This is a genomic window from Emticicia sp. W12TSBA100-4 (assembly GCF_040253585.1).
Lineage (GTDB): Bacteria > Bacteroidota > Bacteroidia > Cytophagales > Spirosomataceae > Emticicia.
In genome coordinates, this window is sequence record NZ_JBELAU010000003.1 from 57,672 (window position 1) to 115,342 (window position 57,671).

The following is a 57,671-nucleotide window of genomic DNA, read 5'->3' on the forward strand; positions in this document are numbered from 1 at the left end:
GATATTCACGGCCAAACCTTCATAAATACCTAAATCTTTAGGCTGAGACAAATCATTACTGTTTCGCTGAATTGTTATTAGCTCAATAGCCCTCGCTTGGTCAATCAGATAAGGGTCTTCAGTTTTGTCAATATTATAAAATTTGTCGTTATGTTTGATATACGGCCCAAACTTACCGATTGAAACAATAATTGGTAAGTCTTCAAAGAAACCAACTTCTCTTGGGAGTTTAGGTAAATCAAATAATGCCAAACCCTCTTCAAGTGTGATAGTATCAATCAACTGTCCTTTTTTCAGACTTACGAAAGTTGGTTTTTCATCATCGTCTTTTTCTCCGATTTGCACGTACGGCCCAAATTTTCCAATCTTTACCGAAACCTTTTTGCCTGATTTTGGGTCGATGCCAAGTTCACGAGTTCCTGCTGTTGATTTTACATCTGATGCTTGCTCAATTTTACTGTGAAAGTCTTTATAGAAGTTTGAAATAATATTTTGCCATTCAGCTTTGCCATCGGCCACAATATCAAAATCTTTCTCAACTTTCGCCGTAAAATTATAGTCGATTACGGCATCAAAATTGTCAACAAGAAAATCATTAACCACCATTCCAACGTTGGTTGGGAACAGTTTAGCTTTCTCAGTGCCATAATTTTCTTTGGCCGTTCTTTCCGAAATTGCATTTTCTTTGAGTGTCAACTCTTTAAATTCTCTTTCTTTTCCTGGGCGGTCTTCTTTCACTACATAATTTCGCTTGATAATCGTCGAAATTGTAGGGGCATAAGTTGACGGACGGCCAATGCCCATTTCCTCAAGTTTCTTTACTAAACTTGCTTCAGTATATCGAGCTGGTGGTTTTGAAAAACGTTGAGTAGCTTTCATAATCGCCAAATCTAAAATCTGACCGATATTCAATGGAGGTAACATTCCTTTATTCTCCTCGTCTTCGTCATCGTTCGATTCGAGATAGACTTTCAAGAAACCGTCGAATTTAATTACCTCACCAGTTGCTACTAATTCTTCGTTGGTTGTAGAAATACCAATTGTTGCAATCGTGCGTTCAAGTTCAGCATCAGCCATTTGGGACGCAATCGAGCGTTTCCATATCAAATCGTACAAACGTTGCTCATTTCTATCACCGTCCACTTTTTCAGTACCAAAATCGGTCGGACGAATGGCTTCGTGGGCTTCTTGTGCCGACTCACTTTTGGTTTTATATTTACGAGTTTTGACATATTTTTCGCCATAAGCATTTTCTATCTGCGTTTTTGCTTTCTCAATGGCCTCATCCGAAAGATTAGTCGAGTCCGTACGCATATATGAAATCTTACCTGCTTCGTAAAGCTTCTGTGCCACGGTCATGGTCTGCAAAACTGAGAAGCCTAATTTACGAGAGGCTTCTTGCTGCAAGGTTGAAGTTGTAAAAGGAGCAGCAGGCGATTTTTTAGCAGGTTTTACTTCAAGATTTTTGATTGTAAAGATTGCACCTATACATTTTTCAAGAAATGCTTTTGCATCGGCCTCTTTTTCAAAGTTTTTGCCCAGTTCGGCATTTAGAACTTTGCCTTTTTCTACAATAAATTGTGCAACAACTTTAAATGATGATTTTGAATCGTGGGCATCAATTTCACGTTCACGGTCAACTATCACTCTTACAGCTACAGACTGTACACGTCCAGCCGAAAGATTGGTGCGTTCGCCAGTACGAATTTTTTGCCATAAAACTGGCGATAATTCAAATCCTACGAGTCTATCCAATACACGACGTGCTTGTTGTGCATTTACCAAATCCATATTTATTGTACGTGGATTCTGAATAGCAGTGGTGATAGCTTTCTTTGTAATCTCTCTGAAAACAATTCTTGGAGTTGCATCTGTCAAGCCCAATGCTTCTTTCAAATGCCAAGAAATAGCTTCTCCTTCTCGGTCATCATCGGTTGCGAGCCAGACTGTTTCCGATTCTTTAGCCAATTTTTTTAACTCACTTATCACCTTTGTTTTATCGGATGATACTATATAATTAGGTAAAAACTGATTTTTTACATCAATTCCTAATTCTTTATCAGGTAAATCTCTTACATGACCAAAACTTGACTTAACGGTGAAATCTTTGCCAAGATAACCCTCAATGGTCTTGGCTTTGGCAGGGGACTCAACTATAACTAAATTTTTCGACATCTATCCTGATTTTGATAATTTTGGCTCAAATATAAGCCTTGATTCATAAAACAACTATTTTCTGTGAAAAATTGCCAAAAAAATATCTTTTTTAATTGTTAAAACGATCGTTCGGATTACACAAAACTTTGCCCAAAAAGCAAAAAAAAGGTTTGTTGGATTAGATTTTGATTAAAATTGAGCTTTTTTTGATATATTTTTAAGATAATCGTCGTCAAAGGTTGTATTTACATTGCTTCTATTCTATTTTTGCAAGAAATCATTCCTGTAATTAATCATAGTTTCGTACTTTTGTTCAACTCATAATTACATCGAATTTCGGTAACTATAAAATCTTAAATTATTTTAACTAATGGCAGTTTTTGACTTAGATATGATTAAGAGCGTTTACGCTCGAATGCCAGAAAGAGTAGCCGCTGCTCGTAAGGCAGTTGGAAGACCACTTACTTTGGCCGAAAAAATTCTTTATTCGCACTTGTGCGAAGGTGAAGCTACTAATGCTTATGGCAGAGGTGTTGACTACGTTGACTTTGCCCCTGACCGTGTTGCGATGCAAGATGCAACAGCTCAAATGGCTTTATTGCAATTTATGTCGGCTGGTCGTCCGAAAGTGGCCGTTCCTTCAACTGTTCACTGTGACCACTTGATCCAAGCGAAAGTTGGTGCAACTGACGATTTAAAAATTGCTACCGAAAAAAATAAAGAAGTTTATGATTTCTTAGCTTCTGTTTCAAATAAATATGGTATTGGCTTCTGGAAAGCAGGTGCTGGTATTATCCACCAAGTTGTTATCGAAAATTACGCTTTCCCAGGAGGTATGATGATTGGTACTGACTCACACACACCAAATGCAGGTGGTTTGGGTATGGTAGCGATTGGTGTTGGTGGAGCCGATGCTTGCGACGTAATGGCAGGCTTGCCTTGGGAATTGAAAATGCCAAAATTAATTGGTGTAAAATTGACTGGTAAATTGAAAGGATGGGCTTCAGCAAAAGACGTTATCTTGGAAGTTGCAGGTCAGTTAACAGTAAAAGGTGGTACAGGTGCAATTGTTGAATATATTGGCAAAGGTGCTGATAGCTTATCGGCAACTGGTAAAGGTACTATCTGTAATATGGGTGCTGAAATTGGTGCTACAACATCTGTTTTCGGTTATGATAAAAAGATGGCAGCTTATTTGAAGGCTACTGGTCGTGCAAAAGTTGCTTCTTTGGCAAATGGTATCAAAGATTTGTTACGCCCTGACCAAGAGTGTATTGATAATCCTGAAGCATATTATGACCAAGTTATTGAAATCAATCTTTCAAGACTTGAGCCAAGAATCAACGGACCATTCACGCCAGATTTGGCTTGGCCGTTATCTAAGTTTGCAAAAGCAGTTATCAAAAACAAATGGCCTCAAAAATTAGATGTGGGTCTAATAGGCTCGTGTACAAACTCTTCGTATGAAGATATGACACGTGCTGCTTCGATAGCTTCACAAGCTGCTGCTAAAAATGTGAAAGCAAAAGCAGAATTCACAATCACTCCAGGTTCAGAATTAGTGCGTTTCACAGCAGAACGTGATGGTATCCTCGCTAAGTTTGATGCAATCGGTGGTGTTGTATTAGCTAATGCTTGTGGACCTTGTATCGGTCAATGGGCAAGACACGGTGCTGAAAAAGGTGAAAGAAACTCAATCATCACTTCATTCAACCGTAACTTTGCTAAACGTGCCGATGGAAATCCAAATACACACGCATTTGTGGCTTCTCCAGAAATCGTAACAGCATTTGCAATCGCTGGTGATTTGACTTTCAACCCTGCAAAAGATACATTAACTAACGAAAATGGCGAGCAAGTAAAACTTGAAAATCCATTTGGTGTTGAATTGCCTCCAATGGGCTTTGATGTAAAAGATGCAGGATACCAAAAACCTAAGAAAGATGGTAGCAAAGTAAAAGTAGCGGTAAGTCCAAAGTCTGATCGTTTACAATTACTTGAACCATTCAAAGCTTGGGAAGGAACTGACCTTTCTGGTTTAAAATTATTGATTAAAGCCAAAGGAAAATGTACAACTGACCATATTTCAATGGCTGGACCATGGTTAAAATACCGTGGACACCTTGATAATATCTCAAATAACCTTTTGATTGGTGCGATCAACTTTGTGAATGATAAAGCAAACACAGTTAAAAACCAATTGACAGGTGTTTATGGCGAAGTTCCTGCCGTACAACGTGCATATAAAGCTGCTGGCGTAGGTACAATCGTAGTAGGTGACGAAAATTATGGTGAAGGTTCATCACGTGAACACGCCGCTATGGAGCCACGTCATTTGGGTGTTCGTGCTATCATTGTTCGTTCGTTTGCTCGTATCCACGAAACAAACTTGAAAAAACAGGGTATGTTGGCATTGACATTTGCAAATCCTGCGGATTATGATAAAATTAAAGAAGATGATACTTTTGCTATCACTGGCTTAACTACTTTTGCTGAAGGTGTGCCTTTGACATTGGTAATTACGCACAAAGATGGTTCTTCAGAAGAAATCAAGTTGAATCATACATATAACGAAAGCCAAATTGGCTGGTTTAAGGCAGGTTCAGCACTTAATCTGATTGCTGCTGAGGCAAATAAGTAATATCAGGGAATAACTCCCTGTACGGAATGCCTCACAAGAAATTGTGAGGCATTTTTTTGTATTTATTGTTTATATTGAGTTACTTACAGCCAAAACTAATCACTTAAAAATACCTATTATCAGATGAAAAACTTTCAGATTATTACTGTCTTTTTTGTTCTTTTTACACTATTATTTATTTCAAATCAAAGTAATTCAGCCTCATTTAATAATGATAGTAAAGCAAGGATTGATGAAGGCATCAATGAGTTTGGTATATTAAAAGAAGTCGAAGATTCTGGATATCCATTGGCTACTTTGCACATCGAGTTTCCTGAACGTAAATTCTCAGAATATTTTACAATAAATCTTGAAGAAGTAAAAAATGTTAATATGGGGATTTTGAAGAAATGGAAGGGTAAATATGTAGCATTTACGTATAACAGCGATTTGACTAATGCCTTAGTCGATTTACAAATCAACGGAAAATCAGCGATAAATACTGAACCAATGGAGTTTAGTGATAATGTGCAGATGGTTGTAGGAGTATTGAGAGGAGCAACAAAAGTAACAGAAAGTGATTTACCAAGTACAATTTCGATTACCACTACTGATAATCAAAAACTATTATTCGATTATTACATAACCCCTGAAATGGTAAAAATCAATGGTCGAAAAGTAATGGCTTATTATGAAGAAGTTGTATCTAATACTATTACTAAGATTAGGGTTAGTAAATAAATGTATATTGAGGATTTATAAGCTTTGACTCACACAATATGAAGTTAATATTTGGTATTTTAAGCTACTTAATGTGGTTTTCCTTTTCTACATCAATGGCACAGCATCCAGATGATGTTGTGAGTGTTCCGAAAGTAAATTTACCAATAACTGTTGATACCTATCAAACCGATTTCGTTTTAAAATGGGATACACTTAATCAAGAATCTTTTGTGCATTTTCAAGTGTATCTTAAAGATTCTACTTCAAATATCATCATTTATAATTATCAAGATTTAGGGTATGTGGGTAGGGTTAACTTTAGAAATTTAATTGATAACCACCTTTATGTTTACAAAATTAGGGCATTTAATTCATTACGTGTAGGCGATACAAAAGAAACTAATTTACAATTTATCAATAAGAAAAGTATTGGAAATCGTACACTTAGTATGCCCATTTTTAATGTAAATAGATTCTGTAAAAATGATAATGTAAATTTTAATTTTACAACAACGGGTAATTGGTTTCCTAACTTTTATTACATCTTAGAAATGTCAGATGTTAATGGGAGTTTTGATAATCCGTTTGGTGTTATTCAAGTTACTTCCCCTGGGAGTTATAATTTTTCGCTGAGAAATGATACAATTTCTAAATCTGGATATTATAAATTTAGAATACGAACTACCTATCCCAACACATTGTATATAAGTGAGGAATCAGAACCAATTTTTGTTACTGCACTGGGAGGTGCATATATAAGTATATATCCTGAAATTTATGTACCTTCTGGTGGTCCTATTATAATATGTAACGAAAAATCTGTAAATATATATACCTTTACTAATATAGATGATGATGTTACAAAAAACTATCAATGGTTTCTGAATGATAGTCCAATACAGGACGCTACAAACAAACATTATTCTGCTTCGTTTTTATCCACAACGGCAAGGTATAGTGTGAAAGTATCAAAAAATGAATGTGTTGTTGAAAGTCTTCCCGAACAGTTATTTTCAACTAATGCCAACTCTTCTTATGTAATTGCTGACCGAAGAGCCAATTGTTATGATACTCCAAAAGTGCTTAGGTCTGAATATATAAGTAATTCAGCGAGCTATCAGTGGTATAAGAATAATCTATTAATACCTAATGCAACCGATTATCATTATACAGTTACTGAAAAAGGAATTTATGAGGTACAAGTTACCGATAGTGGATGTGAATTTGGGAGGGGTAAATTTGATGTTCAAATTAGCGATTCGTTTGATGCGATGATTTATGCTAATGACAGTATATTGTGTGGTAATGGAGGACAAAGAATTGTTATTCAGACAGAAACGTTACCAAATGCTAAGTTCCAATGGAGAAGGAATGGTATGAATATTACGGGCGAAAAACAGCAATATATCTTGGCAGACCAACCTGGAGTTTATTCACTTTCAATTGTAAATGGAGTTTGTAAAACTACTACGAAATCTATAAATATTGTCTCTACAAATAATATAGTACTGAAATTAACAGCTCCGTGGGGTACAACACTTTGTAATGGTAGGTCTATTTATCTTAAAATTGAAAACTTTTTGGATTATAGTTACTGCAAATGGTATCGTAATGGAGTTTTGATAACTAATATTACGAGTCAAGAATTATGGCTTAGTGAAACTGGAAATTATCAAGTCAAAATTGATATCGGGTATTGTGTTGCCGAATCAAATATCATAGCAGTCGTTTCATCACTTAATAATATAAATGCAAAGATAAAAGTCATTGATGATTCGCCTTTTATCTGTAATAATTACCCAATTACTTTATCATTTGCTGATGGATATACTAATCAAACTATTTTTAATTGGTATAAAAACAATAATTTAATAGCTACAAATTCGCCCAGTTTAACAACGAATGAAGTTGGAACATATAAATTAATCGTTCAATTCGGACAATGTATAGGAGAAAGTAATAATATAGAATTGAAAATAGATACAAGTAGAATTATACCTGTGGTGATTGATAATAGTCTTTTTCCAATCGTAGGTAAAATTGAGGTCTGTCCAAAAAACTCGATAAGGCTTGAACTCAGGAGTGGGATTACAAATATGGGACTCGAACGGAATCTTCAATGGTTTAAAGATGGAGAAATAATACCTAATGAAAACAGATTCGTTTTGTGGGCGGAACAACCAGGTAAATATCAGCTTAAAGCTACTGATTTAAATGGGGGATGTAAAAGTCAATCGAAGGTCTTTGAAATTGAACACATAAATCCACCTAAAGGTATTTTAGAATCAGATACTACCCTAATTAATTTAGGACAGCAAATTCATCTAAATTACGAAATCACAGGAGTTGGGAAAACTTACTATAAAATTGCTAATTACTTAGATAGTGTAAGCAACAATGTAAATTTATCGAAAGATATTTTTCCTTTAGAAACCAAAAATTATAAAATTGAATATGTTACTAACTGGTGTTCGTCAGGTGAGACTTTTGGAAACCATTATGCTAAGGTAATAAAGTGTCAAGATAAACATATAATAACTGAAAGCCTAAATGAGAATAATATATTGAATTTTCAGGCCAAAAGTGATATTGATGCTGTAAATAAAGTTTTTAGTGGTTCTAAAATCAACTATAGAGCTGGAAGCTCAATTTCGTTATTGCCAGGTTTTAATTCATATAAGGGGTCAATATTCAAGGCTGAAATAGGTGGATGTAATAATTAACCTATTTTATTAAATAAAAACTAAGGAACTAATGTTTTCGAGAAAGAATATCTCAGATTTTGATTTTGTACAAAATAGGGCGTGTGTGTAGCCCTATTTTTATTTTACTTTACCTCCAAAACCAAATCTTTAATCAATTTCCTATCGTAAGTGTAAGTGATATGTACTAAACCATCAGAAGATTGAATGATTGCTGGGTAACTGAATTCCCCTTTTGCTTTATTTTCAAGTGTATAAATATCTTTCCAGTTAATGCCATCCGTCGAATGTGCCAATTTTAAAACATTTCTGCCATTCGACCATTCTTTTCCCGATGGAAGTGGGTTATAAACCAATAAAAATGAACCATCTTTTAGCGTCACTGCGTCGATTCCCGAGTTTGGGTTTGGTAAATTGATAGGAGAGAGTTCTCCCCAAGTTTTCCCATTATCGGCAGACCACGACTGAATGATTTTATTTTGACGACTACGTAAAAGCATTTGTAAACGACCATCTTTATGAATCAAGACCGAAGGCTGAATAACTCCATAGTCTCCACACTCAATTGGAATCTTTCTCCAATTTTCTCCGTTTGAGTCTGAAATTTCAACGTGTGTATGCCAAATTTTACTGTCCACACTTTCCGTACTTGAAGGGTGTAAAATATCGCCGTTTGTTAGCTGAATACTTTTATTTTTGATTGGTCCAAGAATATCATTTGGCAAACGAGTAGCGGCTGACCATGTTTTACCATCATCGCTTGAGCTTTTCATCATTCCCCACCATTCTCTTGGATTGATACCAACTTTATAGAACAAGAATAACTTTCCAGCAGGATTTTTGAATAAAACTGGATTCCAACAAGCATATTGTTTGCCTTCATAGATTCCATCAGCAACTTTAACGGGTTTTTCCCAAACATGGTTGTTAGATGTGGCTACCCAAATACAAACTTTGGGGTGGTTTTCGTGTAAACCAGCAAACCATGCAGCCATAAATTTACCCTTTGAAAGCTCAACGATTGTTGAGGCATGACAAGAGATTTCTTCTGGTTTGGAGTCAATGAATTGTTCTTTAACAAGTTTAACTTGAGCGAAACTCGCAAAACTTAGTAAAAATGCAACGACTGTGAATGTTTTTTTCATCTTAAATCTCAAATTTTAATGCTAAGGCTGGATAGGATTTGTATTTTTCCAATAATTCTTTGGGTAAATATACAAAAGTTTTGTTACCTTTTTTCTCCCATTTGAGATTTTGATTTTCACTCAATAAAACTATTTTACTACCTGTTTTTGGGCTATTATTTGTCCAAGAAATAACTGGATTTACCGATTGGTTTTCTGCAATAGGAATCAGTGCAAAATGCGTATTTTTATCACCTTTCGTAAAAAATATTTCTTTATCTTTAAAGATATTTGCGGCACGAGTTTTATAAATAGCTTCGCCATTTGCGTTAAGCCATTTGCCAATTTCATTTAATCTTTCGACTTGTACATCCAGAAGCGTTCCTTCTGCGGTTGGTCCTACACCAAGCAATAAACTACCTCCTTTTGCCACAACTTCGATTAAAGTATGGACTACTTTTGAAGCTGATTTAAAATTATCGTTTGGTACATATCCCCAGGCACCACCGAGTGTAATGCAGCTTTCCCAAGGAGTATCAGATTTTGTTTTTGGAATAGACTGCTCTGGTGTACGGTAATTTTCATAAGGTCCATGAACAGTTCTATCGACAATTAATAGACCTGGTTGATTTTTGCGAGCCATTGTGGCTATTTTGGGCATATCAATTTCTTGGCTGAATGGCGGAATTGGAGCTCCCCACGAACGAACTTCATCATTTACAGTATTTAAGGGACGAACCCAACCACCATCTAACCATAAAATATCTACGCTTCCGTAGTTTGAGGTAAGTTCGTTGATTTGATTGTAAGTAAACTCTTTATATTTGTTCCATCTCCAAGGGTTTTTGCGAATATCATAGTTCACATTGCGGTCGGGCGTGGCATATCTATCCCACCAAAAATATTGTGTATGCCAGTCAGGTTTTGAAAAATACGCTCCTATCATAAAGTTTTCTTTGCGGAAAGCATCAAAAACGTATTTGGCAACATCGGCACGTGGATTGTTGGCAAATGGCCCATTACTAATTTTAAAGTCGCTGTATTTGGTATCGAACATATTAAAACCATCATGGTGTTTGGTCGTAAAAACCAAATATTTCATACCAGCACTTTTCGCTGCTTTTGCCCAAGATTCAGGGTCGAATTTGGTTGGATTAAAATCTTTGCTGAGTCCCCAATACCATTTTTTATAATCATCATATCGGCTCATAGAATCTCTTGTAATCCATTCTTCATTGCAAATCGACCATGATTCAATAATGCCTGGAACAGCATAAAGTCCCCAGTGAATAATCATACCAAATTTAAGGTCACGCCAATTTTCAAGTTTCTGACGCACTTCTGGCTCTTTGGGATATTGATAAAGCGAAGAGGTTGGATGAATAGTATTTTGAGAAAAGCTATTCTGCAAAATTAGGAGGAGGAAGGCAGATAAAATTATTTTATATTTCATTTTGAAATGATTGGTTTATTTCGAGTAAAAATAAACTATTTTAATAATATTGAATTAATAAGAGATTAATTCGCAGAAAAATAAAAAGAGTCAATACCAGTTTTTTTAATTTCAGGTATTGACTCTCAATTATTTATTAATTATCTAAAAATTAATCTTCAAAAAAGGCACAACTGCCGCCAACCCAATCGAAATTTTTATTAAAGTTTACACCAATCATTTCTCCACGACTCAAACGGGCGAGATTTGTTACGAGTTTGGGTCTTGGAGCGTTATCCTCCCAAGTAAATAACATTCTGATTTCAGTTTTTATCAGATTGCCTTCTTTGTCTTCAATAATCGGTTCGTATTTTACTTTTTTCTGAATTAAGTAGTTTTCCTGGTCAGCAATTGCATCTAATTCTTCTTTCGTAAAATTAAGTTTTACACCACTTCCTGCGAATGAAAACAGAGGTTTTAATACGTAGTTTTCTAAATCAGCAGGGTATTCTTTCAAATCAGAAAGAAAGAAACTTTGTGGTACAAATGCACTTTTGAGCAAAGGTAAAGTAAACTTACTGATGCGGAAAAACCAATTTGGATGCGTTACCCATTTAACATCTACATCATCGGTCATTTTAAAATTAGTCTCCAAATCGGGGAAGTTTTGCAACAAATCATCAAAAATCAAACGATTATAGATGCGTTTGATTTCGATTGTTTTTCCTGCTTTTTCGTAGAAGAGTTGTCGGCCAACTTTTTTGATTTTAGTCAAACAAACTGGTTCGATTCCCCAAAGTTGGCGAGTAATTTCAAAATCTAAGCGAGTTTTTTGTTGTTCGGGATAAATTTCGAGTAGAATCACATTTTCGGCTGATTCGCCACCCAATAGCACTTTTTTCATTTCATCGACATACGATGCCATCGAAAGTCGATTGAAATATTGATTAAAGCCTTTTGGGTCAATGAAAAATTTTCGGTATTTCTGCCCCAAATACCACTGATAACCAAAAAGCGATGGAAAACCCTGTAATTCAATAAGTTGTGGATTTAATTCACCGTTTCCATCTTTACAAACTGCAAAATCAATCGCCAGAAAACTCGGATGTGCATCTTCGTTTGGCACATTTTGGTTTTCGGGAATTGCTCGATTGGTTTTTTCCTTGAAATCTGGTTTTAGTAAAACCTCAATAATATCATTACAAGCCTGTAAAAGCTTGATTTTTAAATCTTTGGGAACAAAAACGGGCGTTTCAGCCACTCGAAAATCAAGTTGATTGGGAAAGTCTTTATGAATTTCGGCAATCATTGCTTCGTATTTCTCGTTGCTGAAACTATCGTTGAATTGTTGTCTGATTGTGAGTATCATAGTGTGAGTTGAAAATTAAGCAACTTCAAGAATTTGTTCGGCAGCATGATTCAAAAACGATGGAATGATTATTGACTCTGTGAGCATGATTTTATCAGGGTCATCGAGGTGGTCAATCATTTGTTCATATTTATCCGAGCCATGTTCACTAATAACAGCAATCATTTTTTCTTCTTGTTTAAAATAACGTAACATACCTTCGGCATCTGCTTCAGGGTGGAATTGTGTACCAAAAACTTCTTCTGAAAATCTGATTGCCATAATGGCTCTTTCAAGTGGAACGTATTCTCTGATTTTTTCAAGACAAAGTACTTTTGCTCCAAAATCATTGATTCTTTGCCAGTTTGGCTGAATCATCTGATAATCTCGTGAGTCAACTGCATGAAAGATTTCGGGTAAACCGTTGAAAAAAGGCTCACTTTCTCCATCCTTTGTGCGATGTATAGGCATCACTCCAAAAGAAGTTGAGCGACGCTTACAAATATAGCCCAGCTGCAAATGATGGCTGGCTACCTGGAACGAATGACAAATCAGAAACAAAAACTTTTTATTGTCGTTTACACGATTATGTGCAAAAATTTGGTCGAGAAAATTGCCAAATTTTTCTTCCCACTCATGTCCTTCGGGCAAAGGATTTCCTGGACCACCAGTTGAAATAAAAATATCGTAATCCTCAATTTTAGGTATTTCATTCTTTTTTCTGACATCAAAAACATCGTAGTTTCCTTTGATTTCTTCCTGAGCCAGAAACTGTCCACATATCATTTTTACACAACGCATACCTTCGTTGGCAAAGCCGTTGTACATATCTAAAATTGCAATTTTAATATCCTCTTTCATGTTGATGAATGTATTTTTTGTGCAAATTTATAAAAATATGCCCTAAAATTAAAGGAATGCCTCTCTTAAAGCCCAATTTTACTTTCACTTACGATATAATCAACCACTGCTTTCATGCTTTTTGTTTCTTCAAAAACCTTTAGTTGGCGGTCAGCTCCACTTCCCATTCTTAATATTTCATGAATATATTCTACTTCTTTTCGACTACCGAGTTCATCTAAAACATCATCGACAAATTCCATCAATTCTTCGGCAAGGTGAGAGTATGGTACTTCGATTTCTTTACCAAAATCAATCAAATTTCCATGAATTCCGTAGCGAGCTGCACGCCATTTATTTTCACTGATGAGCATTTTATGATAAGGGCGGAAACTCAAATTTTGTTGGTGGAGCTTGTGTAATTTTGCTACAATTGCTTGCATCAAAGCTGCCAAACATATCGTTTCATCAACACGCATTGGAATATCACAGATTCGGAACTCAACTGTTGGATAGAATGGATGCAAACGAATATCCCACCAAATCTTTTTGCCATTGTCAATACAGCCAGTTTTGATGAGAAGGTTTACATAATTATCATATTCGGCAACACTCGAAAAATAGTCTGGAATACCCGTGCGAGGGAATTTATCGAAAACTTTTGAACGATACGATTTAAATCCTGTATTTCGGCCACACCAAAAAGGCGAATTTGTTGAAAGTGCGTAAATGTGTGGCAAAAAATAGCGAGCAGCGTTCAGAATCTGCATTCCTTCTTCACGGCTCGGAATACCTACGTGTACGTGCAAGCCAAAAATAAGGTTTGAACGAGCTACATCACGCATATCATCGATGAGTTTATCGTAGCGAGCATCTTCTGTAATAAGCTGTTTTTGCCAGTCCGAAAATGGGTGTGTTCCCGCCGCTGCAATGTGTAGATTTTGTTTCGCTGCTAAATCGAAAAGCATTCTACGCAGATAAGTAACTTCTTCACGTGCTTGCTGAATATTTTCGCAAACACTCGAAATCATCTCAACCACCGCTTGGTGCATTTCTTGTTTGATACGTTCTTGCAAAATCACTTGTCCACCTTCGACCAGTTTCGACATGTGTGAGCGTAATTCTCGTGTTTTGGGGTCAATGGTTTGAAATTCTTCTTCAATACCTAAAGTAAATTGAGACATAGTTTTTGGTAAATTAAGAATGTAGAATGAAGAATGTAGAATGAGGTTCTCGAATACAAATGCGATTTATACCTACATACCTTTACATACATTTTAACAAAGCCGTGCTATTTTCAATAACACGGCTCTCATTTCTCTTATTTTTTCTTAGCTGGAGCTTTTTTTGCAGGAGCTGCGACAGGTGCTGCTGGCATTGCTGCTTCTCTTACATAGGTTCCCCAAGTACAGTTGTTTTTGCCATCTACTTGTTCAATCGCTCTTTCAATCGCCATTTTGGCCGCATTTTCTACAATCCAATCAAAATTACCTTGTCCAACTGAGTGAATATCGGCATCAGGAGCAGGATTACAGAAGTCAATCGCATAAGGAATACCATCACGAATGGCAAACTCAACGGTATTGAAATCGTAACCTAAAGCGTGGTTAAGTTTCAATACATAATCTGTAATCGTTGCCATTAGTTTTTTGTGTGCTTCGCCTGTTGTTTTTGGTTGAGTTGCATATCTTAAATGATGCGGATTGCGTGGCTCATAAGGCATAATATGCACATATTTGCCATTTAAGCAATAACAACGATAATAATCCGTAAACTGAATTTCTTCTTGTAAAAGCATCACCAGTTGACCAGTTTCGCCGTGTTTTTGCCACAAATCATCGGGATTATCAACTCGATAAACGCTTTTCCAGCCTCCGCCAGCGTGTGGTTTCATGTAGGCAGGGAAACCGATTTGATTGAACATATATCCCCAGTCAAGTGGAGCAACTAAATTACGGAATGATTTCTCAGAAGTATCATCTGGACGCTCTTTTGATGGTAAAAGCACCGTTTTTGGTACAGGAACTCCGAGTTTTACCGCCAAACAGTTGTTGAAGAATTTCTCATCGGCACTCCACCAAAATGGATTATTGATGACGGCTGTTCCGCAAAGAGCAGCATTTTTTAAATATGCTCTATAAAATGGCACATCCTGCGAAATACGGTCAATAATTACGGCATAATCTGTTGCTACACCTTGCTCAACTTTATCAATTTGAACTGCTTCGGCAATAATTCCTGCTGGAGCAGTTTTGTTTACTTGTTCGATAAAAGCCCATGGAAATGTATCTTCCATGCCGAATAATATTCCAATTTTTTTCATGTTATTATAAGTCCAGCCCCCTAACCCCCGATGGGGGAACTGTTATTTAAGGTTATATTGTGCTAATGGGGGCAAAGCACGTTTTTGATGAAAATGTATTTTTATTACACGAATAATTGATAATCAGTAATTTATCACTAACTATAAAGAGGCATTTTTCTAACATACTCTGAAAACATCATTTTCCAAAGTGGCCAGTCATGGCTTGCCCAACGTTTTTCGTCGTACCAGTGATTAATGCCTTTATTTGCCAAAAGTCTTGACATATTCAGGTTGTCTTCTCTGCAAATATCCCAATCTGATGTTCCTAAAACGATATTCATATGGTTAAATTTCCACGATTCCGCATGGTTCATAAAATCCATTGGTTCGTTGAAATAAACATTATCGTCGTAGTGTCCTTTCATGAAACTTTTGATACTGAATGCACCGCTCATGCTAAACATATGAGCAACCAAATCCGGATTTTTGAAAGCAAAGTTTGAACAATGATAACCTCCAAAACTGCAACCTGCTACTGCAATACGATGCACACCACATTCACGCTGAATGGCAGGGACAAGTTCTTCTTTCAGAAATTGCGTATATAAATTATAATTATAAATCTTTGTGTGGGCTGGTAAATCTTTGGCATAAAAACTCTGAAAATCAATGCTATCGATGTTATAAAGTTTTATCTTTCCTGCATCAACCAAATCACCAACGGTGTCGAGAAGTCCGAAATCTTTGTTTTGTAAATAATTTCCCATCGAAGTAGGAAACATTAAAATTGGGTAGCCCCAGTGACCACTAATCAGTAAGTCGATGTCTCGGCTCATGATATGTGAATAAAACTTTATATGTTTTTCTTGCATAAATATTCGAAGTACGTTTGATGAAAGTGTAAAATTCGTGTTTTATTTTCAAATATAAAAATCAATAATCTAAATAACGTATTGATTATCAATGTTTTATGAGTGTATGGTGTGCTGAAATTATTGCTTTTTCTGAAATATGTAAAATATTATTTTGTTTAAAACCAGCCAATAAACTTTATATATTGAATATTTTAGTTTCACAAAATCTGAAATTTCTTTGAAATATTAGTCCAATTTTGGCAATGAAACAAATGATTTTTGAATTTTTTATTTTTGAAGGTAAAGGAATTATTAAATTTGCCGAATTATTCATCACAAAAAAATCCAAATAGGTGCAGAACGTCTCAGTTATTAAAAATCAAAAGTTTCAATCTACCTTTCTCAATCGTGAGGTTATATATGATGTAGTTCTACCGCCTAACTACGAAAATCTATCAAATCTGAAGGTACTATACATGAATGATGGACAAGATTTTGACCAACTAAAAATTGAACAAACCTTAAATAATCTATATTATATATCAGAAATTCAACCAATGGTTTTTGTAGGATTACACACCAACGAAAATCGCTTGAAAGAATATGGCACAGCCTCAATGCCTGACTATAAAAATCGAGGAAATTTGGCTGGTTTTTACCAAAGTTTTATTCTTTCAGAGCTATTCCCTTTTGTAATAGCCAATTATAAAGTTTCGAGCTTGAGTATTGATAATTATTTCTGTGGTTTTTCATTGGGTGGACTTTCGGCAATGGATATAGTTTGGGGAAATTCCAATTATTTTTCAAAGGTTGGGGTTTTTAGCGGCTCTTTTTGGTGGCGAAAAAAAGCTTATGAAGATGGCTATGACGACCATAATGACCGAATTATGCACGTTCTAATTAGAAATGGGAATTATAATGAAGGACAAAAGTTTTGGCTCGAATGCGGAACAAACGATGAAAACGACGACCGAAATAATAACGGAATTATTGATTCGATTGACGATACACTTGATTTAATAAAAGAATTAGAAGGTAAAGGTTACAAGCGTGGGCAAGATATTGAATATGTAGAAATTGAGGGTGGAGAACACAATCAAAAAACGTGGAGTGAAGCGATGCCGAAGTTTTTGAAATGGCTCGTAGGAAAATAAAACTGGTCTGAATTGTGAATTTTATGAAATTTTTGAGTCTTAATTGTGAAATATTCAAAAAAAGAACAAAATTTACATTGTTCGCAAATTTAGACTCCCTATAATAATAATGAAAAGAACCTTTACGATGATTCTTTTGACATCAATGCTTATGTCAATGACTCCCCCTACAAACTTTTTTGAGCAGCAACTCAAGTTTCCGAGAGTTCAAGCTGCCAATCGAGAAAAAGGTAAAGCTGTAAGCGATTTACTTTCTTCAAAAAGTATTAATTCAAGTAGCTTTGATTTGTTTTTAAGGGCTTTCAAGAAAGAACAAAAATTGGAAGTTTGGGCAAAAAATAAGTCAGAAGATACTTTTATACTCTTAAAAACTTACGAATTTTGTGCAACAACGGGCGTTTTAGGCCCAAAACGCCGTTCGGGTGACCGCCAAATTCCAGAAGGATTTTATGAAGTGGACTTGTTCAATCCGCAAAGCCAATACTTGCTTTCATTTCGTATCAATTATCCTAATAAATCTGACTTAGTTTTTGCTGATAAGTTAAATCCTGGGGATAATATTTTTATCCATGGACATTGTGTAACAATAGGATGTATTCCGATTGGTGACGAAAATATTCAAGAATTATATTTAATTGCAGCTAAGGCAAAGAGTGCAGGTGGAAAGATAAACGTTCATATTTTTCCAACAATTATGAATGAGCAGAATTATAAAGCAATCAATAACGAGTTTGGGACAGATGCAAGTTTGTTGGCGTTTTGGTCGTGGTTAAAACCAGGTTTTGATGCCTTTGAGAATTCAAAAAAGCTACCTCTTGTATCTATTGAAGAATCTGGAAAATATATTGTTAAGTAATTGATGATAAGTGTATTAGGTGGTGGTTTCTGAAAAAGGAAGCACCATTTTTTTTTGTGCAACAGTTTGGCACGATTTTTCTATTGTAAGTTAAATATAATTGATTCACTGTGCCATCCTTAATTAAAACTCAATATTACTCACTCTTAACGTTATGTTTATTCTTTTTGAATTGCATGGCGTCTTTTTCTCAGGTGAATATTTCTAATTTCCCTGCAAATAATCAAGTTATTCAGCGAAATGACCAAGATGAAGCTATTTTTCAAGTAAAAGGAGAGATTACTGAAAATGGTCATTCCTCCATCACTTTGAAAGTTTTGCAAGATGGAAATATGTTTTTTGAACAGACTGTAAATACTTCAACTGACTTTTCATTTTCGCCGATTTTAAAAGCTGGTAAGTTTGATTACAGCTTTATACTGCTGCTTGATGGGACGAGAGAAATAAAAAAAACAAATCAGGTTGGAGTAGGAGACCTTTTCTTAGTCTATGGGCAATCAAATGCACTTGGCAATGGGGGAGGGGATACTTATTCGCCTGCACGCAGTCCATTAATCAGGTTTTTTGCAGTAACGAATTTGGGAAACGGTGACGGTGAATGGGTGTTACCTTATCAAACTTTCATACGACCAGGTACAGGGGCCTCTGAATTATTGAGATTTTTGACTGAAAAATACAATTATCCAGTTGGAGTAATTATAGCTTCGGTAGGTGGAGCTACGATAGCTAATCTAAATTATCGGAATGAACAAAACCCTACTGATACAAACACGCATTATGGGAAACTGTTAAATCAAACGATTTTCAGTGGTTCGAAAGAAAGTTTAAAATACATCATTTTTAAACAAGGCGAATCTGATTCTGCACCCCCACAATCTAAGAGTTATGAAGTTGAGTTTAAAAAATTGTATGATAATTTTAGTTTGGATTTCCCAAATTTAAAGAGATTTTATAACCTTCAAATAGATATCATGACAGACCCTGACTATAAGGCTGGCATAAGAGATTTTCAACGTCGAACTCCGCAGATTTTCCCTAAAATAACAGCCATGAGTACCGTCGGAACGACTGGTTTTGATGGTGTTCATTATAATTTTGAAGGTTATCGTCAAGTTGCCTACGAATTATCGAGAATAATAGGGAAAGAAGTCTATCAAGACTCGCAATCAATGCAAGTATATTCACCAAACATCAAAAAGGTTTTTTGGGAAGACCAAAAATTGGTTTTGGAGTTTGATGAAGGAATGGAGATGATTTATCCTCAAGATTCGGTCGTAAATGGAAAAGTTTGGAAAATGAAAGATTTTATTTTTATTGACGGGAAAAATGATGTTGTTCAAGGTGGTGAAGCACGAGGAAATAGAGTTTATTTAACAGTATCAAACATTCAAAATGCAAAAACTGTAACTTATCTACCAAATGCTTATGGACAATTTGGCGTTGAACTTTATTATGGAGTTCACCTAAAAAATAAGTTTGGAATGCGTGCGTTCAGTTTTGATAATGTCGTTATTGGGGGAGAAACTCCTGTAATAACTACTCCGCCAGTAGCATTAAGTTTGAATGTAGATGTAAATGATGATATACAAGTTAAGTTGGTTTGGAGTGGAGATGCATCAAAGAAGTATCATGTAGAACGCTCGCTTGATAATAATAATTTTACTCAAATAGGAAATGTTGTTGGTAACAATTTCTATGATTCACAAGTTGAACTTGATCAAAAGTATTTTTATAGAGTTTTTGCTGAAAACTCCCCTAATAATAAGTCAAATACTAAAGAAATTACATTAAAATGCCTTGAAAATATCAATTTGAAGACAATTCCAAACATAGATTATGTTAGGGCAAATACATCAATTACAGCAATAGTTTCGATAACTACAACAAAACAGCTATCTTTGGAAGCAAAAAAATCAATTGATTTGAATCATGGTTTTGATGCCGAATTGGGTAGTGACTTTTCGGCCGAAATCGGTGGTTGTAAAAATAATTAAAGATGCTGCTTTTTTATCAATCGGATATTGAAAAAACTCCAATTTTAAGCGAAGAAGACTCAAGACATTGTGTAAAAGTTTTGAGAAAAAACGTCAAAGATAAAATTCATGTGGTCGATGGAGTAGGGGGCTTGTTTGAATGTGAAATTACGAAGGCTCACGAAAAAAAATGTGAGGTCAGAATTTTATCTACAAAACGAGAATTTGAAAAAAGAAACCTTTATCTTCATATTGCGATTGCTCCAACTAAAAATGCTGACCGCATCGAATATTTTATCGAAAAATGCGTTGAAATAGGTGTTGATGAAATTACGTTAATTCAAACGAAGCACTCAGAACGTAAAAATCAGAAAACCGAAAGGCTCGAAAAAATTGCCATTTCGGCAATGAAACAATCGTTGAAAGCTTATTTACCGAAGATTAATGAATTGGTTGATTTTGAGAAATTTGTTAGCTCTGTTAAGGTTGAGTCGAAGTTTGTAGCACATCTAACTGATGATGCAAAGTCATTAAAAGAGGTAGTTGTTGATAAAAAAGAAGTTTTATTGATGATAGGCCCAGAAGGGGATTTTGCCAAAGAAGAAATTACGCTGGTACAAAACTCTGGTTTTCAGGTAGTCACGCTCGGCAATTCAAGACTTCGCACCGAAACAGCAGGAGTTGTAGCTTGCACAATAGTAAATACATTTAATTGATTTATGAAAAAATATATTCTGACCTTTATAAGTATCATATGTGTAAATTTTGTTTTTGCACAACAGCCAACCATCAAAATTGGTAAATTAAAATATGGAGGAGGAGGCGACTGGTACGCTAACAAAACTTCATTACCAAACCTAATTAAATTTTGTAATCAAAACCTAAAAATGAATATTTTCCCCGAAGAAGATATTATTGAAGTAGGTAGCACGGATATTTTTCAATATCCATTTATTCACATGACTGGTCATGGGAATGTGGTTTTTAATGATGGAGAAGTACAAAATCTCCGTAGATATTTAGTTTCTGGTGGTTTTTTACATATTGATGATAATTATGGTTTGAATAAGTTTATTCGTCGTGAGATGAAAAAAGTGTTTCCAGAATTAGAATTCGTTGAACTTCCTTTTTCGCATCCTGTTTATCAACAGAAATATAAATTTACTACTGGTTTGCCTAAAGTTCACGAACACGACGGTAATGCCCCACAAGGTTTTGGATTAATCTGGCAAGGTCGTTTGGTCTGTTATTTTAGTTATGAATGTGACTTAGGTAATGGTTGGGAAGATAGGAGTGTCTATAACGACCCCGAAGAGCTGCGTACTAAAGCCCTCCAAATGGGTGCAAATTTGGTACAATATGCTTTTACGTCTTACTGAAATTGGATATTTCGGAGAACTTTTTTAGGATATTTTGAAGAACTTTAGTTTTGTTATATATACGTTGTTAACATTCTTAAGTAATTTATCGTTAGTCTCGTATATTTGTATTTTCAAAAACAACAAAACTTCTATTTTCTAAGCATGGTTGCTGCATTATCGTTTTTCTTTGCCCACTGGTATTTGTCTCTTTTCAGTCAAACATTTTTCTTGCATCGTTATTCTGCTCATAAAATGTTTACAATGAACAAGTTTTGGGAGCGTTTTTTCTATCTCTTTACTTACATTACTCAAGGTTCTTCTTATCTAAATCCTCGCTCGTATGCAGTTTTGCACCGAATGCACCACGCATATAGTGATACAGAAAAAGACCCACATTCGCCGCATCATACCGAAAACTTATTTACGATGATGTGGAAAACAAAAGATATTTATAATGCTGTTTTGAACTATAAATTCAAGATTGAAGAGCGTTTTGAGAAAGATTTACCAGAATGGAATCTAATCGATAAAATTGGTGATAATTGGGTATCTCGCCTAACTTGGGGAGTTTCTTATATCGCTTTTTACGTAATAGGATTTTTCTACTTTGATATTCATTGGGGATTTTTCTTCCTTTTACCGATTCACTTCTTAATGGGGCCAATTCATGGTGCAATCGTAAATTGGAGTGGACATAAATATGGCTACCAAAATTTTGATAACCATGATGAGTCGAAAAATTCATTGATTTTTGATGTTTTGATGATGGGTGAATTATTTCAAAACAATCACCACAAACACCCAATGTCTATCAATTTTGCTAAGAAATGGTATGAGTTCGATCCTACTTATCCAGTGATTAAATTTTTGACTTGGACAAAAATTATAACACCAAAAAAAGCATAATTCCCATTGATAATATATAAAAAGAGGCTGAATTCTTAAGATTCAGCCTCTTTTGCTTTATACTTGAGTTTCTTTTTTCGCTTCTTCGTCAATATGGCGTTTCATGCTTCGGCAAGTGCTTTCCAAGATTTCAATTAGCTTTTTGTCTCCTGTGGCATCGGCTACTAATTGAGCTACATTTCCTACAATATCAACCGCAAAATGCTTCATTTCATCTACAGGCATATCTTTTGTCCAGAGGTTAATTCCCAGTAAACCACGGTGATAATGATCCCAAACGCCTATCGCAATCGCTTTTGTTTCGTTGATTCCTTCGTTAGGGTTTTCGGTTGCATCCCAAAAAATCCTTTCAGGAATACGTGTTTCATCTAATTCTACAGTAAAATTAATTTCTGATTTTTTCATGTTCGATTCTATAACTGTTTCAGTAAATAATAGGTTTTTGGTCGATAAAGTTCAAAATAAATCTAAATGCTGTTAAACTTATTTCAGAAAAAAACACAAATTCTCTTTCGCATGAGAGTACAGGATAGTATTTTTAGCCACTCAATATTACTTTGAGATAAATAAATGTTGAAAAACTACAAAAAAACTAACCCTATTTTACAAAAATGACTGCAATCTTAGGTATTATTTTTCACTTCTTAGGTGGCTTTGCATCGGGAAGTTTCTACATTCCATATAAAAAAGTTAAGGGCTGGGCTTGGGAAAGTTATTGGATTGTTGGGGGGCTTTGCTCTTGGCTCATTGTTCCACCATTGGCTGCCTATTTGACAATACCTGATTTTTGGGGAATTATTGCTGGAGAAGCAGGTAATACAATTTTTTGGACATATTTAATGGGTTTACTTTGGGGAATCGGTGGGCTTACTTACGGGCTGGGCGTACGATATTTAGGCGTTTCGCTTGGTAGTTCTATCATTTTGGGTTTATGTTCGGTATTTGGTTCGATCATCCCTTCGGTTTATTATGATTTTGTTCCAACTGCTGGAAAAGACACAATTACCGATTTAATGACCACTAATTGGGGGCAAATGGTGCTTTTAGGTTTATGTGTTTGCGTTGTCGGAATCGTGATTTGTGGCAAAGCTGGTGAAATGAAAGACAAAGACCTTGTAGGTGCAAATAAATCGGATGATGAATTTCAAATAACAAAAGGATTAATCGTAGCTGTTATTTCAGGTGTTTTGAGTGCTTGTTTTAGTTTTGGAATTGAAGCTGGTTCGAGTATGGCTAATGTTGCGAATGAGATTTGGGTGGCACAACACCCAAATCAAGGAGAGTTTTTGTTCAGAAATAATGTGGTTTATATCGTCATTTTGTGGGGTGGACTTACAACTAATTTTATTTGGTGTATGTACCTAAACTTCTCGAATAAAACTTTTGGTGATTATACAAATTCTAAAACACCATTATTGAAAAATTATATTTTCTCGGCAATTGCTGGAACGACGTGGTTTTTACAGTTCTTCTTCTACGGAATGGGCGAAAGCAAACTCGGCAACGGCCCAAGCTCATGGATTTTACACATGGCATTTATTATCTTGGTTGCTAATTCATGGGGATTAATTTTGAAAGAATGGAAAGGTGTTTCAAAGAAAACCCTCACAACAATTGTTGCTGGAATCTTGACAATTATTCTTTCGGTTTTGATTGTTGGCTATGGAAACTCGTTGAAATAAAATAAATCAAGTGTTTTGGAAAAACAAAAGAGCCACGAAACTTTAAGTTTTGTGGCTCTTTTGTTGAAGTTTGATAAACAAATTAACAATTTATCATTGTGCGAAGCACTCAAGACGCTCCAAAAACTCTTTTCAAAATTTCAGAAGTACGAGCCAATGGATTTTCTCTGATTCTTGCTTCTTCTTGCTCAACCAAAATAAACAAGCCATCAATGGCTTTTTGAGTAGCATAGCCTTTTAAATCAGGATTTACTTTTTGAGTAAATGGCAATGCATTGTAAGTTGTAGCTAAATCAGTGTAGTATTTTGTCGCCTGTGTTTTTTGAAGGGCTTTATCCATAATAGGCATAAATGCTTGTACCAATGCCGCAGAAGTTGTTCGTTTCAAAAACATTGTGGCTGCATTTTTATCACCACGCAAAATTCCCCATGCATCCGAAAACGACATACTCAAAATAGCATTCACAAAAATAGGTTTGGCTTCTTTGGCTGCTTCTTCCGCTCCACGATTTAGAGAAATTACAAATTTATCAACTTCTCCACCTAAACCAATTTTACGCAAAGCTGTTTCAACACGTTGTACTTCTGGAGGAAATGGAATTTTGATTCTTGGATTCAAATAAAAACCATTAGTTTTTGAAGCACTATCTGCACCTTTATTGATACCGACCTTTAACGCTTCCTTCAAACCCATTACCACATCATCGTTGGTTAATGCACCTCCACCTTGGGTTTGAGTAATAACATCATTTAATACTTTTCCGAAATTAATCTTTTGTCCAGCACAACTTTGGAGTGACAAAATACTGATTAACAAGGAAATAGAGAGCAATCTTTTCATTTGAATGAATTTTCTAATTGTTTTTGTGAATAATTAATTGTCTAACTAACGAATCAACAGCGAAAATTGTATTTTTGTGCCGTGAAAGTTTTCAAACCACAAATCTATGTGTTTGTCACACATTTTAATTAAAGTTTTCTATATATGAGACCCATTTTAGCGGAAGTAATAACAATTGGTGATGAAATTTTGTATGGACAAATAACTGACACCAATACTCAGTGGATGAGTACGGAGTTGGATAAAATAGGGGTAAAAACAGTAAGAAAATCGTCAGTTGGCGACCAAGAAGATAAGATTTTGCAGATTTTGGCAGAGGCCGAAAGCCGTGCTGATATAGTTTTATTGACGGGCGGGCTTGGGCCAACAAAAGATGATATTACAAAGAAAATGCTTTGTAAATATTTCGATGATGAGCTTGTTATCAATGAAGATGCTTTGGCATTCATTACAGATTTCTTTGTAAAAAGAGGTCGCCCAATGACCGAATTGAACCGCCAGCAAGCAGCAGTTCCGAGCCGCTGTACATATCTGGCCAATAAAACTGGCACAGCACCTGGAATGTGGTTTGAGCGTAACGGAACTGTATTTGTCTCGATGCCAGGAGTTCCGCACGAAATGAAATATTTGATGTCGAATGAAGTAATTCCTCGTTTGAAAGCATTTTTTGAAACGCCAATAATTTATCATAAAATGATTCGTACAATTGGCGTTGGAGAATCATTTTTAGCAGAAAAAATTGAGAATTGGGAAGATAATTTGCCTAATCATATAAAACTTGCCTATTTACCAAGTTTTGGTCAAGTAAGATTGAGACTTACCGCCGTTGGAAACGACGAAGCACAACTCAAAAAAGATGTTGATGCCGAAATCGAAAAGGTCTTGCCGCTAATTGGCTCATCAGTTTTTGGTTTTGATAACGATGATTTAGAAGTAGCCATCGGCAAAGAACTAAAGAAACAAGGACTAACAGTTTCGGCTGCTGAAAGTTGTACTGGTGGGTATATTTCGCACATGTTTACGAAAGTAGCTGGAAGTTCTGCTTATTTCATGGGAAGTGTGGTGAGTTATGATAATTCGGTGAAAATCAATGTTTTAGGTGTAAATGCTGAAACTATTGCCCAGCACGGAGCCGTAAGTGAAGAAACAGTAACGCAAATGGCAGAAGGTGCAAGGAAATTGATGAAAACCGATTTTGCGATTGCAACGAGTGGAATAGCAGGCCCAGATGGTGGAACGCCCGAAAAACCAGTTGGCACACTCTGGATTGCTTGTGCCATGGAAGGCCGCACGATTGCAAAAAAAGTTCAAATGGCCAATCAGCGAGATACTAATATTCAGTATGGCAGCGTTGTGGCTTTAAATTTACTCCGAAAAATGATGAACGGAGATTATGAAAGTTAATTTTAGACGGCTGATAATGTCAAGAAATTTGTTTTTAGAACGATTGACCATCGTCTGATGACCGTGGACAATAAAAGAAACTTCAATAAAACTTTAAACTATGGCTTTAATTGAAATGATAATGCCCAAGATGGGTGAAAGTATTTTTGAGTGTACGGTTTTAAACTGGCTGAAAAATGTTGGTGATAGAATTGAAGTCGATGATATGATTTTAGAAGTTGCTACCGATAAAATCGACACCGAAATCGGTGCATCTCACTCGGGAATTATAAAGGAATTTTTGGTGCAAAAAGGTGAAGTTGCAGTTATCGGAAAACCAGTTTGTATCATTGAGGTAGCTGGGGAAGAAACTGTTTCTCAACAAAGAACAATTGAAGAAGCTAAACCTGCCGAAATAGCTGAGGTTGAAAAACTGATAGAAGAACCAGTGAGTGATTTGGTAAATTTATTGACTACACCACCAGCATCAGTAAAGCCTTCAACGCCATCAAATAATAGATTCTATTCACCATTAGTGCTAAATATTGCCAAAGAAGAAGGTATTTCGTTTGAAGAACTTGATAAAATTGTAGGTACTGGTTTAGAAGGTCGGGTTACTAAAGACGATATTCTCGCATATTTGAAACAACCTGTTGTTGTATCAGTAGCTGCTCCAGTTGAGCGTATTGTGATAGCCTCAGGTAGCGACCAAATCATCGAAATGAACAGAATGCGTAAGATGATAGCTGAAAGAATGGTAGAATCGAAACGCATTGCTCCCCACGTAACTTCTTTCGTAGAAACTGATATGACTAATGCTGCGGTTTGGCGAGATAAAACCAAAGGTAAGTTTAAACAAGACACTGGCGAAAACATCACTTTTACACCATTACTAATTGAGGCAGTTGTGAAAGCAATCAAAGACTTCCCGATGATTAATGTGCAAGTTGATGGCGATAAAATCATTAAAAAAGCAAAAATAAATATCGGAATGGCGGTGGCTTTGCCTAACGGCAATTTGATTGTGCCAGTCATTCACGAAGCAGATTCTTATAGTTTGATTGGTCTGACTAAGAAAATTAACGATCTAACTTATCGTGCAAGAAATAATAAATTAAAAGCTGATGATTTGGCCGATGGAACACTCACGGTCTCAAATATTGGTTCGTTCGGAAATATAGCAGGTACACCGATTTTGGTGCAGCCACAGGTTTCTATTTTGGCTTTTGGGGTTATTCAGAAAAAGGTTTCAGTTATCGAAACACCACAAGGCGACACAATTGGTATTCGTCAAAAAATGATAATTTCACATTCTTATGACCACCGAGTAGTTGATGGCTCATTGGGTGGACAATTTGTGAAAAGAGTAGCCGATTATTTAGAAGGTTTTGAGTTAGATAGAAGTTTATTTTAAGGAATATTTTACTCTAAAAATACAATATTTGGCATAATAATTGCTATTTTTAACAATTATTAGAAAAGATTTTATTGTTTTTTGGGGTATAAATAAAGGCATCGAAGCATCTTCGATGCCTTTTTGATTGTATGATATTGCCTAAAGAGAATGGTTTTACTCAAAAAACTTTCATAAATCAAAATAAACACAGAACTTTGACTACCATAATAATCAAATTAGGTTTAGTGAATTTATTTGATTGCTCTAAGTTCACAGAAATCAATCATTCAGCATTAACAATTTACCATTATTAAAAATGCTTTTCAATTCTTTTGAATTTTTACTATTTTTTCCGCTCGTTACGCTTATTTATTTTGCTCTTCCGCACAAATACCGTTGGTTTCATTTGTTGATGGCCAGTTGTATTTTTTACAGCTTTTTCATACCTATTTATATCCTAATTTTATTTTTCACGATTGTTATTGATTATTTCGCAGGAATATGGATTGAGCAATCACATGGAAAAAGTCGTAAATCGGCATTGATAATGAGCTTAGTAGCTAATATAGGTGTACTTTCAGTTTTCAAATATTATAATTTCTTTATTGATAATTTTAATTCAGTTCTCTTTAAAGTTTCTCCCGATAATTTATTGCCTCATTGGGATATTATTTTGCCAATTGGACTTTCATTTCATACTTTCCAAGCGATGAGCTATACGATTGAAGTTTATCGTGGAAATCAGAAAGCTGAACGTCATTTTGGTATTTATTCGCTCTATGTGATGTTCTATCCGCAGTTGGTGGCGGGGCCAATCGAACGCCCGCAAAATGTGATTCATCAATTTTATGAGAAACACGAATTTAATTACGAATTAGCAAAAAGTGGATTACGTTTGATGCTTTGGGGGATGTTTAAGAAAGTGGTCATTGCCGACCGACTATCAATTTTTGTCAATAAAATTTATGGTAATCCTACTGATTATCAAGGGCTTCCATTAATTGTTGCTACTCTTTTCTTTACCTTTCAAATCTATTGCGACTTTTCAGGTTATTCAGATATTGCCATTGGTTCGGCACGAGTGATGGGTTTTGATTTGATGAAAAATTTTGATAGACCTTATTTTTCAAAAAATATTTCGGAATTTTGGCGTAGGTGGCACATTTCACTTTCAACTTGGTTTAGAGATTATTTATACATTCCACTCGGTGGAAATCGGGTAGCCGAATATCGCCGATATTTCAATCTTTTCTTTGTTTTTATGATGTCGGGGCTTTGGCATGGTGCAAGTTGGCATTTTGTAATCTGGGGAGCTTTACACGGTATTTATTTGATTTTTGGACAACTTACTAAGTCGATTCAAGATAAAATCTTATCAATTCTTCCATCAAAATTTTTGAAAGATTTCATCAATGTTTCAGTTACATTTGTTTTAGTGGCTTTCGCTTGGATTTTCTTTGCGGCTCATTCAAATGCTGATTCTTTTTATGTAGTTAAAAATATTTTTAGAGCGAGTTCGCACAGTTTATCACAAATAATAGATTTAATCGGTCAAAATGACTTATATTTAATCATTATTTCGGTGGCTATTTTAGAGTTTGTACAATGGCAACAACGAGGCAGTCATATTGCAATTGATTTTGAAAATCGACCAAAATGGCAGCGTTGGGGTGCATATTACCTGATTTTAATGATGATTTTATGCTTCGGCGTATATAATAATTCTCAATTTATTTATTTCCAATTTTAGAAAAGATAGGAAATTCGAGAGTGAGTTTAAGTTTTTTACGAATAACCAATTTACTAATAACCAGTTCTCCAATTAACAAATAACAAATATGAACGAAGGATTCGACCCAGTTGAAATTGCTGAACTCAAAAAAGAGTGCGAGCAAGAAGGACAAACGTATGTGATTGTAGAAGATGAAGATGGCATGAACGATTCGGGAGAATTTGCTCATTTTCAGTTTGTCGGCAAACACGAAGGCAAAGAAGTAATTTACGATGCCGTTATGGGTACACTTCGCCTCAATCATAGTAGTTTGGTTTTTGAAGAAGCCGAAACTCGTATGAAAAAAGCATATCCAAATTATGTGGAGATTGACAAACGCAAGCCAAACCATAAAGTAGATGAAGATTTGGAGTTGATGCTCGAAGAAATCATCGAAGAATTGGAAGAAGAAGAAGTGATTAAAGTGTCAGAATTTGTTGAAGTAGAAACAGATTTTGAATACGGCATTGGTTTGGATGTTTCGTTGAATGTAGAGGAAATTACACACGAAGTAATTACAAAATTCATCAGTGATTTTAATGCTGGAACACTCGCACTCGACCCCACATTGTATAGTTTCACAAGCGAGGAAGAAGAGTAGAACAAGTTTCTAACTTGTTCACAGTAGCAAAACAATTTAGAAAATTGTTCTACTATCTATATGGAAAACAAACAAAAAGCCAGTTTTCAAGGCACTTCTAATTATGTGGCTACCCGTGAGCTTCAAACAGCTGTGAATGCAGCTGTGGCTTTACAACGCCCTTTATTGATAAAAGGAGAACCTGGAACTGGCAAAACTTTATTAGCTTTTGAGGTCGCCAAAGCTCTCAACAAACAGTTGTTTACTTGGCACGTAAAATCCACCACAACCGCCCAACAAGGTCTTTATGAATATGATGCTGTTTCAAGGCTCAGAGATTCGCAGTTGGGCGATGACCGAGTGCATCATGTAGAAAATTATATCAAAAAAGGCAAAATCTGGGAAGCTTTTGATACAGAAGAACAATCGGTTTTATTGATTGATGAAATTGATAAAGCAGATATTGAGTTTCCCAATGATTTATTGCAGGAACTAGACCGCATGGAGTTTTATTGCTACGAGCTCAAACGTACCATCAAAGCCAAGCATCGCCCAATAATTATCATTACTTCAAATAATGAAAAAGAGCTTCCTGATGCTTTTCTTCGCCGTTGTTTCTTCCATTTTATTCGTTTTCCAGATAAAGAAACCATGCAACAAATTGTTGATGTGCATTATTCGAAACTCGAAGAAACTTTGTTGATGAATGCCCTTAAAACATTCTTCGGTATCAGAGAAGTAAAAAATATCAAGAAAAAGCCCTCAACCAGCGAGTTAATTGATTGGCTTCGATTGCTTTTAATCGGAAAGGTTTCAGCCGAAGATTTAGAGGATTTGAATAAAATGAACGAAATTCCACCGTATCTCGGTGCATTACTCAAAAATGAGTCTGATTATGATTTGTTTAAGGCTTTGAGAGAGAAGGGTGTAAAGTAGGACAAGTTTCAAACTTGTCAGTTTGCCGAGTATCTTGTGTTCTTGTAATTTTAGTATCGTTTTGACAAGTTGAAAACTTGTCCTACAAAATATGCTAACCAATTTCTTCTTCCATCTAAGAGATAACAATCTTAAAGTAAATCTTCGAGAGCATTTGACTTTGTTAGAAGCTCTTGATAAGGAAGTTGTGGCTTATAGCACCGAAGAATTTTATTTTCTAAGTCGAGCTGTTTATGTTAAGCATGAACAAAACCTTGATTTGTTTGATAAACTTTTTGGTCAGTTTTTTGACGGTGTAGAACAAATTCAATTAGAAGATTTCTTGAAAATTGATGATAGCTGGTTATTAAACAAGCTGTTAAGCGAACTAACAGATGAAGAAAAGGAAGCAATAAAAGCCGTTGGTGGTTTGGAAGAACTCCTCGAAAAACTAAAGAAAACTCTCGAAGAACAAAAAGAACGTCACGAAGGTGGTAGCAAATGGGTGGGTACTGGCGGAACTTCTCCTTTCGGAAACTCAGGAAATAATCCAGCAGGTGTCAGAATAGGAGGTAAGGGAGGCAATAAAACTGCCGCAAAAGTTTGGGACAAACGAGAATTTAAAAATTATGACGATAATCTCGAACTGAATACCCGAAATACGCAAATGGCGTTACGACGTTTGCGTATTTTGACCCGTGAAGGTGTTGAAGACGAATTGAATCTTTATGAAACCATCGACCGAACTTGCAATAATGCAGGTTATTTGGACATTAAAATGCAGGCATCTAAGCAAAATCGGGTAAAGATTTTACTTTTACTCGATGTCGGTGGCTCAATGGATGATTTTATTGAAGAATGCTCGATGCTTTTCTCATCGGCAAAACATCAATTCAAGAATTTGGAGTTTTATTATTTTCATAATTGTGTTTACGAAAATCTTTGGAAAGATAATGGCCGAAGATATGAAGATAAAATATCAACTTGGGATGTACTTAATAAATACAACAAAGATTATAAAGTAATTTTCATTGGTGATGCCTCAATGTCACCGTGGGAATTATCAGAGCCACGAGGTAGCGTTGAACACTATAACGCAGAAACAGGAACAGTTTGGCTCGAACGTTTTAAAAATAAATTTCCAAATTTGGTTTGGCTTAATCCAATCAATGATGGTTATTGGCAATATACTCACACAATTCAAGAAATTAGAAAATGGTCTGATAATCGAATGTTTCCGCTGACAATCAGTGGTTTAGAAAAAGCCATGAAATGCTTGAAGAATAGTAAATTGAAATTTATTTAAAAGGTGTTAAGGAAGCCTTCGTTTTAAACGAAGGCTTCCTATTTCCTACAAATCCATCAAAAACTCCATCGGATCAATTCCATCAGCAAAATCTTCTAATTTTGGCACTTGAGCTTCTCCAAATCTGAAACTATTCAGAAAACGAGCATCTGATGAAACCGTACATTGAATTTTTTCTGCACTTTCCGATAATAATTGTTCTAAATGTTTATCACTTTCGTAAGTTTCATAAAAACAAACCGAAATCGGCGACACCAAAGCATCATCTTCTTTCAAAAGCAAAAAACCATTATCGAGGTGCGGAATTCTGTTGACCAAATAGATAGATTTATTATAATCGTAGTTATTATTGTATTTATGATGAAGCCGAATTGTACTCCAATATTCAATTGATTCATAGAATTTATCAAAAGTATAACCAACTGGTACAAAGAGTTTTGAAACATTGCGGCAACCTAAACCAAAATATTGGAAAATATCGTTGCCTAAATCCGCCAATTCTGCACGGGTTTCGTTACCATTTAAAACAGCAACTGACGTTCGATTTCGACGAATAATTCTGGGCTTTGTAGCAAAATAATACTCAAAATGCTTTGCCGTATTATCACTTCCTGTTGCAATTAGTGCATCGGCATCGTTTAATCTTTGAGCAATTATAATTATATTCTTTAGTTCGGGGTCAAATTCATAGAGTTTATTAATGAGAAACATCATCGTTGCTGTATCGCCCGAACTCAATTTTAGCAAAGCAATGTTTCCTGATAAAACCACACAAAGTAAATCATGGAAACCTACGGCTGGAATATTTCCCGCCATTACGATACCGATTTTCTTTGGATTTCGGTTTTCTTTTATAGCATATTTTTCGGCAAACTTTTCAAGAGCTGTTTCATTCAAATAAATCTTAGCTATATTTTCTACTGCCAATTTTACATTATCTTCAGTAAACCAACCATTTTCATTTCTTGCCGACCAAAATAGTGGTTTCAGAGCATCAGTGTCTAAGTTTTGTGTAATATAATCGCCAAGTTTGGAAAATGTAATAATATGTTTTTTATATTGCATTATTTTTAGAAAATTGTTGTTCATTTATAAAATCTTACAAAAATACAAGTAAACTGAAACTTTGAAGCCTTATATTTGTTTAAAGTTTAGTAAACTATTAAATATATAGAGAGAGTATGGCAATCATAATTACTGACGAGTGCATCAATTGTGGTGCATGCGAACCAGAATGTCCGAATACTGCAATTTACGAAGGCGGTGTAGAATGGACTTGGGCTGGTGGAACAAAACTCACAGAAGTTGAATTAGAAGACGGAACTGTAATTGGCGGTAAAGACCCAATGACTCCTGTTTCTGATGAATTCTATTACATTGTGTCGGATAAGTGTACTGAGTGTCATGGATTCCATGAAGAACCACAGTGTGCAGCGGTTTGTCCAGTTGATTGTTGTGTGCCTGACCCAGACCACGAAGAAGATGACGAGACTTTACTTGCTAAAAAAGCATGGCTTCATGCCGAAGCATAATGCTTATCTTAAAAGTGAGTAAAAGCATAAGTATATATTACTAAATTAAGCCCCAATTTCATTTTCTGATTTGGGGCTTTTTTGTGTTCAATTCTTGAAATTGTACAATATAAAGATAAAATTGTATTTCAGAATATAATTTGTTAAAACGATATAAAGTCAGAATAATATTTGTTTATATATAAAATATAATTATTTCTATAAATAGTTTGATTTTAAAACATATAAAATGTGTTTTTGATAAAAATTTTAAAAATATTGGATTTTTTTATACTTAATATTTGGATTTAATTAATTTTTATAGAAGATTTGCATGAGAATTAAATCTAAGCAATGATTAATTAAACCAAAGAAAATTATGAGAAAATCATTTTTTACCGTACTTTCATTGTTTACAGTAGTAAACGTATTTGCTCAAGATGCTACAACAAAACCAGAAGAAAAGAAAAGTCCATTCACGTTTTCAGGATATGTAGATACTTACTTTTTTGGAAACTTAAATGCACCAAAATCTAAATCAAATTTAGGTGTTTCTGGTTACGAAAGAGCATTCGACCAAAAGGTTGGACAATTCCAACTTGGTTTGGCTCAAACAAAAATGAGTTACTCTACTGACAAGGTTGATGGAGTTATTGATTTGACATTTGGCAATCATGGAGACTTAGGTAATTATGGAAATGCTTTAGGTCGTGTATTAGTGGGTGGCAAAGAAGCAACAGGTACTGCTTTAGCTATCAAACAAGCTTACTTAACTTGGAAAGCAACTGACAAATTATCAATCACGGCTGGTCAATGGGGTACTCACATCGGTTATGAAGTAATTGATGCTCCAGTTAATTACAATTATTCACTATCAAATCTTTTCAACAATGGCCCATTCTACCACACTGGTTTGAAAGCTACGGTAGCTACCTCAGCTAAATCATCATTAACGTTTGGTTTAGTAAATGGTATTGACTCGAAAGATGATAATAATAGCAAACTTGGAACTATGGCTCAATTTTATGTTTCACCAGCAGAAGGTTGGAACTTGTATGTAAACTGGTTGGGTAGCGACGAAGGTGTTGATACAAAATCGTATTATTCAATTTTTGATTTGACAACTTCATATCAAATCACTGAGAAATTCTTATTAGGTGTGAATGCCGCTTATGGTACACAAGATAAGAAAACTTGGGGTGGTGCAGCCGTTTACGCTCAATTGTCAGTTTCTGATAAATTCGGTTTGGGTGTTCGTTACGAAAACTTTAATAACAAAGATGGTGCTCGTGCATTGTTAAATGCTGACGGTGAAGGTACCTCTGTTAATTCATTTACTTTAACAGGAAATGTAATTATCTCTGATAACTTATTGTTCAAACCAGAGTTCCGTTTAGATAGCTATGCTAAAGCTAAATCGGGTGAAGGTCAATTTGAAGATAAAGATGGTAATTTTACTAAAAATTCTCAATCTACTTTCGGTGGAGCATTAATCTTCAAATTCTAAGATTTTAATTAACCTAAACCAATACTTATTTTTTGTACAACATTTAAACCTCAAATCACTATGCGTAAAAACCCGCTTCCCCTGATTATTTTGTTAGTGCTTGCTGTGGTTGCTTTATTGCTACCCGCAGTGCCTTCAACAATTGTTACAGAAGGAATTAACTCTGGCGATACTGCTTGGATGCTCGTTAGTACAGCCTTAGTATTAATCATGACACCTGGATTAGCTTATTTCTACGGTGGAATGGTAAATACAAAGAACGTTATTTCTACAATGTTACAAAGTTTTATTGCAATGGGTGTAATTTCTGTACTTTGGGTAACAGTAGGTTATAGCCTTGCTTTTGGAGAATCAATCGGAGGTTTTGTTGGAAATCCAATGACTCACTTCATGTTTGCTGGTGTTTTAGAAAGCAAACCGTGGTCACTTGCTCCAACTATTCCATTAGTAGTATTTGCATTCTTCCAATTAAAGTTCGCCGTAATTACTCCAGCTCTTGTAACTGGTTCATTGGCTGAGCGTATCAATTTCAAATCGTACGTATTGTTCATTATTTTGTTCAGTATCTTTGTATATGCTCCTTTGGCTCACTGGACATGGCACCCAGAAGGTTTCCTTTTCAAAATGGGTGTTCTTGACTTTGCTGGTGGTACTGTAGTACACATGTCAGCTGGTTGGGCTGCTTTGGCTGGTGCAATTTACTTGAAACGTCGTCGTACACACGTAGAGGGTAGCTTCCTTCCTCCAGCAAATATTCCTTATGTATTACTCGGAACAGGTTTATTATGGTTCGGATGGTTCGGTTTCAACGCAGGTTCTGCTCTTAGTGCTGGTACATTGGCTGCTTCGGCTTTCGCTACAACCAACACTGCTGCTGCTGCTGCTGGTTTAGCTTGGGTACTACTTGATGCTGCAAATGGTAAGAAAGTTTCTGCTCTTGGATTCTGTATTGGTGTAGTTGTTGGTTTAGTTGCTATCACACCTGGTGCTGGTTTTGTAACAATCCCTCACGCTATCTTTATCGGTACAATCTCTTCATTGATTTCTAACTACTTAGCTCACCTTAAAACTAAAACTGCATTGGATGATACACTTGATGTATTCCCTTGCCATGGTGTTGGTGGTATGGTTGGTATGTTGTTAACAGGTGTGTTTGCTAACAAAGGAATCAACGCTGCTGTTGTTGACCAAGGTTTATTCTTCGGTGAGTCAAAATTATTCATCAACCACGTAATTGCTTTAGTAATTGTTTCAGTATTTGCTTTTGCGATGTCGTTTGTAATGTTGAAAATCACAGATTTAATTTTACCACTTCGTGTAACTGAGGCTGACGAAAAAGTTGGCTTAGATATTTCTCAACACGACGAATCGTTGGTAGAAGCATAAAATATTCATATTTTTGTGACAAAATCACAATTGCGGTTCAAACCGTACTTTTATTGTGGTTTTGTTGTACTCCATAAGTCAAAATGCCTACCGTTTGGTGGGCATTTTCTTTTTTGTGCTGCAATTTGGTAATGTAATGCACAACTATTTTTAGTATCAAGACAAATTAGAGAAAACTTTACAAATGAACCGCAATCAAAGCTAAAATTGCAGGAACTGCTTGTACATAAAAGATTCTTTTCCCAGCAGTTAAACCTCCATAAATTCCTGCAACGATTACACAGCTAAGAAAAAATACAGCCACATAAATCGACCATGCGTGATTTTCAATCAATAAAGACCAAAATAAACCGGCGGCCAAAAAACCATTATAAAGACCTTGGTTAGCTGCAAGTGCTTTGGTTGGTTCAAAAAGTTCCTTTTTGAGTCCTTTAAAGACTTGTGGTGCTTTGGTTGTCCAAGCAAACATTTCGAGCCAAAGAATATAACAATGTTCAATAGCTACTAATCCGACTAAAATTTTGGCAATAATTTCCATTTTAGAGAAAGGTTTAAGTTATAAAAATAAAAAATCGACCCGAAAGAGTCGATTTTTTATGATTTTATCAAATTTTTATAGAAATATATACTTTGAATCTGTATTTAAAACGTCAAACTGTAATTTACTGTGGACTTGTTAGACCGTGGACTATTCTAAATCACTCGCCAGCATTGCGTAGCCCAACTCTTGGTAAAACTGGCAAGCCTTCATTTCCATCTTCACTAACCGACTGAACGGCAAAGAAATAATTATCTTTTGAGTAAGGAAGTGAAATTTTTAAGTTTGTGGTGAAAAACTTTTTCTGCCAATAAGGCATTGCAGTTTCACGCATCAAAACATAATAACCTTTTACTTTACCTGCTTTCGGTGCTTTCCAATTTAAGTTGGTTGAGTTTCCCAAACCTCTTACATCTAAAATTACATCTTGGGGCATAGAAGGCGATTTTGCGAGATTGGCCAACGATGCAAGATTTACACAAGTATTTTTACGAAGATATTCAAAATCCATAAATTTTATTAAATCACCATATTCCACACCTTTTTCAACTCTAAGGTCTTGGTGTTGGTGCAAGAAATTTTCGTTCATTTCCGAAAGACGAACTGCTGCAAACCCACGATTAACAAATGGAGTGTGGTCACCGCCACGCAAGAAACGATCGTTTCGGTAAATCATCACAATTTCAAGATTATCGACATATCTTTCGCCAGTTTCTTTTACATAACGTGCCAATTGACGTGCTTTCCCATCATTTTCTACTCCATATTGACGAATCGCACCTACTTTTTTATCCATTTCAAAAGCTGGAAGTCCTTCGCTGAAAATTCTTAATCGTGTATTATCAATGATATTTGTTTCGTTAGAATTATTTGACCCCATGATGTCATTATTCAACAAAGCCTCCAAATTCCAATTTTGTTTCAATGCTTTTTCTGCCAAATAATTTGCTCCGAGTAAACCTTGTTCTTCGCCACTGACCACAACAAAAATTATTGTTGCCGGAAATTTAGATTTAGCCATCACACGAGCCAATTCGATAACTGCCACAGTTCCACTGCCATCATCATTTGCACCTGGAGCATCGGATTCTCGATTCATCACATCAGTTACACGGCTGTCAATGTGTCCACTTACCATAAAAACTCGGTCATCGTTTGGGTCAGTGCCTTTCAAAGTCGCCATTACGTTTGCCATCGCAATTGTTTTGTCAATTCTTCGTCCGTCTGGTTGAAGTGTGAAAGTATCGAGAACCGCTGTCATTCTACCTTCTGATGTTTTGGCAAATTCTTGAAATTTACTCAAAACCCAAAGTCGAGATGCTCCAATACCACGTTTTGTATCAGTTGTTGTTGAAAGAGTGCTTCGAGTACCAAATGAAACCAGTTTTTCGTCGAATTTCTTTAAACTATCGCTTGAAATTTGACTCACGAGTGCCTCAATTTGAGGGTCACGATTAATGATTTTTTGAGAGAAAGAACAAAAAGAAATAAAGCTACTAAAGGCGATAAGATAGATTTTTTTCATGAATGATGAAGGTTAAGATGTTTTAACAAAAATAGTGAGAAACACCTTTAAAACCTTATCAAAATTGCAATTTGGAGACGATATTGCTATAAATTAAGATGAAAATTGAAGTTTTATTGCTCAGAAATCTAAGTTTAGGTCATTCATACACTTAAAATGTCCTTTGGGACATTTATTGTAACCAATTTTTGAACAAGGGCGACATGAAAGCTCCTTGTTTTCGATAATTTTGAACTCTGTCAAGTAGGGATACATTCCGAATTCGGGAACGGTATTTCCCCAAATCGAAATCACTTTTTTCTTTAAAGCAGAAGCAATATGCATCAATCCAGTATCGTGCGTAATGACGTACTCGGCTTGCAGAACGAGTGAGGCAGATTGATTCAAATTATATTTTCCGCAGGCGTTGATAATTTTATCTCCGAGTACTTTTTCAATCTCATGAGCGGCTTGGCTATCTTCTTTTCCGCCCAAAAGCATTATTTTTCCATTTATTTTCTGACAAACTTCGATGATTCTGTTAGTGGGAAGTTTTTTTGTATAATGCTGGCCACCAATGGCGTACGCAACGTAAGATTCATTAATCTGTACTTTGTCTTTTTCAGGAATAAAATAATCGAGCCCTTTTAAGTCATTGTTAATGCCTAAATCTTTGACCGTTTCTAAGTATCGGTCAACTATATGAACCTCAGGCATTTGATTGATTTTTAAATTCACCAAAAGCAATTTTTTAAAATTGAGTTTATCGAAACTGAAAGATTTTTTGCCAAGTCTTAGTTTGATAATTGAAGTCCGAAGATTGTTGTGTAAATCAATTACATAATCATAATCTTCTGATTGTAAGGTTTTTATAAATGGATTTAAAGATTTTTCTAATAAAAAATATTTGTCGATAAAAGGGTTATTTTCAACCAATACTTTGAATTGTTTTTTTGTAGCAAAATGTACTTCGGCATCGGGATATTGTGTTTTTATGCACCGAATTACGGGTGTAGTTAGCACAATATCACCGATTGATGAAAATCTTAACAGGAGGAATTTAGTTGTTTTCATTTTTTGTAGCTTACAGGTACAATTTCGCCATTTACTTTGGTATATTTCCAACGCTTGTGTGACCAAAACCAAATGGAAGGATTGGCCTTAATGTCTCGTTCAAGTTTTCGTGCGTGGATTTCCAATAATTCACCTTCGGGAAGAGTATTTGGTGTTTTTGTTATTAACTCAACATTGACTTTGTATTTTCCCCTTGCATAACGATCGATACACATGTAAACAACTGGCATATCATACTGCCGTGCGAAACGGTCTATGCCTGTAAAAAAACCAGTTTCTTGATTCAAAAATGTTGTCCAATAAGAACGCTCGGGTGGGGGAGATTGGTCGTTGACAAGAAAAAAAGCATAATTGAAATTTTCGGTTTTGGCAATTTCTTTGGATGCGTTTGCCATCGAAATCATAATGCTGCCATATCTTTCTCTGAAATTGAGAAAGAAATCATCGAAAAATTTATTGTTTAAAGGTCTGTAAACCGCTTTTACTCTGTACTTTATTAAGAACGACAAAGCTAAATTAGCTAATTCGTGATTACCAAAATGCCCAGCTGTAACGATAATATTGTGTTTTTCTGACAATAATTCATCAAGAATCGCATCATTTTCTATACTCCAACGTTTTTTTAATTCTTTTTGGCTGATAGTTACACATTTGAGCATTTCCAAAAAGAAATCTACGATATATTTATAAAAATCCTTTTCGATTTTTAGTAATTCAGCGGTTGATTTTTCTGGAAAACTGCGTTGTAAATTTTGCCTAACAACGTTTTTTCGATAGCCAATTCCGTAATAAACTAATAAGTATAAAAAATCTGAAATCAGATATAAAATACTAAATGGTAGGTACGAGATAAAATATATGAATGGTAAAGCTATATAAAAACCTAAGCGTTTCATTAATTCGAGTTATAATTTGACACAAAATTGCGATATTCGTCGATGGTATCCAAATCTAATTTGCCTTCAGGGAAATCAATAAAAGCTGTTTTATCCTTGTTTTTCATCACGACTTTTTTCGCTCCTTCATCGCCAGTTAGTTCGAGTAAATCAGTAAATAACGTGCGTTTGAATAGAACAGGAATGCCCATCTGACTGTCGTATTTGCATGCCACAATCTCAATTTTTTCGTCAGATTCAGCCTTTTCAATCATTTTATTGATTAATTCAGCATTTACATATGGCATATCTACGGTAAGAAAAATAGCGGCTTCAATGGCTTTTTCGGTCATGTAAGCACCTGCTAAACCCATTTTTATCGAACTCGACATACCATTTTCCCATTGTGGATTATCAATTACGGTTATCGGCATTCGGTCGGTTTCTTTGCGAATCAGGTTGCGATTTGCACCTAAAACCGTTACAATTGGGTGGCAAGGTGTGTCCATAGCAGTTTCGCAGATACGTTTGATAAGTGTTTTACTATCGACCAGTAAAAGTTGTTTGGGAGCTCCCATTCGAGAAGATGCCCCCGCAGCGAGGATAATTATTGCTGTATTCATCAGTAAAAATCGTTAAATAAAAATCAATGTGCTTCCAACCAGTTTTCTCCTATGCCCATTCCTGTTTCCATTTTTACTGACATCGGAATTGCACTACACATCAATTCATCCACTTTTGTTTTCAAGAAATCGACTTCTGAGCGATGAGCATCAAAAACAAGTTCGTCATGCACTTGCAAAATCATGCGTGATTTTAAATTCTCTTGTTTCATGAAGTCATGAATATTTATCATGGCGACTTTTATCATATCAGCTGCTGAGCCTTGAATTGGAGCATTGATAGCATTTCGTTCGGCAAAACCTCTATCAGTCATATTTTGTGAGTTTATATCACGCAAATATCGGCGACGACCCAAAATTGTTTCGACAAACTTCATTTCACGGGCCTTATTGATAGTATCGTCCATGAACTGTTTGATTTTCGGAAATTCTACCCAATACGCATCAATAATATCTTTGGCTTCGCCCCGAGGAATGTTGAGCCGTTGTGACAAACCAAAGGCCGAAATACCATAAATAATGCCAAAATTGACCATCTTAGCTTTTCTACGCATATCAGAAGTTACGTCAGCAAGACCAACTTTAAAAACTTTAGATGCCGTTGTTGAGTGAATATCTATACCTTGATTGAATGCTTCGAGCATACTTTCGTCACCACTAAATGCTGCCATTATTCGAAGCTCTATTTGCGAATAATCGGCCGAAAGAATGACATATTCCTCATTTCGAGGCACAAATGCTTTTCTAATTTCTCGTCCACGTGGTGTACGAATCGGGATATTTTGTAAGTTTGGGTTCGTTGAACTCAAACGCCCCGTTGCGGCAACGGCTTGGTTATAAGAAGTATGAATACGTCCAGTTCTCTTTGAAACCAGCGAAGGCAGAGCATCAACGTATGTATTTTTGAGTTTTACTAACTCTCTAAAATCCAATATTTTACGAACAATTTCGTGGTCGTTTTCGAGTTTTGAAAGGATGTCTTCGCCTGTTGCGTATTGTCCAGTTTTGGTTTTCTTGGCTTTGCTATCGAGTTTGAGTTTATCGAAAAGAATTTCGCCAAGTTGTTTCGGTGAAGCTACATTAAACTCTTGTCCAGCCAGTGTGAAAATATCAGACTGAATTTGTTTTACATCAATTTCAAGCACGCTTGACATTTCATGCAAAGCATTCATGTCAATTCTTACGCCTTCCATTTCCATGTTCGCTAATACATCTACTAAAGGCATTTCTACATTTTCGAGTAGTTTTTGTTGTTGCGAATCGGCCAATTTTGGTTCAAGAATTTGTTTTAATTGTAGCGTAATATCAGCATCTTCGGCAGCGTATTCTTTGATTTTTTCGATTGCCACATCTCGCATACTTCCTTGTGCCTTTCCTTTACCAATCAAAGTTTCGATTGAAACTGGGTCATAGTTAAGGTAAACATTTGCCAAATAATCCATTCCGTGGCGTTGTTCTGGCTCGATAATGTAGTGAGCGAGCATTGTATCAAACATTTTACCTTTTAATACAATTCCGTAGTTTTTCAACACCATTAAATCGTATTTGATATTTTGTCCGATTTTTGTAATCGACTCATTTTCAAATACATCCTTAAACTCATTCATTATTAATTGAGCTTCAGCTTGGTCGCTCGGAATTGGTACATAAAATGCTTCTCCAGCATAATAAGCAAACGAAAGTCCAACAATTTCAGCATCAACGGCATCAACCGAGGTTGTTTCTGAGTCAAAACAAAATTCATCTTGATTACTTAAATATTGAATTAAACTTTTGCGTAGAGCAGGAGTGTCCATCAAATGATACTCATGCACTTTATTCAAAATGGTATCTTTTACAGAATTTGCTCTAAATTGTAATTCTTCTTCCTCTTCAAATGGTGTTTGTGCGGTACTTGAAAGTTCGACGGTTGTCGCATTTGAAGGAGCAGCCATCGCCTCAAACATCGAAATCTGGGTGCCAGATTTTGCTTTTAAGGCATTTACAGGAGGCGTTGTATTTGATGAAACATTTGTTGTCGATGTTTTAGCAAAAGATTCTTGTGGTTCGTTTGGTAATAATCTTTTGCGAAGCGTTCTAAACTCCAATTCATCCAACAAAGGCGACATGAGTTCGGGTTTTGGAGAACTGATTTTCAAGAAATCTTCATCAAAATCAATCGGAACATCTAACTCAATACGAGCCAGTTTTTTTGATAAAAATGCTTGATCTTTGTTGTTTTTGATGGCTTCGGCAATTTTACCAGTCAATTTATCGATATTTTCATACAGACCTTCCACTGAACCATAAGAAGCTATCAGTTTTGCAGCAGTTTTTTCACCAACTCCAGGCACACCAGGTATATTATCAACGGCATCGCCCATTAAACCAAGCAAGTCAATTACTTGTTCGGGGCGTTCGATGCCCCATTTTTCGCAAACCTCTTTTACGCCCAACTTTTCGGCATCTTTACCAAAAATTGCTGGTTTATACATATAAATATGCTCCTCAACCAATTGCCCATAATCTTTATCAGGCGTCATCATAAATACCTCAAAATCGTGTTGAGCTGCTTTTTTGGCAATCGTTCCAATTATATCATCGGCTTCGTAGCCAGCGAGCATTAATAACGGAATATCCATTGCCTCAACCAATTTTTTTACATAAGGTATCGCAATTGTTATATCTTCAGGTTGTTCTTGGCGATTGGCTTTATATTCAGGAAACCACTCGTTTCTGAAAGTTCCTCCTGGCAAGTCGAAGGCAACACCAATGTGCGTTGGTTTTTCTTTTTGGATAACTTCCAAAATAGCATTGGCAAAACCAAATACACAACTTGTGTTTAGGCCAGTTGAGGTGATACGAGGGGCTTTGATAAAAGCAAAGTGAGCTCTATAAATAAGAGCCATTGCATCCAACAGAAAAAGTTTTTTTGCGGGCATTGTAGTGATGATGTTATTTTTCGTGGCTCTAAATTACGTCGATTTTTTTTAAGTGAAGAAATAAATTAAATTTGTAGCTTATAATTGCTCAAAAATGGCGATTTTTATACCCAAAACTTTAGCTAAACTAAAAAAAGAATTCTAATATGCGTAAAATACTGTCCCTAATATTTATTTTTTTTAGTATTTCACTTTGTCAAGCTCAGACCAAATCTACGCCTGCAAAAAAAACTACACCACCAACTACTACGAAGGAAAAACCAAAGGCTTTGCCCGAGAAAGTTATAAAAACCGAGAAGGCTGCAAAAGCTGATGAATTGGGAGAAGAACCAATAACTGAAAATACTCAAGTGGGTAATCCTACTCCGACAAAAGTTGAGCCGACGAGAGTTTATGATTACTCAAATTCAGATTTGTTGGTAAAATGGCATGAGTTGATTTTTGAATTAGTCGAACAGACGCAAGGGTATAGCCCCAATGTTGCCTCACGAAATATGGCTTACATCAACTTGGCCGCTTATGAATCTATTTTGCCTGCGAATTTAGAGAATATCTCACTTTCTGACCAAATACAAGAATTTCATCGTCCTGATAGCTTAAATATTGATGGTCGCTTTTTCAATCCTGCGGTTGCTTTGAATTCGGCAGTTTTTAAGCTTGTTGACAAATTTTTTATTTCTGCTCCATATATATGGATGGAAAAAGTTTATGCCCTCAACGATTCGGTCAATGCTCATTTTGCTCGTCAACTTTCGCCTGATGCCATGAAGAAATCAAAGCTTTATGGTGCAAAAATTGCCTTTTGGATTTATGAATATTCCAAGAATGATGGTGGGCATCAGTCATTTCTTAGAACTTATAATATGGCCTATAAATTACCAATTTGTCAATCATGCTTTGAAATAAATCGTGTGGCAGATTTAGAGAATACAGGCCCACTTCACCCAAAATGGGGAGAGAATCGTGCTTTTATTGCCAAAAATCAAGAAGAGATTGATATAAAACCGAAAGTCGAATTTTCGATATACCCAAACTCCCTTTTTTATAAAATGGCCAAAGAGGTATATGATATTTCAAAGCAGGTTGTGCCCAACAGTGAGAAATTACAAATTGCCAATTTTTGGGACGATGCCGCTACTTTTACATATACTGCACCTGGACATTCGATGTCGATTTTGACCCAAGTTCTAAAGCAAAGACCTGTTGATTTGGCAAGTGCAGCCGAATTATTTAGTAATTTGTCAATTGCTATTAGTGATGCTTTTATTGTTACTTGGCGAATAAAATATCAACAGAATTTGATTCGTCCAATTGCATACATCAAAAAATACATTGATAATCAGTGGGAACCAGCTTTACTTACGCCTCCATTTCCTGAGTTCCCTTCAGGACATTCGGCACAATCTTCTACTATGGCAACTGTTCTTACCTCAAAAATTGGTGATAATTTAAGTTTTATTGATTATTCAAAATATTTTGTTGGACCACCTAAAAGTTTTACTTCATTTTGGTCTGCAGCAAAAGAATGCAGTATGTCAAGGGTTTATGGAGGAATTCATTTCAGAGATGGAATTGAGCAAGGCGAAGAGCTGGGTAAAATCGTTGGAAAAAATGCACTTTCACTTCGATATAAAAAATAAAATATGAATTACGATGTCATTATTGTTGGCGGTGGACTTGGCGGCTTGATTTCTTCCATTCAACTCGCAAAAAAACAATACAATGTGCTTGTCGTTGAAAAATATGCTTATCCATTCAACAAAGTTTGTGGTGAATATGTATCGAACGAGGTTAAGCCATTCTTAGAAGATATTGGTTTAGATTTAACTTTATTGGGTGCTACAAACATCAATCGTTTTCAACTAACATCAATTAAAGGTAAAAGTCTCGAAACTACCCTACAAATGGGTGGTTTTGGTTTAAGTCGCTACACGCTTGACAATGAACTGTACAAAATTGCAAAAAGCTTAGGTGTGACTTTTTTACTAAATACTTTTGTTGATGACATTCAAAAAATCAATGAAACTTTTTTTGTAGAAACAAACGCCAGTCAGACTTTTGAAACAAAAGTTGTTATAGGTTCTTACGGGAAAAGAGGGAAACTTGATAAATCATTATTCAGACAATTTCCTGCACAAAAGCAAGCATTTATAGGTGTAAAATACCATATCAAATACGACTTTCCGAAAGACTTAATAGCACTCCATAATTTTAATGGAGGCTACTGCGGTATCTCGGCCATTGAAGATGATAAATATTGTTTATGTTATCTTTCTGATAGAAATAATGTAAAACAGAGTGGAGGAGTACATGAAATGGAGTTAGATATTATGTGTCAGAATCCGTTTTTGTCTGATATTTTTCAAAATGCTGAGTTTTTATTCGATCGTCCGCTTGTCATCAATGAAATCATTTTTACACCAAAATCGGCTGTTCATAAGAATATTTTGATGGTAGGCGATACCGCAGGGCTAATTACCCCATTGGCCGGAAACGGAATGTCAATTGCTATTCGAGCGGGAGTTATTGCTTCTAAATTAATTGGTGATTTCCTGCAAAAAAAGATAAACAGAGAAGAATTAGAAGGAAATTATACGGAAGAATGGAATAAAAATTTCAAAAATCGTCTTTGGCGTGGCCGTCAACTTCAAAAACTCTTCGGTGATGAGTTTAACTCAAATTTGGCTATATCTACGCTTAAAAAACTACCATTTCTGCTAAAGCCAATCATCAAAGCCACGCATGGAAAGATAATGGAATGATGAATGTAGAATTACGAACAACGATTATATTTTAATTGGTTTACCCTTATTAAAACTCGTCATTCGTAAATTCTTACGGTATTTCCAAATACTTATGCGTTTGCAAACTTATTCGCCATTCTGGATTCTCTTTTATATAATCTACAATCAAAGGTTGCATAGTGTCTTTTTTACTCCATTCTGGTTGAAGCAAAAGCTGGCAGTCTTTGTTTACGAGTTTGGCATATTTTTCAGCAAACTTAAAATCTGATTTATTATACACAATCACTTTTAATTCGTTAGCTTGCTCAAAAATACTTGGGTGGGCTTCTTTAAATTTTTTCGGTGAAAAACAAACCCAATCCCAATGCCCTGACATTGGATGAGCTCCAGAAGTTTCAATATTTGTCTGAAAACCTGCTTCTTTTAAAGCCTTCGTTAGTTCACCTAAATCATACATTAAAGGTTCTCCGCCCGTAATTACCGCCAATCTACCCTTAAATTGCTTCGCTTCGTCAACAATTTGCCCGACAGTAAATTGTGGATGAATAGAAGCATCCCACGATTCTTTTACATCACACCAGACACAACCCACATCGCATCCGCCCAAACGAATAAAATACGCTGCCCTTCCCGTATGAAAACCTTCGCCTTGTAGCGTGTAAAACGCCTCCATGACAGGTAATTTATTTTCAGTAACAATCATTCAATTATCAAAATATCTGCAAAATTACCAAAAAAATACCAAAATACGACTACAAAAAGAATAGTTGACAAATTTTCAACCTTTCTATCGTAATAATAGTTATATTCATAACTAAATTTGCAAATAAAATCAGCATAAATCTACGGAGTCGAATTTGACTTTTTGGGTTATAAAAACTTGTTTATGTTATCAGCATCGCAAAAAAAATACTGTAATTCGCTTACTGAATATTCTCGTAGAATCACGAACCAAGTAAAGATTGGTGATTTGTATTTAGGTTCAGATTATCCGATTCGAGTGCAATCAATGACAACCATTGACACAATGGACACCATTGGTTCGGTTGAGCAAACAATACGCATGATTGAAAGCGGTTGTGAGTTGGTTCGTATTACAGCTCCGAGTGTAAAAGAAGCTCAGAATCTCGAAAATATAAAAAATGAATTGCGAAAAAGAGGCTATAATACACCTCTTGTTGCTGATATTCACTTTACACCAAATGCAGCAGAATTGGCTGCTCGAATTGTAGAAAAAGTAAGGATTAACCCAGGAAATTATGCCGATAAAAAGCGTTTTGAAGTCATTGACTATACCGAAGAAAGCTATCAGGTAGAATTAGAGCGTATCAGAGAACGATTTTTACCACTTGTAAAAATTTGTAAAGAATACGGAACAGCAATGCGAATTGGTACGAATCATGGTTCTCTTTCTGACCGAATTTTGAGTCGCTATGGCGATACGCCACTCGGAATGGTTGAGTCTGCTTTAGAGTTTTTGCGTATTTGTGAAGATGAAAACTATTTTAATATAGTTATTTCAATGAAATCATCGAACCCACAAGTAATGGTGCAGGCTTATCGACTTTTGGTGCAAAGATTGGAGGAAGAAAAGCTAAAACCATATCCATTACATTTGGGTGTGACCGAAGCTGGTGAAGGTGAAGATGGTAGAATAAAATCTTCAATGGGAATCGGGACACTCTTGGAAGACGGTTTAGGCGATACAGTTCGTGTAAGTCTGACAGAAGACCCTGAGTTTGAAGCTCCAGTAGCTCGCTCCTTAATTACAAAAAGTGCCGATTTTAGAGCGAAAGCAGATGCAGATAAGTTTATTCAAAGATCAGAAGTTTCTCCAATTAACCCTTACAGTTATAGCCGCAGAGAAACTTTTGAAGTTGGTAATTTTGGAGCCTTGAATGTTCCAAGAGTTATTGCAGATTACTCAAAAATTGATGTTGAGGCTCATGATGATTTAAAACCAATCGGACATTTTTATTTGCCTTTGCCCGATAAGTGGAGAATGAACGATTTGGGAGCTGACTATATTTACTCGGGCAAGAAAACTGTGCCGTTTATGTTGCCAAATGGCTTGAAAGAAATTATTGACTACGAAGTTTGGCAAGCACAATCAGATTTACAAAATAAGCTACCATTGTTTACTGTTGAAGAATTTTTCAATCCAGCGAAACAATTACATCAAACAATCAATTTTGTAGAAGTAGGTTTGGATGATTTAACCCCAGCATTTGTAGAACACATAAAATCATACAAAAATGCGGTTATCATTGCAAAAGCCAAAAATGCTGCAGCAATGGTCGAATTGAGAAGTTTTTATTTCCAGATTTTGAAGTTTTCTATCAAAAATCCAGTAATTTTAAGTAAAGATTACGAGGCAATTTCAGAAAGCGATTTTCAGCTTTTTGCTGCGACTGATTTTGGTGGAGTTTTAATTGAAGGTTTTGGTGACGGCATAATGGTTGGTTTACCAAATTTGGAAAATAAAGAGGAAAAACTTGAGAGACTGAAAACCGTAAATAGTACATCGTTCGGAATTTTGCAAGCTGCTCGTACTCGCATGAGTAAAACAGAATATATCAGTTGTCCTTCATGCGGTCGAACCTTATTTGATTTGCAAGAAACAACCGCTATGATACGAAAACGCACTGACCACCTCAAAGGAGTGAAAATTGGAATCATGGGGTGTATAGTAAATGGCCCAGGTGAAATGGCTGATGCAGATTATGGCTATGTGGGCATTGGGAAGGACAAAATTGCTCTTTATCGTGGACAGACTGTGATGAAAAAATCAGTTCATGCCGATAACGCAGTTGATGAATTGATTGAGTTGATAAAAGAAGATGGTCGTTGGTTTGAGCAAGAGGTGCTCGAATATGCAGAGTAGTTCATCATATTAAAATCGAATAGAAAACCAATTAAAATTATATCATGATGCTTAATAAAATAAAAGAGTTTTTTTCAATTGGGCCTGTTTTTAGTTATTTCTTCCGAATTTTTCAAAAAGACAAGGACGGCAAGTATCCGCACAGTTTCAATTTAAAAATGATGCACGGAATCAATAAAATATCAATTTTGATGTTTTTGGTTTGTTTGATAATCATGGTAACACGTTGTGCAACTCGTTAATAAAGTAGTCTTGACCTATATTTGTTACGGAGAATCATTCGTAATTCGTAAATCGAATAATTCGTAATTTCTATTTACTGATGGATTTAGAGAATTTTAGAGAGTATTGCTTGTCAAAAAAGGGCGTAACCGAAGAATTACCTTTCGGCCCAGATACGCTTGTTTATAAAGTAATGGGAAAGATGTTTGCTCTTACTGGTTTCGATTTTGAGAGAATCAGTCTGAAAAATTTACCCGAGAAAAACCAAGAATTAAGAGCCGAAAATGATGCTGTTTTGCCAGCTTACCACATGAACAAACAGCATTGGAATATGGTGCAAACCAACGGCCGAGTAAAAGATGCCCTTCTACGTGAATGGATTGATGAATCCTATGAAATTGTGGTAAAAAGTTTGCCGAAAAAGACCAAAGAAGAACTTATAAATTTGTAAGAAAATGGAGGTAATGCTCATTGGCATACCGTTTTTGATTTACATCTATTTGCGAATCAGACTGGGGAATGATATTTCTGACCAAGAAAGAGATGAATCACTTTTTCAGGAAGGAATTGAATTGTTCAACCAAGAAGACTGCGTAAAGGCCTTCCGTTATTTCGATAAAGTAGTCAGCGAATATCCCAAGTCAGCAACCGCCTATTTTTATCGAGCAAAATGCCACTATTATTTTGAGAACTGGGAGGCAGCCCTCAACGATTTTGAAAAAACTTTACGCATAGATAATTCGATTGCCGAAGCTTATTTGCAGAAGGCAAATTGTTTCTATATGCTCGAAGACTATAAAACCGCACTTTTTGAACTAAAAAGAGCCTCTCGAATGTTTCTTGGTAAAAATGCTGACGTCATAAGATTTATTGGGGAATTAGAATTTAGGGGAGGAGATTTTGAAAGTGCCGAAAAAAATCTTAAAATTGCTTCAAGTTTGGGCGATAACCAATCTACAATACTTTTAAAAACATTATTTATCGGAAATATTCGAAATATTTCTAAGTACGGCAATGACTGAGAATGAGTATCTTTTTGTGTATGGAACGCTTTTAAGCGACTACGGCGACAATGATTCACATGCTTGGGTAAATAAGCATGCTGAGTTTATGGGCAAAGCTAAAATGGACGGTAAAATGTACATGGTTGATTACTACCCAGGCATAGTGCCTTGCGAGAAAGGTGAAAAATATTGCGTTAAGGGTGAATTATATAAACTACGTGAACCAGATGAACTCTTTGGGTTTTTGGATAAATACGAAGAGTATAATCCGATGGACCCTGCACATTCGGAATACGTAAGAAAAAAAGCCAAAGTAGAGCTTAAAAATGATGGTAAAACCTACGATGCTTGGGTTTACTATTTCAATCAGCCAGTTGATGATTTGGAGTTTATGCCAAAAGGTGATTTCCTAAACGAATATCATAAATAAACGATGAATTGATATGATTTTTGCGTGTTTTTCTTTGCATTAAGCAACGTTTCTTCTACTAATTACGTTTTGAATTAAATGACAGTTAGTAAACTTTACGGTTGAACTTGCACAAATTAATGAAAAGATTTTACATAGTATTCTTTATATTTATAGCCCAATTTTCTCTCGCACAAAATGTTTATCTCATAAAAGGTAAAGTAGTTGATGCTGTTACACAAGACCCTGTACCTTTTGCTTCGATAAATATAAAAAATACTTCACTCGGAAAAAATACTGATTTTGAAGGCAATTTCCAGTTTCAACTCGGTGCTATCCCTGCTGACTCTCTGCTTGTAAGCTGCCTCGGTTATTTCTCAAAATCATTTTTTATTTCAAAAGATTCGCTTTCTCAAACTATTTTTATTCAGCTTAAACCTTCCGAAATCCTTTTACAAGAAGTAAAGGTCTATGCTGGCGAAAATCCAGCTCATCGAATTATCAGAAAAGCAGTTGCGGCCAAATCTGAAAACAATTATAAGAAAATTGATGGGTTTGATTATAAGTCTTACAATAAAATAGAAGTGGATTTTAATAAAATCAGCGAAAAATTACGAGAAAGGAGAATTACTCAAAAAGTAAATAAAGCTATTGAAGAAATTGGAACACTAACTGATGATGACGGCAAAGTTTTGATACCATCATTTATTTCTGAGTCGGTTTCGCATTATTATTACCGTAATAATCCTCGGCTTTCAAAAGAAGTTATTGAAAAAACCAACATTAAAGGAGTAGGAGTTACAGATGGAAGTCTGACTTCTCAATTAATTGGTTCTTCTTTTCAGCAGTATAATTTTTATACCAATCAAGTAAATGTTTTGGATAAAAACTTTGCCTCTCCGATTGCTGATGATTGGAAATTTATCTACGATTATTATTTGGCCGATAGTACTTATTTTGGTGATAATTTTTGTTATAAAATTGATTTTACACCAAAAAGAAAGCAAGATTTGGCTTTTGCTGGCTCAATTTGGATTGATAAAGAATCATGGGCTATTGCTCAAATTGATGCTACAATTACGAAAGATGCCAACTTGAATTTTGTTGAACGCATAAAAATTCAACAAGAACTTGAACCCGTTGGTAAAGTATGGTTTCCTGTAAAAAATCGAATTTTGGTTGATGTAAATGAATTGACCAAAAACTCGGCAGGAATGCTTCTGAAGTTTACGAATTATAATCAGGATATTGAAGCTGATAAAGTAAAAGAAGCTAAGTTTTTTGATAATGGCATCGAAATCGCACCTGATTTTAAGGAAAATGATAGTTCTTTCTGGCAAAAAGTACGTCCTGAACCGTTTTCTGAAAAAGAACAAATGGCTTATGCCATGATTGACACTATTAAAAATGTGCCAATTGTAAGAAGATACACCAATTTAGCATTACTTTTTTCGAGTGGTTATAAAAAGATATATACTGGTATAGAGCTTGGCCCTTTAGTTTATTCTGGAGCAATCAATGATGTTGAAGGGGTAAGAATGCGTTTGGGTTTACGCACTAATTTTGAGTTCAGTCGAAAATGGGTTTTGCAAGGATATTTAGCTTATGGAACAAAAGATGAAGCATGGAAAATGGGTGGAGAAGTGACTCGAATTATTTCAAGAAAACCATGGACAACATTAAGTTATAAATATACCAATGATATTGAACAAGTAGGTTTACGTCATGAAGATTTAGGATTAGGAGCTATTTTTTCGGCTTATATGAGATTTGGTACTTTAATGCGACCATTTTATGAAACCGAAAACCGTTTTCAGTTTCAGAGAGAGGTATCTAAGGGCGTTTTTACGACTTTGGGCTTTAGAACAAGAAGCTTTGACCCACTTTACGATTTTTCATACCGTGAAAAACCAACTCTTGGAGAAGCATCACCACTGATTACAAATTTTAATACATCAGAATTTCTGTCAGAAGTCACTTTTGCTCGTGATGAACTGGCGATTGTGAATGATAATGAAAGACTAAGTTTTGGCACTACAAAATCACCAACAATTACTTTAAGGTATGCCTTTGGTGCAAGAAATATATTTAATAGCGATTTTAATTACCACAAATTAATGGCAAAATATAGCCACACGCTAAATTTAGGGTACTTAGGTAAAACCTATTATAAAGCAGAGGTTGGTGCAATTTTTGGCACAGTGCCATATCCTTTACTTAAAAGTCACTTGGGCAATGAAAGTATTTTTATTGTTGGAAATTCATTCAATTTAATGAATAACTTTGAATTTATAAGTGACCGTTATGCTTCGGCCAGATATACACATGATTTTGAAGGTTTATTTTTTAATCGTGTACCGTTGATAAAAAAGTTAAAATGGAGAACTTTTACGACTGGCAAATTCTTACTTGGACAGCTATCCGAAAAGAATCAACAAATGAACCCCTCTGATGATTCGATGCCATTTAGCAGTCTTGGAACCCAGCCATATGTTGAATTGGGTTATGGAATAAATAATATTTTTAAGGTGCTTAGAGTAGAAGCAATGCACCGTTTGACATATACTGATATGCCGAATGTTAGAAAATTTGGTGTAAAATTTACTTTAGAACTTACTTTGTAGCATAAATTTTATTCATTATATCATTTGCTACTGAAGGCTTATAATGATATATTTCGTAGTAATTGGCTATATTTTCTGTATATTCATTGATTCCTGAAAAATCGTAGATATTTTCTTTGCCAAAATACTTGATGAGCGTTTGTAAATCTTGTTGGTTGAAATAATGTTGGTCATAAGTTGGGCCTAAGACAATCTTGAATTTTGTGTTATTTTTCTTCAAGCTTTTCTTGATCATTGCCAGATACTTCAATTGGTAAGCTTTGATAGCAGGTAAAGGCAAGTTTTTCTCTTTACTTCTTGTGTAGAAGAAGTCGGGCTGATTATAATAGCCTACTGAATCTTTTTTTATCTGCTCTATATAACTTGTAAAAATAAAGTCATTCACCACAGGAGTGTAGTTTATTTTTCTAAACTCCAAAAACTGACGCATGTAATTTCTGAAATTTCCTGTTATGAGGTTATCATAAAAAGCTATAAAAAAGCCTTTCGAGAAATAAGTATTAACAAAAATTGTGTGATATTTCCACCAATCCAGTCCACTTACACGATAATCTTGTACGAAAACGCTTCCAAGAGTATCTTGTTCGTAATTGAATAAGCTTCGGTCAAAAACAAAAAGTACATTTTCAATTTTATTGCCTTTTTCTTCTATATATTTAAGTTTAGTAGCAACTCCCGAAATTGTTTCACACGAAGCATCAAAATGATATGGATTAGTGTCATTGATATGCTTTCCCCATTCCCGTGCATAAAAAACACTTGACCGTGAACTTCCAAATATGAAGGATTTATACTTGAATTGTTGATTGTTATTTAAAAAAATTTGGGTTGAAATGCGGTCACGATTCAAACTTTTGGCAAAGTTATCAGGATAAGCCTCATAAGTTCTGATAATTTTGAAAGGGTCAGTTATGAGATACCCGATGATAAGTACAATGAGTGGACTAAGGAAAAGACAAAGTTTTTTCGAAAATTTACGTAACATCCAAAAATAGTATTGTGGTTTATTGACTTATTGAACAACAAATTTCTTAATTAATTTTGTATTATCCTCTAAAATGGCTTCAATAATATATTGCCCCTCAGCCAAATCCTTTGTTTGAATAGTAATCTCTGAATCCAGATTTTGTTTATTATAAACCGTCTTACCTTGATTATTAGTGATTCTGATTCTAATAATCGGCATATCAAACAAAGGAGAAAGATTCAGTATACTATTTTTGACAACAGGATTAGGATAAAGATTTATATCATCATTTGTAATTTCAATGACCTGATTTTCTACTTGGAATTGATACGAAACTTCGGTTATATTGCTATAAGGCGAGTAAGAATTATTTTCTTTAACCCTAATTCTATAAAAGTATTTAACTCCTTTTTTTACTTTATTATCAGTGAAAGTTGTTCCTTTAACTTCCCCAATTTCGTAGAATACATTTGGTTGATTTTGTGCTTTTTCGATGACATAAGTGTTGTGTAGCCCTTGAGGATTTTGCCAGTTTAGAATAACTCTTTTGTTGGATATAGTATCCCATTCACCAATCAAACTTATAACTATATTTTTATTTGGATTTGTTATGGCAAAATCTTTAAAGGTCAATGCCATTAGTCCTTTAGAATTTTTTATTTGCGTAATTCCAGGAAGGAGTGTAACAAAATCAGTCGTATATCTATCTGGTGTGTAAGTAATTTTTTTTGCTTCAGAAGGATTTTTTAGTTTTAAAATAATGTAATTGTCAACTCCAACACCACTTTCAACCATTCCAGCCTTTCCATCTAAATAAATATAATCTTTGGCATTGATAGATGGCAGATTTTCATTCTTTTTAGGCTCGTCTTTTGGAAAAACCATTTTCTGATTTTTATCGAACTCTAAAATTAAACTGTCTCTCTTTTCTGTAAAATATGCTGATTTGATGTTTGGCGATTGTATTTCTGCATTTTCAGTACTTCCAAGAAAATCCCTTGCAATTAATCTTGAAGCATCATTTCCATTTTGAAGATAACCCTCCAATTTGTAGTGCAATCCATCAAAAGTAGTAGTTCCAAATGTCGATACAACTTCGCAATCATTATAAAGGCTTTTGATTGTGCGTTGGTATTCCCGCAGATTCCCAGCGAAATCATTCCCACCAAAGTAGATGTTATTTTGAAAAGTGTATATTTTTTTTAAGTTGGGATAATCTTCATACAACTGTTTCCTAAATTTATCAAACTTCTTATCATAATCATTTTTGTAGTTTGGGTCAATCGCTTCACTTTCTCCTTGTCTCCAAACCAATATTCTTACCGTTTTATCCAAGCCAAGTTCTTTGCTTCGTTTGAGCAAACGGCCATAAATTGTAGAAATATTAGCATGATTATTCACATCTCTATTGCTCAAATCATCAATGCTTTTATTTCCTTCGGAGCCATTAATGATACCAATCGGAATTTTATATTTACTGATTAGTTGCTTCTGGATTTCTAAACCAATCAGACCAGCACTCCACGAATTCCATTTTTTTGAGATTACCCACACAAATTCATTTTTCTCAAAGTTAGTCAGGGCAGTTCTACCATAACGAAATTCATCATTAAACTTACTGATTTCTTCTTCTGGATTTGCAAGTGCATTCGACTGGCCATAAACAATAATGTTATCTCCACAGACAACCTCATGAATTTCTTTAACTAAAACTGAGTCTTTATTTCTAATAGAATACACTTTAAAGTCATATTCCGAAAGTTCGGCGTTGATAATGGGTGAAAAAGAGAATGCAGCAGTAGAAGGTTGATTAGCGTATTGTAACTTTTGTTTTTTGTAGAAAAATGGGCTTTTGTTTTTGTACACAATGAGAGAAATATCTGTTTGATTTTCGGTATAAACTTTTCCTTCAATTGCTACTGACGCTTTGTTCAAATCATCTCTTTGAATCAACTGTGCTTCTTTTGGAAATTTATCAAAAACCACAAAAACTTGACCTTGGGAATGTAAGAAAAAAAGCAAGAAAAAAACACCAAGTATAGTGCTTCGGCGTGAAGTTTTGTTTACTTGGTGTTTTTTTATAAAAAGTCTATGAATCATAAGAATTTGGGAATTATTATCGAATATACAACAATTCTCTGTATTTGACAAGTGGCCAATCTTCGTCATCAATCAAAATCTCCAGTTTGTCAACGTGGTATCTGATTTCTTCAAAGTATCTTTTTACTTCATTTCCATAAAGTTTGGCATGTTCTTCAATATCATCAATGTTGTTGATTCGTTTGCGAGCCTCTGTCATATCATGGACTAATTTTGAAATGATTGTTACTCGCTCAGATATTTCTTTGATGATATTGATTACTGGTTCAGCTTCGTTTATCAACTCCATATCTTTGAGTGCCTTAGCTGTTTGAACAAGTCGTGTTTGGTATTTGACTGCCGTGGAAACTACGTGATTCATTGCTAAATCTCCAATTAAGCGAGATTCTATTTGAATTTTCTTGATATAGTTTTCTAATTCAATTTCATATCGGGCGTGAAATTCTCTTTCAGTCAAAACACCCAAACGTTCAAAAATCTCAATAAAATCTTTGTTCAAATATGCTTTGAGAGCTTCTGGTGTACTGGCAATATTTGATAAACCACGTC

48 protein-coding genes (2 of these 48 cut by a window edge) are annotated in these 57,671 nt (G+C 35.3%); 27 read left to right on the forward strand and 21 right to left on the reverse strand.

From position 1 onward, the window contains the following. Window positions 1-2,175, reverse strand: the 5' portion of a protein-coding gene (topA, locus tag ABR854_RS04295) for a type I DNA topoisomerase (protein WP_350264126.1). 294 nt of this gene lie to the left of the window's left edge; the window shows 2,175 of its 2,469 coding nt (coding positions 1-2,175); it begins with the start codon at window positions 2,173-2,175; the stop codon falls past the left edge of the window. Between the two features lie 352 nt (window positions 2,176-2,527). Here topA and ABR854_RS04300 point away from each other — a divergent pair, with 352 nt between their 5' ends. From ABR854_RS04300 to ABR854_RS04310, 3 genes are all read left to right on the forward strand, one after another. Continuing rightward, window positions 2,528-4,798: an aconitate hydratase gene (locus ABR854_RS04300; protein ID WP_350264127.1), complete on the forward strand. Its 2,271-nt coding sequence runs from the start codon at window positions 2,528-2,530 to the stop codon at window positions 4,796-4,798. Window positions 4,799-4,921: 123 nt separating this feature from the next. After that, window positions 4,922-5,518, forward strand: coding sequence for a hypothetical protein (locus ABR854_RS04305; RefSeq protein WP_350264128.1), 597 nt, complete (start codon window positions 4,922-4,924; stop codon window positions 5,516-5,518). A gap of 95 nt (window positions 5,519-5,613) precedes the next feature. Further along, on the forward strand, window positions 5,614-8,223 hold the full coding sequence (locus ABR854_RS04310) for a 3-coathanger stack domain-containing protein (RefSeq protein ID WP_350264129.1): 2,610 nt from the start codon (window positions 5,614-5,616) through the stop codon (window positions 8,221-8,223). 104 nt (window positions 8,224-8,327) lie between these two features. On the opposite strand, the gene ABR854_RS04315 is transcribed toward ABR854_RS04310, so the two are convergent. The 7 genes from ABR854_RS04315 to ABR854_RS04345 form a co-directional block, all read right to left on the reverse strand. Next, window positions 8,328-9,347 carry a sialidase family protein gene (locus ABR854_RS04315; RefSeq protein WP_350264130.1) on the reverse strand — a complete coding sequence of 340 codons (1,020 nt, stop codon included), beginning with the start codon at window positions 9,345-9,347 and terminating at the stop codon, window positions 8,328-8,330. Between the two features lies 1 nt (window position 9,348). Further along, window positions 9,349-10,779, reverse strand: coding sequence for an alpha-L-fucosidase (locus ABR854_RS04320; RefSeq protein ID WP_350264131.1), 1,431 nt, complete (start codon window positions 10,777-10,779; stop codon window positions 9,349-9,351). A gap of 151 nt (window positions 10,780-10,930) precedes the next feature. Beyond that, entirely contained in the window at window positions 10,931-12,127 is a 1,197-nt protein-coding gene (locus ABR854_RS04325; RefSeq protein ID WP_350264132.1) for a hypothetical protein, read from the reverse strand. A gap of 15 nt (window positions 12,128-12,142) precedes the next feature. Further along, the gene (locus tag ABR854_RS04330) at window positions 12,143-12,967 is read right to left on the reverse strand and encodes a type 1 glutamine amidotransferase (RefSeq protein WP_350264133.1); all 825 of its coding nucleotides are present in this window, start codon (window positions 12,965-12,967) and stop codon (window positions 12,143-12,145) included. A gap of 65 nt (window positions 12,968-13,032) precedes the next feature. Then, window positions 13,033-14,130 carry a carboxylate-amine ligase gene (locus ABR854_RS04335; RefSeq protein WP_350264134.1) on the reverse strand — a complete coding sequence of 366 codons (1,098 nt, stop codon included), beginning with the start codon at window positions 14,128-14,130 and terminating at the stop codon, window positions 13,033-13,035. A gap of 137 nt (window positions 14,131-14,267) precedes the next feature. Continuing rightward, entirely contained in the window at window positions 14,268-15,269 is a 1,002-nt protein-coding gene (locus tag ABR854_RS04340) for an ATP-grasp domain-containing protein (RefSeq protein ID WP_350264136.1), read from the reverse strand. A 137-nt stretch (window positions 15,270-15,406) separates the two neighbouring features. Then, window positions 15,407-16,123, reverse strand: a complete 717-nt coding sequence (locus tag ABR854_RS04345) for an alpha/beta hydrolase-fold protein (RefSeq protein ID WP_350264138.1) — start codon at window positions 16,121-16,123, stop codon at window positions 15,407-15,409. A 335-nt stretch (window positions 16,124-16,458) separates the two neighbouring features. Between ABR854_RS04345 and ABR854_RS04350 the strand changes: the two genes are divergently transcribed. The 6 genes from ABR854_RS04350 (at window position 16,459) to ABR854_RS04375 (ending at window position 22,355) form a co-directional block, all read left to right on the forward strand. Continuing rightward, window positions 16,459-17,259, forward strand: a complete 801-nt coding sequence (locus ABR854_RS04350; RefSeq protein WP_350264139.1) for an alpha/beta hydrolase — start codon at window positions 16,459-16,461, stop codon at window positions 17,257-17,259. Window positions 17,260-17,368: 109 nt separating this feature from the next. Further along, window positions 17,369-18,115 (forward strand): L,D-transpeptidase family protein, encoded by a 747-nt coding sequence (locus tag ABR854_RS04355; protein ID WP_350264140.1) that lies wholly within the window; start codon window positions 17,369-17,371, stop codon window positions 18,113-18,115. Window positions 18,116-18,291: 176 nt separating this feature from the next. Continuing rightward, a complete protein-coding gene (locus tag ABR854_RS04360) occupies window positions 18,292-20,109 on the forward strand; it encodes a sialate O-acetylesterase (protein ID WP_350264142.1) in 1,818 nt (605 codons plus the stop codon). A 2-nt stretch (window positions 20,110-20,111) separates the two neighbouring features. Next, on the forward strand, window positions 20,112-20,804 hold the full coding sequence (locus ABR854_RS04365; RefSeq protein WP_350264143.1) for a 16S rRNA (uracil(1498)-N(3))-methyltransferase: 693 nt from the start codon (window positions 20,112-20,114) through the stop codon (window positions 20,802-20,804). A 3-nt stretch (window positions 20,805-20,807) separates the two neighbouring features. Continuing rightward, window positions 20,808-21,467, forward strand: a complete 660-nt coding sequence (locus ABR854_RS04370; RefSeq protein ID WP_350264144.1) for a DUF4159 domain-containing protein — start codon at window positions 20,808-20,810, stop codon at window positions 21,465-21,467. Between the two features lie 144 nt (window positions 21,468-21,611). Continuing rightward, entirely contained in the window at window positions 21,612-22,355 is a 744-nt protein-coding gene (locus ABR854_RS04375; RefSeq protein WP_064196432.1) for an acyl-CoA desaturase, read from the forward strand. Window positions 22,356-22,412: 57 nt separating this feature from the next. On the opposite strand, the gene gldC is transcribed toward ABR854_RS04375, so the two are convergent. Continuing rightward, the gene (gldC, locus tag ABR854_RS04380; protein WP_350264145.1) at window positions 22,413-22,760 is read right to left on the reverse strand and encodes a gliding motility protein GldC; all 348 of its coding nucleotides are present in this window, start codon (window positions 22,758-22,760) and stop codon (window positions 22,413-22,415) included. Between the two features lie 206 nt (window positions 22,761-22,966). Here gldC and rhaT point away from each other — a divergent pair, with 206 nt between their 5' ends. Beyond that, window positions 22,967-24,037, forward strand: a complete 1,071-nt coding sequence (rhaT, locus tag ABR854_RS04385; RefSeq protein ID WP_350264146.1) for an L-rhamnose/proton symporter RhaT — start codon at window positions 22,967-22,969, stop codon at window positions 24,035-24,037. Window positions 24,038-24,146: 109 nt separating this feature from the next. On the opposite strand, the gene ABR854_RS04390 is transcribed toward rhaT, so the two are convergent. Next, window positions 24,147-24,878 carry a DUF4197 domain-containing protein gene (locus tag ABR854_RS04390; RefSeq protein ID WP_350264147.1) on the reverse strand — a complete coding sequence of 244 codons (732 nt, stop codon included), beginning with the start codon at window positions 24,876-24,878 and terminating at the stop codon, window positions 24,147-24,149. A gap of 144 nt (window positions 24,879-25,022) precedes the next feature. Here ABR854_RS04390 and ABR854_RS04395 point away from each other — a divergent pair, with 144 nt between their 5' ends. The 6 genes from ABR854_RS04395 (at window position 25,023) to ABR854_RS04420 (ending at window position 32,229) form a co-directional block, all read left to right on the forward strand. After that, window positions 25,023-26,282 carry a competence/damage-inducible protein A gene (locus ABR854_RS04395; protein ID WP_350264148.1) on the forward strand — a complete coding sequence of 420 codons (1,260 nt, stop codon included), beginning with the start codon at window positions 25,023-25,025 and terminating at the stop codon, window positions 26,280-26,282. A 100-nt stretch (window positions 26,283-26,382) separates the two neighbouring features. Beyond that, a complete protein-coding gene (locus ABR854_RS04400) occupies window positions 26,383-27,675 on the forward strand; it encodes a dihydrolipoamide acetyltransferase family protein (protein ID WP_350264149.1) in 1,293 nt (430 codons plus the stop codon). Between the two features lie 298 nt (window positions 27,676-27,973). After that, window positions 27,974-29,407 (forward strand): MBOAT family O-acyltransferase, encoded by a 1,434-nt coding sequence (locus tag ABR854_RS04405; RefSeq protein WP_350264150.1) that lies wholly within the window; start codon window positions 27,974-27,976, stop codon window positions 29,405-29,407. Window positions 29,408-29,495: 88 nt separating this feature from the next. Next, a complete protein-coding gene (locus ABR854_RS04410; protein ID WP_350264151.1) occupies window positions 29,496-30,029 on the forward strand; it encodes a hypothetical protein in 534 nt (177 codons plus the stop codon). 60 nt (window positions 30,030-30,089) lie between these two features. Continuing rightward, entirely contained in the window at window positions 30,090-30,944 is an 855-nt protein-coding gene (locus tag ABR854_RS04415; RefSeq protein WP_350264152.1) for an AAA family ATPase, read from the forward strand. A gap of 91 nt (window positions 30,945-31,035) precedes the next feature. Continuing rightward, the gene (locus ABR854_RS04420) at window positions 31,036-32,229 is read left to right on the forward strand and encodes a vWA domain-containing protein (RefSeq protein ID WP_350264153.1); all 1,194 of its coding nucleotides are present in this window, start codon (window positions 31,036-31,038) and stop codon (window positions 32,227-32,229) included. 45 nt (window positions 32,230-32,274) lie between these two features. On the opposite strand, the gene ABR854_RS04425 is transcribed toward ABR854_RS04420, so the two are convergent. Continuing rightward, entirely contained in the window at window positions 32,275-33,294 is a 1,020-nt protein-coding gene (locus ABR854_RS04425; protein ID WP_350264154.1) for an acyl-CoA reductase, read from the reverse strand. 116 nt (window positions 33,295-33,410) lie between these two features. On the opposite strand from ABR854_RS04425, the gene ABR854_RS04430 reads away from it, so the two are divergent. The 3 genes from ABR854_RS04430 to ABR854_RS04440 all read left to right on the forward strand — a co-directional run bounded on the left by ABR854_RS04430 (window position 33,411) and on the right by ABR854_RS04440 (window position 36,633). Beyond that, window positions 33,411-33,761: a 4Fe-4S dicluster domain-containing protein gene (locus ABR854_RS04430; protein WP_064196443.1), complete on the forward strand. Its 351-nt coding sequence runs from the start codon at window positions 33,411-33,413 to the stop codon at window positions 33,759-33,761. Window positions 33,762-34,119: 358 nt separating this feature from the next. Continuing rightward, a complete protein-coding gene (locus tag ABR854_RS04435) occupies window positions 34,120-35,247 on the forward strand; it encodes a porin (protein WP_350264155.1) in 1,128 nt (375 codons plus the stop codon). A 60-nt stretch (window positions 35,248-35,307) separates the two neighbouring features. Beyond that, the gene (locus ABR854_RS04440; protein ID WP_350264156.1) at window positions 35,308-36,633 is read left to right on the forward strand and encodes an ammonium transporter; all 1,326 of its coding nucleotides are present in this window, start codon (window positions 35,308-35,310) and stop codon (window positions 36,631-36,633) included. A 178-nt stretch (window positions 36,634-36,811) separates the two neighbouring features. Here the strand turns inward: ABR854_RS04440 and ABR854_RS04445 are convergent, their stop codons facing one another. The 6 genes from ABR854_RS04445 to polA form a co-directional block, all read right to left on the reverse strand. Further along, entirely contained in the window at window positions 36,812-37,171 is a 360-nt protein-coding gene (locus ABR854_RS04445; RefSeq protein ID WP_350264157.1) for a DUF1304 domain-containing protein, read from the reverse strand. Window positions 37,172-37,331: 160 nt separating this feature from the next. After that, window positions 37,332-38,696 carry a M20/M25/M40 family metallo-hydrolase gene (locus tag ABR854_RS04450; protein WP_350264158.1) on the reverse strand — a complete coding sequence of 455 codons (1,365 nt, stop codon included), beginning with the start codon at window positions 38,694-38,696 and terminating at the stop codon, window positions 37,332-37,334. A gap of 120 nt (window positions 38,697-38,816) precedes the next feature. Continuing rightward, entirely contained in the window at window positions 38,817-39,749 is a 933-nt protein-coding gene (locus ABR854_RS04455; RefSeq protein WP_350264159.1) for a glycosyltransferase family 9 protein, read from the reverse strand. After that, window positions 39,746-40,645 carry a lysophospholipid acyltransferase family protein gene (locus ABR854_RS04460; protein ID WP_350264160.1) on the reverse strand — a complete coding sequence of 300 codons (900 nt, stop codon included), beginning with the start codon at window positions 40,643-40,645 and terminating at the stop codon, window positions 39,746-39,748. The genes ABR854_RS04455 and ABR854_RS04460 overlap by 4 nt, the downstream gene beginning before the upstream one ends. Continuing rightward, window positions 40,645-41,247: a nucleotidyltransferase family protein gene (locus ABR854_RS04465; RefSeq protein ID WP_350264161.1), complete on the reverse strand. Its 603-nt coding sequence runs from the start codon at window positions 41,245-41,247 to the stop codon at window positions 40,645-40,647. Before ABR854_RS04465 ends, ABR854_RS04460 begins: the two co-directional genes overlap by 1 nt. Before the next feature lie 23 nt (window positions 41,248-41,270). After that, entirely contained in the window at window positions 41,271-44,168 is a 2,898-nt protein-coding gene (polA, locus tag ABR854_RS04470) for a DNA polymerase I (protein ID WP_350264162.1), read from the reverse strand. 146 nt (window positions 44,169-44,314) lie between these two features. Between polA and ABR854_RS04475 the strand changes: the two genes are divergently transcribed. After that, window positions 44,315-45,808, forward strand: coding sequence for a vanadium-dependent haloperoxidase (locus ABR854_RS04475; protein ID WP_350264163.1), 1,494 nt, complete (start codon window positions 44,315-44,317; stop codon window positions 45,806-45,808). A 3-nt stretch (window positions 45,809-45,811) separates the two neighbouring features. Next, the gene (locus ABR854_RS04480; RefSeq protein ID WP_350264164.1) at window positions 45,812-46,930 is read left to right on the forward strand and encodes an NAD(P)/FAD-dependent oxidoreductase; all 1,119 of its coding nucleotides are present in this window, start codon (window positions 45,812-45,814) and stop codon (window positions 46,928-46,930) included. A 73-nt stretch (window positions 46,931-47,003) separates the two neighbouring features. Here ABR854_RS04480 and ABR854_RS04485 read toward each other — a convergent pair whose 3' ends face one another. Continuing rightward, window positions 47,004-47,615: a 7-carboxy-7-deazaguanine synthase QueE gene (locus ABR854_RS04485; protein WP_350264165.1), complete on the reverse strand. Its 612-nt coding sequence runs from the start codon at window positions 47,613-47,615 to the stop codon at window positions 47,004-47,006. 183 nt (window positions 47,616-47,798) lie between these two features. Here ABR854_RS04485 and ispG point away from each other — a divergent pair, with 183 nt between their 5' ends. From ispG to ABR854_RS04515, 6 genes are all read left to right on the forward strand, one after another. Further along, window positions 47,799-49,796 carry a (E)-4-hydroxy-3-methylbut-2-enyl-diphosphate synthase gene (gene ispG, locus ABR854_RS04490; protein ID WP_350264166.1) on the forward strand — a complete coding sequence of 666 codons (1,998 nt, stop codon included), beginning with the start codon at window positions 47,799-47,801 and terminating at the stop codon, window positions 49,794-49,796. Between the two features lie 47 nt (window positions 49,797-49,843). Beyond that, window positions 49,844-50,038, forward strand: a complete 195-nt coding sequence (locus ABR854_RS04495; protein WP_481778417.1) for a DUF6728 family protein — start codon at window positions 49,844-49,846, stop codon at window positions 50,036-50,038. A gap of 80 nt (window positions 50,039-50,118) precedes the next feature. Beyond that, complete coding sequence (locus ABR854_RS04500) at window positions 50,119-50,469, forward strand: MmcQ/YjbR family DNA-binding protein (RefSeq protein WP_350264168.1); 351 nt, start codon at window positions 50,119-50,121, stop codon at window positions 50,467-50,469. A 4-nt stretch (window positions 50,470-50,473) separates the two neighbouring features. Continuing rightward, the gene (locus ABR854_RS04505) at window positions 50,474-51,040 is read left to right on the forward strand and encodes a tetratricopeptide repeat protein (protein ID WP_350264169.1); all 567 of its coding nucleotides are present in this window, start codon (window positions 50,474-50,476) and stop codon (window positions 51,038-51,040) included. Beyond that, window positions 51,033-51,452, forward strand: coding sequence for a gamma-glutamylcyclotransferase family protein (locus tag ABR854_RS04510; RefSeq protein WP_350264170.1), 420 nt, complete (start codon window positions 51,033-51,035; stop codon window positions 51,450-51,452). Before ABR854_RS04505 ends, ABR854_RS04510 begins: the two co-directional genes overlap by 8 nt. Before the next feature lie 119 nt (window positions 51,453-51,571). Then, the gene (locus ABR854_RS04515; protein WP_350264172.1) at window positions 51,572-54,055 is read left to right on the forward strand and encodes a DUF5686 and carboxypeptidase-like regulatory domain-containing protein; all 2,484 of its coding nucleotides are present in this window, start codon (window positions 51,572-51,574) and stop codon (window positions 54,053-54,055) included. Here ABR854_RS04515 and ABR854_RS04520 read toward each other — a convergent pair. The 3 genes in view from ABR854_RS04520 to ABR854_RS04530 are tightly spaced (at most 27 nt apart) and all read right to left on the reverse strand, a layout consistent with a single transcriptional unit that may run on beyond the window. Further along, window positions 54,045-55,040 (reverse strand): hypothetical protein, encoded by a 996-nt coding sequence (locus ABR854_RS04520; RefSeq protein ID WP_350264173.1) that lies wholly within the window; start codon window positions 55,038-55,040, stop codon window positions 54,045-54,047. The genes ABR854_RS04515 and ABR854_RS04520 overlap by 11 nt on opposite strands. Before the next feature lie 27 nt (window positions 55,041-55,067). Then, entirely contained in the window at window positions 55,068-57,122 is a 2,055-nt protein-coding gene (locus tag ABR854_RS04525) for a sialate O-acetylesterase (RefSeq protein ID WP_350264174.1), read from the reverse strand. Between the two features lie 16 nt (window positions 57,123-57,138). Then, on the reverse strand, window positions 57,139-57,671 hold the end of the coding sequence (locus ABR854_RS04530) for a glutamine synthetase III family protein (protein ID WP_350264175.1). The gene runs 1,660 nt beyond the window's last position; only the last 533 of its 2,193 coding nucleotides appear in the window; the start codon falls outside the window, past its right edge; the stop codon is at window positions 57,139-57,141.

Coding starts and splice junctions, on each gene's coding strand:
- ABR854_RS04300 (WP_350264127.1), top strand. CDS start 2,528: ATGGCAGTTTTTGACTTAGATATGATTAAGAGCGTTTACGCTCGAATG.
- ABR854_RS04305 (WP_350264128.1), top strand. CDS start 4,922: ATGAAAAACTTTCAGATTATTACTGTCTTTTTTGTTCTTTTTACACTA.
- ABR854_RS04310 (WP_350264129.1), top strand. CDS start 5,614: ATGGCACAGCATCCAGATGATGTTGTGAGTGTTCCGAAAGTAAATTTA.
- ABR854_RS04315 (WP_350264130.1), bottom strand. CDS start 9,347: ATGAAAAAAACATTCACAGTCGTTGCATTTTTACTAAGTTTTGCGAGT.
- ABR854_RS04320 (WP_350264131.1), bottom strand. CDS start 10,779: ATGAAATATAAAATAATTTTATCTGCCTTCCTCCTCCTAATTTTGCAG.
- ABR854_RS04325 (WP_350264132.1), bottom strand. CDS start 12,127: ATGATACTCACAATCAGACAACAATTCAACGATAGTTTCAGCAACGAG.
- ABR854_RS04330 (WP_350264133.1), bottom strand. CDS start 12,967: ATGAAAGAGGATATTAAAATTGCAATTTTAGATATGTACAACGGCTTT.
- ABR854_RS04335 (WP_350264134.1), bottom strand. CDS start 14,130: ATGTCTCAATTTACTTTAGGTATTGAAGAAGAATTTCAAACCATTGAC.
- ABR854_RS04340 (WP_350264136.1), bottom strand. CDS start 15,269: ATGAAAAAAATTGGAATATTATTCGGCATGGAAGATACATTTCCATGG.
- ABR854_RS04345 (WP_350264138.1), bottom strand. CDS start 16,123: ATGCAAGAAAAACATATAAAGTTTTATTCACATATCATGAGCCGAGAC.
- ABR854_RS04355 (WP_350264140.1), top strand. CDS start 17,369: ATGAAAAGAACCTTTACGATGATTCTTTTGACATCAATGCTTATGTCA.
- ABR854_RS04360 (WP_350264142.1), top strand. CDS start 18,292: ATGGCGTCTTTTTCTCAGGTGAATATTTCTAATTTCCCTGCAAATAAT.
- ABR854_RS04365 (WP_350264143.1), top strand. CDS start 20,112: ATGCTGCTTTTTTATCAATCGGATATTGAAAAAACTCCAATTTTAAGC.
- ABR854_RS04370 (WP_350264144.1), top strand. CDS start 20,808: ATGAAAAAATATATTCTGACCTTTATAAGTATCATATGTGTAAATTTT.
- ABR854_RS04375 (WP_064196432.1), top strand. CDS start 21,612: ATGGTTGCTGCATTATCGTTTTTCTTTGCCCACTGGTATTTGTCTCTT.
- gldC (WP_350264145.1), bottom strand. CDS start 22,760: ATGAAAAAATCAGAAATTAATTTTACTGTAGAATTAGATGAAACACGT.
- rhaT (WP_350264146.1), top strand. CDS start 22,967: ATGACTGCAATCTTAGGTATTATTTTTCACTTCTTAGGTGGCTTTGCA.
- ABR854_RS04390 (WP_350264147.1), bottom strand. CDS start 24,878: ATGAAAAGATTGCTCTCTATTTCCTTGTTAATCAGTATTTTGTCACTC.
- ABR854_RS04395 (WP_350264148.1), top strand. CDS start 25,023: ATGAGACCCATTTTAGCGGAAGTAATAACAATTGGTGATGAAATTTTG.
- ABR854_RS04400 (WP_350264149.1), top strand. CDS start 26,383: ATGGCTTTAATTGAAATGATAATGCCCAAGATGGGTGAAAGTATTTTT.
- ABR854_RS04405 (WP_350264150.1), top strand. CDS start 27,974: ATGCTTTTCAATTCTTTTGAATTTTTACTATTTTTTCCGCTCGTTACG.
- ABR854_RS04410 (WP_350264151.1), top strand. CDS start 29,496: ATGAACGAAGGATTCGACCCAGTTGAAATTGCTGAACTCAAAAAAGAG.
- ABR854_RS04415 (WP_350264152.1), top strand. CDS start 30,090: ATGGAAAACAAACAAAAAGCCAGTTTTCAAGGCACTTCTAATTATGTG.
- ABR854_RS04420 (WP_350264153.1), top strand. CDS start 31,036: ATGCTAACCAATTTCTTCTTCCATCTAAGAGATAACAATCTTAAAGTA.
- ABR854_RS04425 (WP_350264154.1), bottom strand. CDS start 33,294: ATGCAATATAAAAAACATATTATTACATTTTCCAAACTTGGCGATTAT.
- ABR854_RS04430 (WP_064196443.1), top strand. CDS start 33,411: ATGGCAATCATAATTACTGACGAGTGCATCAATTGTGGTGCATGCGAA.
- ABR854_RS04435 (WP_350264155.1), top strand. CDS start 34,120: ATGAGAAAATCATTTTTTACCGTACTTTCATTGTTTACAGTAGTAAAC.
- ABR854_RS04440 (WP_350264156.1), top strand. CDS start 35,308: ATGCGTAAAAACCCGCTTCCCCTGATTATTTTGTTAGTGCTTGCTGTG.
- ABR854_RS04445 (WP_350264157.1), bottom strand. CDS start 37,171: ATGGAAATTATTGCCAAAATTTTAGTCGGATTAGTAGCTATTGAACAT.
- ABR854_RS04450 (WP_350264158.1), bottom strand. CDS start 38,696: ATGAAAAAAATCTATCTTATCGCCTTTAGTAGCTTTATTTCTTTTTGT.
- ABR854_RS04455 (WP_350264159.1), bottom strand. CDS start 39,749: ATGAAAACAACTAAATTCCTCCTGTTAAGATTTTCATCAATCGGTGAT.
- ABR854_RS04460 (WP_350264160.1), bottom strand. CDS start 40,645: ATGAAACGCTTAGGTTTTTATATAGCTTTACCATTCATATATTTTATC.
- ABR854_RS04465 (WP_350264161.1), bottom strand. CDS start 41,247: ATGAATACAGCAATAATTATCCTCGCTGCGGGGGCATCTTCTCGAATG.
- polA (WP_350264162.1), bottom strand. CDS start 44,168: ATGCCCGCAAAAAAACTTTTTCTGTTGGATGCAATGGCTCTTATTTAT.
- ABR854_RS04475 (WP_350264163.1), top strand. CDS start 44,315: ATGCGTAAAATACTGTCCCTAATATTTATTTTTTTTAGTATTTCACTT.
- ABR854_RS04480 (WP_350264164.1), top strand. CDS start 45,812: ATGAATTACGATGTCATTATTGTTGGCGGTGGACTTGGCGGCTTGATT.
- ABR854_RS04485 (WP_350264165.1), bottom strand. CDS start 47,615: ATGATTGTTACTGAAAATAAATTACCTGTCATGGAGGCGTTTTACACG.
- ispG (WP_350264166.1), top strand. CDS start 47,799: ATGTTATCAGCATCGCAAAAAAAATACTGTAATTCGCTTACTGAATAT.
- ABR854_RS04495 (WP_481778417.1), top strand. CDS start 49,844: ATGCTTAATAAAATAAAAGAGTTTTTTTCAATTGGGCCTGTTTTTAGT.
- ABR854_RS04500 (WP_350264168.1), top strand. CDS start 50,119: ATGGATTTAGAGAATTTTAGAGAGTATTGCTTGTCAAAAAAGGGCGTA.
- ABR854_RS04505 (WP_350264169.1), top strand. CDS start 50,474: ATGGAGGTAATGCTCATTGGCATACCGTTTTTGATTTACATCTATTTG.
- ABR854_RS04510 (WP_350264170.1), top strand. CDS start 51,033: ATGACTGAGAATGAGTATCTTTTTGTGTATGGAACGCTTTTAAGCGAC.
- ABR854_RS04515 (WP_350264172.1), top strand. CDS start 51,572: ATGAAAAGATTTTACATAGTATTCTTTATATTTATAGCCCAATTTTCT.
- ABR854_RS04520 (WP_350264173.1), bottom strand. CDS start 55,040: ATGTTACGTAAATTTTCGAAAAAACTTTGTCTTTTCCTTAGTCCACTC.
- ABR854_RS04525 (WP_350264174.1), bottom strand. CDS start 57,122: ATGATTCATAGACTTTTTATAAAAAAACACCAAGTAAACAAAACTTCA.